Source organism: Streptomyces sp. NPDC104307 (assembly GCF_055584045.1).
This window is the reverse complement of sequence record NZ_JBVJMU010000004.1, coordinates 270,965-327,475: the sequence shown is the minus strand read 5'-3', so window position 1 is coordinate 327,475 and position 56,511 is coordinate 270,965. Positions and strand designations below refer to the sequence as shown.

The following is a 56,511-nucleotide window of genomic DNA, read 5'->3' as shown; positions in this document are numbered from 1 at the left end:
CTCCGGCGACAGCGGGCGTTCGTCGAGCGAACGGTGACGCTTCAACCGCTCGCTCAGCTCGTGTTCGGCGGCCTTGGTGTCGCCGTCGTGCCGGGCGACGGTCCGGTCGTACTCCGGTCCGAAGCGGCGCTGCAGACCGCGCCCGCCCGGCTGCCGGCCGAAGGCGAAGAAGAGTCCAGCGGCCACCACCAGGACGACCGCGACGATGATCACGACAGTGGTCATGCTCCATTCCTTTCGGTCCGTGCCCGGACGAGAGTCCGTCCGGGCGTGCCGCTCGTGTACCCGGCCGCAGGGATTCATGCGCGAAAACGGCGAGTTGCTCGCCGGAAGACGGTGGTGCGACCGCTTCGCGACGCCTCCCGGAGCGGGTTCGGCCGCAGCTCCTCGCTATCGTGGAGGGGCCATCACGAATTCTCCGAGAGGGGCGTCACGGTGACCGAACGCAAACCTGCGGGCATCAGCTTCGAGTCCTGGGTCGACAAACAGATCCGGGAATCCGAACAGCGCGGTGACTTCTCCCAGCTGCCGGGATTCGGCAAACCGCTCGACGGTCTCGACCGCCCGTACGACGAGACGTGGTGGATCAAGGCGAAGATGCAGCGCGAGGGCGTGTCCGTGCTGCCGCCGACGCTGGCCCTGCGCAAGGAGGCGGAGGACGTCCTCGCGGCTCTGCCCGGGGTCCGTACGGAGGCCGAGGTGCGCCGGATGCTGACCGAGGTGAACGAGAAGATCGCCGAGGCCATCAGACGGCCGCCGCCGGGACCGCTCCTGAACCTCAAGCCGTTCGACGTGGACGCCCTGACCGGGAAGTGGCGCGCGGCGCGCGACTCCGCCTGAGCCGGGGACGGGCGGACCACCGGCCGTCCCGCGCCCCGGATGCGTAATACTCGACGCATGAGATCAAGTGTTACGCGGTCGGGGCGCCCGGCGCCGGGCGAAGGCGTACGGATCAGGCGGGCGGTCGCCCGGGACGCGAGGCGGCTGACCCGACTGGTCCAGGCCTCGCGGGCCTACGAGGGGCCGTACGCCCCGATGGTCGCCGGATACCGGGTGGGACCCGACTACATCGAGACGCACAGGGTCTTCGCCGCCGTCGAGGAGGCCACCGGGCGGCTGCTCGGCTTCTACTCCCTCATCCTGGATCCGCCCGAGCTCGACCTCATGTTCGTCGCCGACGACGTACAGGGCGGCGGCATCGGCCGACTGCTCGCCGGACACCTGCTGGACGAGGCGCGGTACGCCGGGCTCACCGGCGTCCGCATCGTCTCGCACCCGCCGGCCGAGGGCTTCTACCGCAGCGTGGGGGCCCTGCGCACCGGCACCGAGCCGGCCGCTCCGCCCGCCGTGATGTGGGACCGGCCCGAACTGCTGCTCCCGGTCACCTGAGAACGGCGAAGGGCCCGGCCGGACCCGCGTGCGGCGGATCCGGCCGGGCCCCTGGAGCCCGCGCCCGCCGTCAGGACCCGTAGCCCCCGTACGGACGGGTGATGATCTCCATCCCGTGCCCGGCGGGATCGGTGAAGTAGATGCCCCGGCCGCCGTCGTTGCGGTTGATCTCGCCCGGTCGCCTGCCGTGCGGATCCGCGAAGTACGGCGCCCCGAGCTCCCGGATGCGGGCGTACGCCGTATCGAACTCCGCCTCCGACACGAGGAAGGCGTAATGCTGGGGTGCGATCGATCCGGCGGGAACGGTCGCGAAATCCAGGGTGACCCCGTTGGCCGTGGTGAGCGGGATGAACGGGCCCCACTCCTGGCCGGTCTCCAGCCCCAGGATGCCGGCCAGGAACTCTGCTGATTCCCGGTTGTCCCGGGCGTGAACGATGGTGTGATTCAACTCGACTGACACTGTGGAATGCCTCCAACGGGCATCTCACGGGCACCTCCACGCCTCACCCGGCCGGTGACCGACGCGCGATGCCGTGTCCAGGATCCTAACGGCTGTTCCGTACCCCATGGCGGGCGTCCGTCACGCCGGGGCGGCCGCGGCGGGGTTGTGGACGTCCGTGAGGGTGAAGAGCCCGCCGTCCGGGTCGAGCAGCGTCGCCTCCCTGGCCTCGGGCTGCGACAGCTCCTCGACGAGCGAACCGCCGTGCTCCCGCGCCGCCGCGACGGCGGTTGCCACGTCCGGGACCGGGAAATTGACCTGCCAGTGCGGCCGGACCAGTGGGTCGGGGGCCGCCTCGACCGCGCCCGAGCTGATCCGGGCCAGCTGACGCCCGCCGCACGTGACGATGACCTCGTCCTTCGCGTAGGACACCTCGCAGGAGCCGGGCTGTCCGCTCGCCCAGTCCAGCACCCCGCCGTAGAAGATCGCGGCGTCGAAGGCGTTCCTGGTGCGGAGCCGCAGCCAGGCGTGCGAATGGCCGTCCGGCGCGGGCGGCGACGTCGCGGGCTCGGTCCGCTCCCAGATGCCGAACCCCGCCCCCTCGCGGTCGGCGGCCAGCGCGCCGCGCCCCTTGCCCAGAGCCAGCGGCCCCACCGCCACCGTGCCGCTGCGCTCACGGATCCGGGAAGCGGCCACATCGGCGTCCCCGACGGCGAAGTAGGGCGTCCACGCCACCGCGACGCGGAACGTCGTCGCCACCGCGCCGATACCGGCGACGGGGACATCCCCGCGGCGGGCCACAGAGAACTCCTGGCCGAGCTTGCCGGGCCGGAAGGTCCAGCCCATCACCGGGCCGTAGAACTCCTGGGCCGACTCCAGGTCCCGGGTCATGAGGTTGACCCAGCACGGTGCCGCGGGTCCGGTCAGAGGCGCGGGAGCGGGTGCCGGGCCGGAGCTGCTTGCGGTCATGGTCCTACTGCCTTCATGGGGTGTGCGGCAGATGTGTGCCGATGGCCTGCGGGCCCTCACCAGCCTCACCGCGGCTGCCCGCTCCCGCAACACGCGCGGCGCTGGACCGGCCGCCCGCGCCTCCCGTCTCAGTCGCGCTTCTCGTCGTTCTCCCGGCGGGCGGTCCCTTCCTGGTGCTCACCGAGCTCGTACGGCGAGAGCCCGTGGCCGTCGGCCGGGAAGCTGTCGTCGGCGTGGACGTCGGGCTCCTCCACGTGGGTGCGGTGGTCCGGCGCCACCGGCTGCTCCTCGGGCCGGGGCGGGGGTGGTTCCTGGGCGTGCCGCCGCCTGCCCAGCCACACGGCACCGATCAGCATGGCCACCAGGACCACGCCTACGACGGCCATCACCACCCCGGTCGCTCCCCGACCGTCCGCGAGGGTGAGGGCCAGAGAATTCAGGGCTCCATTCGATACGTCCATGCATGCGGGATACCCCGGGACCGGGTCATCATTCAGCACGAAGGTCGAATTCATGTTTTAAGTGGATATTAAAGTGAAAAGCGTTTCGATCGGTACGAGTCGCCTCATGGAACCCGCCCCCGCGGCGGCGGGTTCCGCTCGCCTCGCAGACACCCGGTCGCGGGGAGAGCCTGGAGGTACACCCTCAGGAAGGAACCGCGGTGAACAGCACACGGGAAGCACAGACGGAGGAGAACCAGCAGGGCGGCGAGGTGTCGGTCGTCCTCAGCGGTTGCGCGAAGGACGACGCCGGCACGGTCTTCGACGTGCTGCGGGCCGCGTTCGCCACCGACCGGGCCTCGGCCGACGTGCCGCAGGACGTCACGGGCAAGCGGCCCACCGTCTGGACCGCGACCGTCGACGTCACCGAGGAACGCGTCGTGTCCGGGACCGTACGGCTCGGCGCGAGCGTCACGGTCGATGTCCAGGGCGGCTACTGGGCGGTCGAACGGCTCAGGCACAGCCTGGCGGGAGCCTTCGCGGTCCAGGTCGTGGGCACGGTCTCCGGCGACCAGGAGGAGGAAGTGCGGCTGCGGCTGGCCAACAAGCAGCCCGCGACACCGTGAAGCGGCGTGACGCGACATGAGCCGAAGCGAGCCGAAGCGACGTGACTCGGCAGGACACCGAAGACCGACCCCGAACGAAAGGCCGCGGCACGTGGATCCCACCACCCGACGGGAGGACGGCGCAGGAGACCCGCGGGCGACCGCCGGCCGCTCCGCACTGACCCTGAACGTCAACGGAACCGAGCGGACCCTGACGCTGGATCACCGCACCACCGTCCTGGACACGCTCCGCCACCACCTGGGCCTGACCGGTACGAAGAAGGGCTGCGACCACGGCCAGTGCGGCGCCTGCACCGTCCTGGTGGACGGCCGGCGGGCGAACAGCTGCCTGCTCCTGGCCGTCGCGTACGACGGCGCCCGCGTCACCACGATCGAGGGACTGGCCGACGGCGACCGGCTGCACCCCCTCCAGGAGGCCTTCCTGGACCGTGACGCGCTCCAGTGCGGATACTGCACGCCCGGCCAGATCTGTTCGGCCGTCGGAGTGCTGGGCGAGGCGGCCGAGGGCTTCCCCTCCCACGCGACCGCGCACGACGCGCCCGTCACCGCACCGGCGCAGCTGGACGCCGCCGAGATCCACGAGCGGATGAGCGGCAACCTGTGCCGGTGCGGCGCGTACCCGCACATCGTCGAGGCGATCAAGGACGTGGCACCGTGAAACCCTTCGGCTATCTGCGCGCCCGATCCGTGGCCGAGGCGGTCCGGGAGAGCGCGGCCCACCCCGGAGCCCGGTTCCTGGGCGGCGGCACGAACCTCGTCGACCTGATGAAGCTGGGTGTCGAGACCCCCGGGCTGCTCATCGACGTCAGCCGGCTCCCGCTCGACCGGGTCACGGAATCCGCCGACGGCGCGCTGCGCATCGGCGGGACGGTACGCAACAGCGACCTGGCCGCCCATCCGGCGGTGCGCACCCGCTATCCCGCCCTCTCGCAGGCGTTGCTGGCCGGCGCCTCCGGGCAGCTGCGCAACACCGCGACCACCGGCGGCAACCTTCTCCAGCGCACCCGCTGCCCGTACTTCCAGGACACCTCCAAGCCCTGCAACAAACGCGAGCCCGGCAGCGGCTGCCCGGCCCGCGAGGGAGCCCACCGCGACCTCGCCGTCCTCGGCCACTCCACCGCGTGCGTCGCCACCCACCCCTCGGACATGGCGGTCGCCCTCGCCGCCCTCGACGCGACGGTCGTACTGCACGGGCCGGACGGCGAACGGACCGTGTCCGCCACCGGCTTCCACCGGCTGCCCGGGGACGACCCGGCCACCGACACCGTGATCAGGCCGGACGAACTCATCACCGAGGTCCTCCTGCCGCCGCTGCCCGACGGCACGGTCTCCCTCTACCGCAAGGCCCGCGACCGCGCCTCTTTCGCCTTCGCCCTGGCCTCCGTCGCCGTCGTCCTGCACGTCCGCGACGGGCGGACCGAACACGCGGCCCTCGCCTTCGGAGGCCTCGCACACCGGCCCTGGCGGGCCCGCGCCGCCGAGGAGATCCTCCGCGGCGCGCCCGCCACCGACGGGACCTGCCAAGCCGCGGTGGACGCCGAACTCGCCGCGGCCCGCCCCCTGCGCGACAACGCGTTCAAGGTCACCCTGGCCCGCCGGCTGGCCGTCGACGCCCTGGCCGAACTCGCCGCCCGCCCCTGAAGAGCCGAGGACTCCCACCATGAGCGACACCCTCCAGCCCCTGGGCGCCCCCGTCGTCCGCCGCGAGGGCCGGGACAAGGTGACCGGCGCCGCCCGCTACTCCGCCGAACGCCACCTGCCCGGCTGCCTGTACGCCTGGCCGGTGCCCGCCACCGTCCCGCGCGGCCGCGTCACCGCGATCGGCACCGCGGAGGCGATGGCCCTCCCCGGCGTCCGCGCCGTCCTCACCCACGAGAACGCGCCGCGGACCCGTGAACCGGACGATCCGATCCTCGCCGTCCTCCAGCACGACCGCGTGCCGCACCGGGGCTGGCAGATCGCCCTCGTCGTGGCGGACACCCTGGAGGGCGCGCGGGCGGGTGCGGAGGCGCTGTACATCACCTACGAGAGCGCCCCGCACGACGTCGTACTGACAGCGGACCACCCCGGCCTCTACACCCCGGAGACAGCCAACGGCGGCTACCCGGCCGTACGCGAACGCGGCGACTTCGACCGGGCGTTCGCCGCCGCGCCGGTACGGATCGACGCCACGTACGCGCTCGGCGCCCTGCACAACCACCCCATGGAGCCGCACGCCACGACCGCCCACTGGTCGCCGGAGGGGCATCTCACCGTCCACGACTCCAGCCAGGGCGCCACCAAGGTGCGGGACAGCCTCGCCACCGTGTTCGGACTGCGGCCGGACCAGATCACCGTCATCTCGGAACACGTGGGCGGCGGCTTCGGCTCCAAGGGCACCCCGCGCCCCCAGACCGTGCTCGCCGCCATGGCCGCGCTGCACACCGGCCACCCCGTCGAACTCGCCATGCCCCGGCGCCACATGCCCGCGGTAGTCGGTCACCGCGCGCCCACCTTCCAGCACGTACGGCTCGGCGCAGAGGCCGACGGCACCCTCACCTCGGTCGCCCACGAGGTCGTCACCCACACCTCCACCGTCAAGGAGTTCGTGGAGCAGGCCGCCGTACCGGCCCGGGTGATGTACGGCTCGGCGCACAGCCGCACCGTCCACCGGGTCACCGCCCTCGACGTCCCGAGCCCGTCGTGGATGCGCGCCCCGGGCGAGGCCCCCGGCATGTACGCGCTCGAATCGGCCCTGGACGAACTCGCCTCCGCCCTGGGCATCGACCCCGTCGAACTGCGCCTGCGCAACGACCCGGCCGACGAGCCCGACTCCGGGAAACCCTTCAGCAGCCGGGGCCTGGCCGACTGCCTGCGGGAGGGCGCGGACCGGTTCGGCTGGCACGGCCGCGATCCCCGCCCAGCGGTCCGCCGGGAAGGGGCGCTGCTGCTCGGTACGGGCGTCGCCTCGGCCACGTACCCCGTCTACCTGAGCGCCTCCCACGCCTCGGCCCACGCGGCGGCCGACGGCTCGTACCGCATCGCGGTCAACGCCACCGACATCGGCACCGGCGCCCGCACCGTCCTCGCCCAGATCGCCGCGAGCGTGCTGGAGACCCCGGTGGAGAACGTGAGCGTCGACATCGGCGACAGCGACCTGCCGGACGCCCCGCTGGCCGGCGGTTCCTCCGGCACCGGCTCCTGGGGCTGGTCGGTCCACAAAGCCGCGGCCGGCCTCGCGCGCCGCCTCGGTGAGCGCACCGGGGCGCTGCCCGAGGAGGGAGTGACGGTGACCGCCGACACCAGGAGCGAGACGGCGGCCGACTCCCCGTACGCCCGGCACGCCTTCGGGGCGCACTTCGCGGAGGTCGCCGTCGACAGCAGGACCGGCGAGGTCCGGGTGCGCCGGATGCTCGGGGTCTTCGCCGCCGGACAGATCCTCAACTCCCGTACCGCACGATCCCAGTTCATCGGCGGGATGACCATGGGGCTCGGTATGGCGCTGACTGAGTCCAGCACCATGGACCCGGTCTTCGGGGACTTCACCGAGAGCGATCTCGCCTCCTACCACGTGCCGGCCTGCGCGGACGCGGTCGGCATCGAGGCGCACTGGATCGACGAGAAGGACCCGCACCTCAACCCGATGGGCAGCAAGGGCATCGGTGAGATCGGCATCGTCGGCGCGGCGGCGGCGATCGGCAACGCCGTCCGGCACGCCACTGGTGTCCGGTTCCGCACCCTCCCGCTCACCCCGGACCGGCTGCTGCCGCACCTGCCCTGACGCCGGGCCCCCGTACCCCCGGCAGAGACAAACGCGCCGGTCACCGGGGGGCGCGGCCGGATATGTTGCGCAACCGGCTCTACCGCCTCACCCTAAGGAGTGACCCAGAAGTGACATCTGCTCACTCTTTGCATTCGGGGGTCGTTAGATCAACGGGGCGAAGCATGTGGGCCTCGATCCGAGGAGCCTCGACGATGACCGTTCCACTCGACCGGCACTATCTGGTCGAACTCCAGGTTTCGGCAGAGCGCGTGTCCCAGCTGCGGCGGATCATCGCCGCGCACCTGCGCCACTGGAGTCTCGAACTTCACGTACGGCCCGTGTGCCGTGCTGTGGAGGAGCTGCTGACCAACGTCCAGCGGCACGTCGGTGACGACAACACCTGTGTCCTCGAACTCCGCTGGTCCGGACGGCACCTCACGGTCTCCGTCGCTGACAACGGTGCGGAAATGCCCCGGCTGCTCCACGAAGGCGGTGGGCTCAGCCGGGTGATGGCCCTCAGCGACAGCTGGGGCACCTGCCGGACCGCGGCGGGCAAGGTCGTCTGGTTCACCCGGTACGCGCAGGAGCCGCAGCACATCGCGCTGGTGCCGCTCCCGCCGCTGCCCGGCGTCCGCGAGTTCCGCCGCCCGCCCGCGGTGGTCACGGACTTCCCGGCAGCCGAAGCCGAAGCCCCCGCCGGGACGGACACCCCCGCCCCGGACCAGGCGCCCGCCCTCGTCTGAGGCGCGCGGCACGGAGCGGGATACCCCGCCGCCTCCCGTCCGGCGCGGATCGCGTGCGTCCCGCACGCATGATCCGCGCCGGACGGGTACGCGTGTGCCCGGCCCGCGTTGCGTCACCGGACGCGGCGCGGCACGGTCGGAGTACCGAGGCAAGGAGGCCACAGTCATGCCCATCGCGACGGTCAACCCCGCGAACGGCGAGACCCTGAGGACGTTCGACGCCCTGGAAGCGGACGAGATCGAGCGGCGGCTCGCCGCGGCGGACACCGCCTTCCGGGAATACCGCACCACCGGGTTCGCCGAACGGTCCCGGCTGCTGAACCGGGCCGCCGATCTCCTGGACGAGGACCAGCGGGACATCGCCCGCACGATGACCCTGGAGATGGGCAAGCCGGTCAAGGCGGCCCGCGCCGAGGCCGCGAAGTGCGCGAAGGCCATGCGCTGGTACGCCGCCCACGCCCAGGAGCTCCTCGCCGACGAACACCCCGCGCCCGCCGATGTCGAGGACTCCGGTGCCTCCCGTGCCTACGTCCACTACCGGCCACTGGGCACCGTGCTCGCCGTGATGCCGTGGAACTTCCCGCTCTGGCAGGTCGTACGGTTCGCGGCCCCCGCCCTCATGGCGGGCAACACCGGGCTGCTGAAGCACGCCTCGAACGTGCCGCAGACCGCGCTCTACCTGGGCGACCTGTTCCGCCGGGCCGGATTCCCCGAAGGCTGCTTCCAGACCCTGCTGGTGGGCTCCGGGGCGGTCGAGGCGATCCTGCGCGACCGCCGGGTGGCCGCGGCCACCCTGACCGGCAGCGAACCGGCCGGCCGTGCGGTGGCCTCGGTCGCGGGCGACGAGGTCAAGCACACCGTCCTGGAGCTGGGCGGCAGCGACCCGTTCCTCGTCCTGCCCTCGGCCGACGTCGCGCGGGCCGCCCGTACCGCCGTCACCGCCCGGGTCCAGAACAACGGCCAGTCCTGCATCGCCGCCAAGCGGTTCATCGTGCACACCGAGGTGTACGAGGAGTTCGCCGAACGCTTCACCGTGGGCATGCGCGACCTGACCGTCGGCGACCCGCTGGAGGAGTCCACCGACGTCGGCCCGCTCTCCAGCGAGCAGGGCCGCACCGACCTGGAGGAACTCGTCGACGACGCCGTACGGCAGGGCGCCGTCGCCCTGTGCGGCGGTGGCCGGCCCGAGGGGCTGGGCGGCGGCCTGGAGAACGGCTGGTTCTACGCGCCCACCGTCCTGACCGGCATCACGCCCGCCATGCGGATCCACCGCGAGGAGACCTTCGGTCCCGTCGCCACGCTCTACCGGGTCGACAGCCTCGACGAGGCGGTGGAGCTCGCCAACGACACCCCGTTCGGGCTCAGCTCCAACGTGTGGACCCGTGACGCAGAGGAGAGCCGGCGCTGCGTCCGCGATCTGGAGGCGGGCGGCGTCTTCTTCAACGGGATGACGGCCTCGCACCCCGCGCTGCCGTTCGGCGGCGTGAAGCGCTCGGGCTACGGGCGTGAGCTCGCCGGACACGGCATCCGCGAGTTCTGCAACGCCACCACCGTCTGGTACGGCTCCGAGCCGCAGTGACCGCGTTCCCGGCCCCCGTGCCTGTCCCCGCCCGCCGTTCCGCGCCTTGTCCTGCCCGTTGTTCTGCCTGCTGTTCCGACCGCTGAGAAGGTGACCATGAGCGACGCCCCACCGGCCTCACCGACGGCCGGCCCGTCCGACGAAGAGATCTCCGCGCTCGACGCCCACTGGCGGGCGGCCAACTACTTGGCCGTCGGCCAGATCTACCTGATGGCCAACCCACTGCTGAACCGGCCGCTCGCCCCCGAGCACATCAAGCCCAGACTGCTCGGCCACTGGGGCACCTCACCGGGGCTCAACCTCGTGTACACGCACCTCAACCGGGTCATCGCCGCACGCGGCATCCCCGCGCTGTGCGTCTGGGGCCCCGGCCACGGCGGTCCCGCGGTGCTCGCCAACTCCTGGCTGGAGGGCAGCTACTCGGAGACGTACCCCGACGTCAGCAGGGACGCGTCGGGCATGGGCCTGCTGTTCAAACAGTTCTCCTTCCCCGGCGGGGTGCCCAGCCACGTCGCACCCGAGACCCCCGGCTCCATCCACGAGGGCGGCGAACTCGGCTACTCCCTCGCCCACGCCTACGGCGCCGCCCTCGACCACCCGGAGCTGCTCGTCACCTGCGTCATCGGTGACGGGGAGGCGGAGACCGGGCCGCTCGCCGGCTCCTGGCACGCCAACAAGTTCCTCGATCCGGTCCACGACGGGGCCGTCCTGCCGGTCCTCCACCTCAACGGCTACAAGATCGCCAACCCGACGGTGCTCGCGCGCCTCCCCGAGGAGGAGCTGGACGCCCTGCTGCGCGGCTACGGACACGAACCGCTGTTCGTCTCCGGCGACGACCCGCTCACCGTGCACCGGGCGATGGCCGCCGCGATGGACCGGGCCGTCGACCGCATCGGAGAGCTCCAGCAGGCCGCCCGGACCGGCGGCGACACCGACCGCCCGCGCTGGCCCATGATCGTGCTGCGCACCCCGAAGGGCTGGACCGGCCCCGCCGAGGTCGACGGGCTGCCCGTCGAAGGCACCTGGCGGGCCCACCAGGTCCCGCTGCCCGGAGTCCGAGACAACCCGGCCCACCTGCGCCAGCTGGAGGCGTGGCTGCGTTCCTACCGGCCGGAGGAGCTCTTCGACGCCGAAGGACGCCCCTCGGAGCAGGTCCTCGCCTGTGTGCCCGCAGGCCAGGACCGGCTCGGCTCCACCCCGTACGCCAACGGCGGCCTGCTCCTGCGCGACCTGCCCGTCCCGCCGCTCGACGCGTACGCGGTCGAGGTGGACCGGCCCGGTACCGTCCTGCACGAACCGACCCGGGTCCTGGGCGGACTTCTGGAAGCCGTGATGGCGGCCACCGCAGACCGCAGGGACTTCCGGGTCGTCGGCCCCGACGAGACGGCCTCGAACCGGCTCGACGCCCTCTACGAGGCCACCGGAAAGGCCTGGCAGGCCGGGACGCTGCCCACCGACGAGCACCTGGCCCGGGACGGCCGCGTCATGGAGGTCCTCTCCGAGCACCTGTGCCAGGGCTGGCTGGAGGGCTATCTGCTCACCGGCAGGCACGGACTGTTCTCCTGCTACGAGGCGTTCGCCCACATCGTCGACTCGATGGTCAACCAGCACATCAAATGGCTGCGGACCTCGCGCCGGCTGCCGTGGCGCCGCCCCATCGCCTCCCTCAACTACCTCCTCACCTCGCACGTCTGGCGGCAGGACCACAACGGCTTCTCGCACCAGGACCCGGGCTTCGTCGACCACATCCTCAACAAGAGCCCCGAGGTCGTCCGCGTCTACCTGCCCCCGGACGCCAACACGCTGCTGTCCGTGGCAGACCACGCGCTGCGCAGCCGTGACTACGTCAACGTGATCGTGGCCGGAAAGCAGCCCAGCTTCGACTGGCTCACCCTCGACCAGGCCCGTGCACACTGCGCACGTGGCGCCGGGACCTGGGAGTGGGCGGGTACGGACGACGGCAGCCGCGAACCCGATGTGGTGCTCGCCTGCGCCGGGGACGTCCCCACCCTGGAGGTCCTGGCGGCGGCCGCCCTGCTCCGGCGCCACCTGCCCGAGCTGGCGGTTCGGGTGGTGAACGTCGTCGACATGGCCCGGCTCATGCCGCACGACGAGCATCCGCACGGGATGCCAGAGTCCGAGTACGACGCGCTCTTCACCCGCGACAAGCCGGTGATCTTCGCGTACCACGGCTATCCCTGGCTGATCCACCGACTGGCCTACCGCCGCACCGGCCACGCCCAACTGCACGTACGCGGTTACAAGGAGGAGGGCACGACCACCACGCCGTTCGACATGGTGGTCCGCAACGACCTGGACCGCTACCGGCTGGTCATGGACGTCATCGACCGGGTACCGGGCCTCGGCGTCCGTGCCGTGGCGGTGCGTCAGGCGATGTCCGACACCCGTACCCGTCACCACGCCTGGATCCGCGAGCACGGCACAGACCTGCCCGAGGTCGCCGACTGGACCTGGGAGGGCTGAGGACGGCAGCCGCGCACGGCAGGGGCCCGGACGGACGACCGTCCGGGCCCCTGCCGTGCGACGTTCAGTAGCGCAGCGCCGCCGCGATCCGCCCGTGCTCCCTGAGCGAGTCGTCCGCGACGAACACCACCTCCGCGCCGCTGTCCAGCGCCGCCTCGACCAGCTCGTCGACGATGTCCTCGCGGATCTGCTCGTCCGCCGGGTCCAGGGCGTCCGCGCTGACCGGCTCAAGGTGCTCCTCGGCCACCCGGACCGTCTGCTGGTAGTGCTCCTCCACGGCCACCAGCCCGGCGCGCGCCTCCCGTACGGCGGCCCACACCTCGTCGAGACCGCCGGCGAAGGCGTGACGGCCGCGCGCCTCGTCCAGCCTGCCGTCGATCTCGGCGGCGAACCGCTTCTGCCGGGCCTCCAGCGCCGGACGCAGTTCGGTCAGCAGGTCGCCGGGCGTGGTGTCGGCGGGAGCGCCCTTGGTCACCCGTCCGACCGCCGCCCCGGTGCTCTCACCGACCTCGTCCAGCATCGCCAGCGCGGGAGCGAGGCCGACCAGGTACAGCGGGCGCGGATCCGTGGCCAGGACCCCGCGCAGCTTCTCGTCCACCGTCCGCAGGAACTGGCGGGTGTCCTCGTCGCTGAAGGTGCTCGGGGTGTCCCCGATCCGCTCCTCGCGCTGCGGGTTGGGCGGCTCGTGCGGAGCTGTCAGCGGGAAGCCGCCGATCCGCTCCTCGTGCGCCGCGTCCCCGGTGCCGCTGAACAGGGCCGCGTGGTCGGCGGAGACGGTGAGCGCCCAGAACGGCCGGGCCTGCGCCTTGGCGGCGACCAGGTTGCGGGTGAGGTAGGTGTCGCTCAACACCACTCGTTCGGGTGCGGTGCGGGGGAGCTGCCAGATCTGGTACTCGTCCGCCGTTGCGAGGACCACCAGCGAGTCCAGGGCCCGGCGCGGATCGATCTCCGCGACCGCCCGGTCGAGCTGCTGCTTGACGGCGGCCCGGGTCTCCCGGCCGACCCGGGGATCGGCGTCGAGCCGGTTTCCCGCGGCGGCGACCAGGTTGCGCAGCCGGACGGAGTCCTGCGCGTTGTCGGGCGCGCGCCGGTGGGTCGGCATGGTCAGGGACAGGGCGGGATAGGGCTTGGCCGCCCGGAGCTCCTGCAAGAGGCCGGCGGTCAGGGCATCCGTGTCCATCTGTTCCCTCCCGGGGACTTGGCGTACTGCGGTGCTGAGCGGGTGATTCGACGAGTCAATTCATACCTTTTGATCCTAATATGGGCGAATTGATGTTCCCGATTCCAGGATGTGCGTGATGTCCACGCTCACCCTGGAGCGCGGGAGCGAGAGCCGGCCCTTCCCTCGTACTTCCGAGCAGACGGAGCGTCCGTGAACCAGTCCAGCCCCGTGCGGCGCGCCATCGGCCGCCGTGCCGCCCGCAGCCTGACCCCCGCCGTGCTGGCCGCGGTGATCGTCGCCTCCGTCGCCGCCTGCGACAGCTCCGACACCTCTTCGCGGGGGACCGCCAGGAGCACCCGTACGGTGTCGGCGGAGCCGAAGAGCTCCCCACGCGCCTCGGAGAGCCAGCGCACCCAGCAGGAGTTCGCGGCCTCGGTGTCCGCGGAGGTGGAGCGCAACCGGCAGAAGGCCGTCAGCACGCTGAAGGGTGTGAAGGGCAAGGGCAACGCGGCCAAGGACGTCTCCGTCAACGGCCTCGCGGTCAAGCCCTCCGAGCAGTTCCGCAGCGCCCTCGTCCGCGTGACCAACCCGACCGACAAGGCCGCCTTCTACGCGGTCAAGGTCGACTTCACCGACTCCTCCGGCAAGGTCCTGGACTCGGTGGTGCTCGGCTTCGCGGACGCCCCGCCCGGCCGCACCGTCAGCCAGCACGCCAACAGCCGCAAGGCCGCGGGCGTCAAGACGTTCCCACGGATCGCGCAGGCCGAGCGCGGCTGACGGCCGGCCGGTGAACGCCGCAGAGGCGGTCACGGACGCCTTGCACGAACTGCACACCCGGTTCGGCGGTCTGCGCGACGGAAAGCTCGCCGACTACATCCCGCAGCTGGCGCTGGCCGACCCCGACGCCTTCGGACTGGCCCTGATCAGCATGGACGGCCACCGCTACAGCACCGGTGACGTCGAGGTGCCGTTCACCGCCCAGTCCGTCTCGAAACCGTTCGTCTACGCCCTGGCCCTGTCCGCGCTGGGGCTCGACGAGGTGGGCCGCTGGGTCGGCGCGGAGCCCAGCGGCGAGGCGTTCAACGCCATCAGCCTGGAACCGGGCACCGGACGTCCCGCCAACGCCATGGTCAACGCCGGCGCCATCGTCACCACCGCGCTGGTCCCCGACACCCGGGACGCCCCCAGGTTCGACCGGATCCTCGACTTCCTGAGCCGCTTCGCCGGCCGGCGGCTGGACGTCGACGAGCAGGTGTACGCCTCCGAGGCGCTCACCGGCGACCGCAACCGCGCCCTCGCGTACCTGATCCGCAGCGCGGGCCCGCTGCCCGTGGACCCGGTGGCGGCCGTGGAGACGTACTTCCGCCAGTGCGCGGTACGGGTCACGGCGCTGGACCTGGCCGCGATGGCGGCGACCCTGGCCAACGGGGGAGTCCAGCCGGTCACCGGGGACGCGGTGGTGCCGGAGCCCGTCGCCGCGCACGTCCTGGCGGTGATGGCGACCTGCGGGATGTACAACGCCTCGGGCGACTGGCTGCTCCGGGTGGGGCTGCCGGCCAAGAGCGGGGTGTCCGGCGGTCTGATCGCCGCCGGACCGGCCCGGTTCGGGCTCGCGGCGTACAGCCCGCTCCTCGACCCGGCCGGAACCTCCGTGCGGGGACAGCTGGCGCTCGGCGCGCTCTCCGAGCGTTTCGGACTGCACCTCATGCACAACCCGGCCCTGGCGGGCTCCACCGTCACCCTGGTCACCACGGCCGACGATCTGCCCTCCGCGCCGGCGGGGGAGCGGGAGCGCGCCCGCCGTGAGCGGGTGGCGGTCGTCGCGGCCCAGGGCGCGCTGGACTTCACCGCGGCCGAGCGGGTGCTGTTCGCCCTGGACGAGTCGGGCCCGGGGAACACGGCGGCCGTGGTGCTGGATCTGCGCCGGGTGACGGACATCGACAGGGCGGCCCGGACGATGCTGAACGGCGGACTGGCCCGGCTCACGGCGGGCGGCCGGCGCGCCGCCGTGGTGGACCCGGCGGGCCGTCTCGCGGGACAGGGCGCCCCCGCCGGGGCTCCCCGGTGCTTCGTCTCCCGCGAGGACGCTGTGGAGTGGTGCGCGCGGGGGCGGACCGGCTGAGACCCGGCCCGCCCCCGTCACGCCGGCCGGCGGCCTACCAGATGGCGTCCACCCATTCCGGGTGGTCGACGAACGGGTTCCGGTTGTGCTGGTACTGGTCGAATATGACGTCGTTGCGCCGCTTCTCGAAGGTGTCCGGCGGGTCCTCCTGGCTCCACGCCTTCAGTACGGAGAGCCTGCCGATGTTCGGGGCGGAGCCGTTCGACACCTGGTCGTTGGGTTCGAGGTCGGCGAAGGAGTCGTCGCCCTCGTACCGCACGGCCATGTAGAGGATCATGCGGGCGACGTCGCCCTTGACGGCGTCGCGCGGTTCGAAGGAGTCGCCGTCGGTGTAGTTGCCGGGCGCCCCGCTCACCTCGCTGCCGCCGTTGTCGAAGTCCTTGTTGCCGCGGACGGAGTTGACCGACACGTCCTCCGGGCGCAGGTGGTGGATATCGGTGCCGGGACCGGTGGCCGTGCCGAAGTCGCCGTGGGACTTGGCCCAGACGTGCTCCCGGTTCCACTGGCCGGTGCCGCCGCCGTTGTCGCTCTTGGGCTCGGAGATTCCGGAGTAGAGGAGGATCACGTTCGAGGAGTTCGACGGGTCCTCGTCGGTGTCCTTGAGCGCGTCCCAGACCTGGCTGTAGGTGAGCGTGGACTGGTCGCTGATGATCGTGTGCAGGGCACCCTTGAGCGCGGTGCCGGTCTTGCCCAGCGCGTCCTGGTAGTACGTGTCGTCCAGCGCGCGGAGCGGGGTGGTGGCAGTCGCCGGAGCCGGCGGGGAACCGGCCGGTGCGGCGGCCGCGGTGCCGGTGAGCACCGCGAAGGCGGCGAGAGTGGCCAGCAGTGGGCGCCGGCAGGAAAGGTGACGACGGGACATGTGGGGTGTCCTCTCCGGAAATACGGGCACCGCGGCGCCGGCGCAGGGTGGGGGGCGGCTGCCGCGGTGGTCGTGTGATGGGTGGTCAGCGGGAGCCTTCCACACGCACCGTGACCCGGGTGTGAACGCTGCGTACCTATCATGTGCAGGTCAAGTGAGGGCCGGTGCCGGGCCGGGCGGACGCAGCGGCCGGGCATCGGATGCGCCCCCGTCGGCGCGGGGCGAGAATTGCCGCAAGGACGAGGAGGCGGCATGAGCGACGAGCCCGAATCCGTATCCGCACCGCTGCGAGCGGACCCATCCGCGCTACGGGGCGTGACCCCCGACAGTCTCCTGCACACCGGCGCGAGCGATGATCCGTCGCCCGAGGACCTGGTGCTCGCCTCCGGGCGGGACCTGACCCCGCAGACCCTTGAGTGGGCGCGGCGCAGGCTGGCCAGGGAGGGCCGGTCGGCGATCGACAAGCAGCTGCCGTAGCCGCGGCCGGGCGGCGCGGCGGCTGTCGCGCCGCCCTCCTGGCGGCCGGAAGTGTTCGGGTGTCTCCCGCCGCTCGGTTAGCCTGAACGCTATATGAACCGTTTGACGACGTCAGGGGCCGGTTACGACCTCGCCCGATTCCCCGAGGACCCCCGCGACCCCTTCCGCGCCTGGGACGCGGCCGACGAATACCTGCTGCGGCACCTGGAGGGGATCGACGGGGCGAGTCCGGTCGACCTGTCCGGCAGTGTCGTCGTGGTCGGTGACCGCTGGGGCGCGCTGAGCACGGTATTGGCCGGCCACCGGCCGGTACAGATCACCGACTCCTACCTCGCGCAGCGGGCGACGGCGGCGAACCTGGAACGCAACGGGGCCGGCGCGGACGCCGTACAGCTGCTGTCCGCGCGTGACACCCCGCCGGAACGCGTCGACGTCCTGCTCGTACGGGTACCCAAGAGCCTCGCGCTCCTGGAGGACCAGCTGCACCGGCTCGCGCCCGCCGTCCACCCCGGGACCGTCGTCATCGGCACCGGGATGGTGAAGGAGATCCACACCTCCACCCTCAAGCTGTTCGAGCGCATCATCGGCCCCACCCGCACCTCTCTCGCGGTCAAGAAGGCCCGGCTCATCCACTGCACACCGGACCAGGCCCCGGTCCGCGCGAGCAGCCCGTGGCCCCACCGCTACGAGCTGCCCGACGACGTCGGGGCCGTCGCGGGGCGGACCGTCACCAACCACGCCGGGATCTTCTGCGCGGAGCGGCTCGACATCGGCACCCGCTTCTTCCTGAAGCACCTGCCGGTGCGCAGTGGCCCGGAACGGGTCGTCGACCTCGGCTGCGGAAACGGCGTCCTCGGGCTGTCCGCCGCACTCAGCAACCCAGAGGCCGAGCTCACCTTCATCGACGAGTCGTACCAGGCGGTCGCCTCGGCCGAGGAGACCTTCCGGGCCAATACCGACGCCGGCGCCGAGGCCCGCTTCGTCGTCGGGGACGGGCTGGCGGGCACCGCGCCCGCGAGCGTCGACCTGATCCTCAACAACCCGCCGTTCCACTCGCACCAGGCCACCACGGACGCCACCGCCCGGAACATGTTCCACGGGGCGCGTGCCGCGCTGCGCCAGGGCGGCGAGCTGTGGGTCGTGGGCAACCGGCACCTCGGCTACCACACCCAGCTGCGCCGTACGTTCGGCAACTGCACCACCGTGGCGGGCGACCCCAAGTTCGTGGTGCTGCGCGCCGTCAAACGCTGACGCCCGGCCGCTGGGGCTCCGTGCCCCTTCCGGATTCTTGCAACACGTTCTACTGTGTGCGCCGCCGCACACGGGCGACGCGAACGCGAGACTCCTGGAGGGGCCGTGCACCTCGAATACACGCCTGAGCAGCAGCAGTTGCGCGCCGAACTGCGCGCGTACTTCGCCGCGCTGGTCCCCGACAACGCCTACGCGCGTTACGCCGACCCCGCGGAGCAGAAGCGCTTCTACCGGGACACCATCCGACGCCTGGGGGCCGACGGCTGGCTCGGCGTCGGCTGGCCCACGGAGTACGGCGGACGCGGCCTGTCACCGATGGAGCAGTTCATCTTCTTCGACGAGGCCGCGCAGGCCGGCGTCCCGCTGCCGCTGATGGCCCTCAACACCGTCGGCCCCACGATCATGCAGTTCGGCACCGACGAGCAGAAGACCTACTTCCTGCCCAAGGTGCTCGCCGGGGAGCTCGACTTCGCGATCGGCTACAGCGAACCCGACGCGGGCACCGACCTCGCGGCCCTGAAGACCCGGGCGGTGCGCGAAGGCGACACGTACGTCGTCAACGGGCAGAAGATCTGGACGACCAACGGCGACACCGCCGACTGGGTCTGGCTCGCCGCCCGCACCGACCCGGACGCGCCGCCGCACAAGGGCATCACCATGCTGCTGGTCCCGACGACGGACCCCGGCTACTCCTGCACCCTGATCAACACCCTCGCCTCGCACGACACCACCGCGAGCTACTACGAGAACATCCGCGTCCCCCTATCCCGCCGGGTCGGCGAGGAGAACAAGGGCTGGCGGCTCATCACCAACCAGCTCAACCACGAACGCGTCACCCTCGCCGCCCACGGCACCATGGCCATCCGCGCCCTGCACAACGTCCGCCGCTGGGCCGCGGAGACCCGGCTGGCCGACGGCCGCCGCGTCATCGACCTCGGCTGGGTCCGCGCCCGCCTCGCCCGCACCCACACCCGCCTCGACGCCATGAAGCTGCTCAACTGGCAGATGGTTTCGGCCGTCCAGCACAACACCCTCACCCCGCAGGACGCCTCCGCCGTCAAGGTCTACGGCTCGGAGGCACGCCGTGACGCCTACGCCTGGCTCATGGAGGTCGTCGGCTCGGCCGGCCCGCTCAAGGAGGGCTCGGCCGGCGCCGTCCTGCACGGCGAACTCGAACGCGGATACCGCTCCGCCGTCATCTTCACCTTCGGCGGGGGCAACAACGAGATCCAGCGCGAGATCATCTCGTGGATCGGCCTCGGGATGCCGCGCGTACGGCGCTGAGCGGGTGCGACCACCGTCTCTAGTTGGCACATACCGAGGTTAGTTGGCACAGGGGCCGACCAGGTCAAGGCAAGTGACTGAGCCGAACCGCGCTAAAGGTTGTTGCAGAACGCCTGAGTGAGGGCATTCATCTTGTATGGGTGGGGTGTTGCGGGCTGAGTCGTTGTGGGTGGAGACGTTCACTGGCTTGCGGATGGGCCGGTTCGAGAAGTTGGTGAAGGTGGTACGGGAGCGGGGAGGGGACGGGCCTGGTGGAGGGCGCCCTTGGTGCCTGCCGCTGGCGGACCGGGTTCTTCTGGTGGCCGTCTACTACCGGACCAACCTCACAATGCGCCAGCTCGCCCCGCTCTTCGGGATCTCCCCGGCCACTGTCTGCCGGGTCATCCATCGCCTGCGGCCGCTTCTCGCGCTGGAGCCGGCGCCGCGGCCGGTCGCGGATGTCGAACGGTTGTGGATCGTGGACGGAACCCTTGTCCCGGTCCGTGACCGTATGGTCGCCGCGTCCTCCCATAACTATCGGTTCTCGGCGAACGTGCAGGTCATCATCGACGCGGACAGCCGCCTGGTGATCGCCTCAGCCCGCCCCGTCCCCGGGAACAAGGCCGACGCCCACGCCTGGGTGGCGATGCGTCTTCCCGGCTCCTTCCTCACCGTGGTGTGCGACCGTACCGGGCTGCGTATCGCCGGTGACCGGGCAGGGGCGGTGACCGTGTACTGGATCCCCACCGTGCCGCCACCGCCCGCGTACGTTGCGCGAGTTGGGCGGCCCGGCCGGTCAGCTCAGGAACAGGGCTGTCCCGTCGCGGCGGCTGCGGCGGGCCCGCCACGTGAGTGACGCGAGGGCCGCGGCGAGCCAGCAGGCCCCGACCAGTGCCTCCCAGGCCGCGAGCGCGGCGGTGTGGGGGCCCGCTCGCCCGGCCAGTACCTCGCGGATCGCGAGGAGGCCGTGGGTCAGCGGCAGGACGTCGCCGAGCCGGCCGAGCACGGGGCCGACGGCCTGCACCGGGACCTCGGCGCCGCAGACGATCATCATCACCGTGAACGCGCCGTTGGACGCCACGTTGCGCAGGTCCGAAGCGGTCAGCACCAGCGAACCCAGGAACAGGCCGAGGCAGTAGCTCGTCACCGCGACGAGGACGAGGAGAACCGCGAGCAGGGCGACCCGTGCCACGGTCAGCCGCAGGTCCGCCACCGGGGCGAGGAGGAGTATCCCGCCCAGGCCGCAGGCGACGCCGTCCGGAAGCCAGAACAGGCTCCGCCCCACGAGAACCAGGGAGGGACTGCTGGGCGAGGCGACCAGCAGGGGCAGGGTGCCGTTCTGCAACTCCCATGTCGTTGACGCCGTCGCGAAGACGCCGTGCAGCGCGACCAGTGCCACCGCGTTGCCGATCAGCAGGTACCGGGCCTGCCCGGGCCCCAGCAGGTCGCCGATGGTGGTGAAGAACAGCATCTGGGCGAGCATCCGTACGAACCAGCCGAGCACCCAGGTCTTCCAGGTGAAGACGGTGGCGTAGTCGGCGATTCCGGCGCGTGCCGCCCAGCCGAGCACCTGGAGACGGCGGCCCGGACCGGTCGTGTCGGGGGTGCCGTCGCCCGCCGAGGTGATCGTGGTCATGCCAGCCCCACCGTCCCCGTCTCCCGTACCAGCCGGACGACCCTGCCGAGCAGCAGCCGGCCGCCGATCCCGGTGAGGAGCCCGAGGCCGAGGACGACGCCGGTCCGCCAGGCCGCCGAGGTCGAGGTGACCGGGGCCGGGTCAAGCGCGTCGCGCAGCAGATCGGAACTCCAGGAGAGGTAAAGGAGCCTGCCGATCGGGTGCGTCCACTCCGGCAGCCGGTCGAGCGGGGTGAACACCCCGCCGAGCAGCAGTACCGGATAACTCAGCGAGTTCTGGAAGGTCCGCGCGGTGCGCGTCGCCACAAACAGGGCGGCCATCAGGGTCGCCGACCCGGCGGTGGCGACCGCGGTGGCGAGCAGGCCCACCAGGAAGACGAACGGGTGCGGTACGTCGGGAACGATGCCGAAGCCGAGGACCGCCACCGCGCCGACCTCGACCACCGTCAGCAGACTGATGGCCGTGGTCACCCAGACCCTGCTGAGCACCACGCGGGCGAAGCCGGCCGGCGCCGCTATCTGGAGTTCCAGGGTGCCGAGCCAGCGGTCGCTGTCGACAACCTCTCCGGAGATCAGCATGGCCATGCTCCACACCCCCATCAGCACCGGCGCGAGCAGCCCGTACGCGAGGAGGTCCGGCCGGTCGTTGTGCCGTATCAGCAGCAGGAACACGGCGGCGAGCAGCGGGGTGCGCACCAGGTCGATGAGGTAGTCGCGGTGGGTCAGCACCAGGCGGCCCTGGAAGCGCCCGGTCGCGGCCAGCAGGCTCACCGGTTCACCACGCTGCGCTGCTCGTTGCGGTGGACGAGTCGAAGGTAGACCTCTTCGAGGCCGGGCAGCTCGGTGCGTACGTCGGTGACGCCCTCGGCGACCACGAAGGCGAGCACGGCGCCGAGGGCCTGCTGGCTCTCGACGGAGACGACCGCCGTGCCGTCGTCGGCCGGCTCCACGCCGAGGACACCGTCGAGGGCGCGCACCCGGTCGAGCAGTCCGGCGTCCGCGCGGACGCGGACACGCTCCTGTCGCGACATCAGGCGCGACAGCGTCTTCGGCGCCTCCGTCGCGATCACCCGGCCGTGGTTGATCATCGTGACCCGGTCGCAGAGCACCTCCGCCTCGGCCAGGTCGTGCGTGGCGAGGAGGATCGTGCGGCCCTCCCCGGCGAGCCGCTGGATCAGCTCACGCAACTGACGGGCGGCCAAGGGGTCCAGGCCGTTGGTCGGCTCGTCGAGCAGCAGGACGCGCGGGTCGCCGACGATCCCGCGGGCCAGGTGCAGTCGCTGGCGCATGCCGACAGAGAAGGTCTCCACCCGGTCGTCGGCGCGCTCGGCCAGGCCGAGTTCGTCGAGCAGGGTGTCCGTCCTGGCCAGGCCCTTCTTCGTGGACATGCCGTACAACGCGGCCCAGTAGCGCATGTTCTGACGAGCCGTCAGTCGTGGGTAGAGGCCGCGTTCACCGCCGAAGACGATCCCCAGCAGTGGCCGGATCCTGCGGTACTCGGTCACCAGGTCGTGGCCGAGCACGGACGCGCTTCCCGACGTCGGCAGCAGCACTGTCGAGAGGATCTTCATCAGGGTGCTCTTGCCGGCCCCGTTCGGACCGAGCAGTCCGTGCACCTCGCCCTGTTCCACCTGGATCGACACGTCGTCCAGGGCGGTGACCGCCGGGCCGCGCCGCACGTGGTACTCCCGCCGCAGCCCGCGGGCGTCAACGGCGAGTCGCACGCCGTCAGGTCGATTGCCGCTGTCGCGCATCACGCTACCGATCGTCCGGACGAAGAGGTGCCGGTGCTGGACGGCCCGGTCGGGGCGGAAGCGGTGCGGGGTGCGGATTCCGCGCCGTCCACCTCGTCCAGCCATTCCTGCCGGGCGGCACCCGACACCAGTAGGAAGGAACCCAGCGGGGTCCGCGCGACCAGATGGCGGCCGACGTCGTCCAAGCGCAGCCCGTCCAGGCGCAGCCCGTCGACGGGCTCGGCCGCCGGCGGACGGGCACCGGCGGGGTCGTCCGGGCGGGCACCCGCAGGAGGGTTCGAACCCGTATCCCCGGCCGTGTCCCCGCCCCCCAGCGGCACCCCGAACAAAGGCACCCCTGAGGCGAGCAGCCGGCGCGCGCCGGGCCGGCGGTGCACGAGGTCGGAGGCGAGGGCGGCCGGGCGCCCCCCGCGGCCCTCGATGCCGGACTGCGCGGCGAACGCGGCCGCCCGCACCGGGTTGCTCCAGCGCACCGCCGTGCGCACCGACCGCGCCAGCCGTATGCGCATCGCCGCCGCACGGGTGTGCGGCAGTGCGACCGTGGGCCGCCAGCCGAGACGGGCGACGCCCCGCATCGCCTGCCGCCACTCCGGCCACAGGCCGACCCTGTCGAGGTCGGCGCCGAACTGCCGTACGGCCTCTTCGTCCATGGCCTGGAGAAGGAGCACCAGGTCGAGCAAGTCACGTGAGCGGAATGGGCGTTCCCACCGTTCCGCCACCAGGGCGACCGCGCTCGTGGTCCACGCGGAGCCGGGCGGGCGCGCGAGCTGCCGGGCGGGGCCGTGGACGTCCGTCACGATCTCGGCGGTGAACAGGCCGACGGCGTACGGGTCCTGGGACGTGTCGGGCGCCGGCTTGCGGAACTCCGCGCCCAGGTGGGGGGAGACGGTGTCGCCGGGGTGGGCGGGCCCCACGGTGAAGGCCACCAACTCCCAGCCGCAGGCGAGCAGATGGCGGGCACAGGCCCACAGGTCGGCGTGGCGTGGACAGATGACGTCGAGGTCGCCGGCCGAGCGGAGCACACCCGGCGGGTAGAGGGCGGCGATCGTCGCCCCCTTCAAGGGGAAGGCGTCGGGCGCGTGTTCCTGAAGCTCTTCCCAGACCCGGCGGTACCGGTCGACGCGCTCCCGTGCCGTCCGCAGCTCGGCCGCCTGATCGTCCGTGAGTTCCTCGCCGCCGACGGCCCAGAGGCTCAGCAGGGTTCCGGCGAGCTTGTGCCGGCCGTCACGGGCCGTACGCAGCAGAGAGTCCCGGTCGGATCCGGGCGCGGCGTCGAGCAGGGCGAGGACCGTGTCGGTCGTGACCGCGTGCCCAGTTGGTGCTTCAGTCAACGCGGACTCCGCCCCGGTTGGCGTGTTCTCCGGCCGAAAAGGGCCACTAGGGCGCCAAGGGCAACGAGAGGCGAATAGGGGAATTCCAGGGGCGGGCGACGGAAGACGCGGTCAGGATGTCCGGAAATCCGAATCCTGGCCGCATCCACGTCTGCTCCGACCGGTCGTTTACTTGCCCGGCTTCGGGCGGACCGTAACCTTCTTGAAGGCGACGCTCATGGGACCCTCCTTGATGTGTTCGGTCGTGGACGTTAGCCTCAGCGTATTGCCCTGAATGCAGCATTGGCAATGGCGCAACTACCTCTTCATACAGCCTAGTTGGCCGGAAAACGCGGGGTTGACGCACGGGCCCCGACCGAGTGGAGAGCCGGAGGAACATGGCCGTCGAGCAGTGGTTGCAGGCCCCCTTCACGCACGATCCGGCACGGCGTCGAACGTATCCGGACGACGTCTACTTCCGGGAGATGGCCGCTTTGCTGGACGAGCGGGACGCGGAGGAGACCGGCCGGACACTCGGCGGAACCACCTTCGTCATGTTCAAGCCCGACGCGGTGGTCGGGCGCCGTATCGAGCCCGCCCTCGATCTGCTGGCCGGCCACGGTTTCCTGCCGCTCGGCGCACGCGAGGTCCGGGTCGACGCACGGGTCTGCCGCGAGCTGTGGCGCTACCAGATCAACGCCGCGCCCCTGGCGGTCATCCGGGCCGTGGACATGATCCTGGAGTCCGGGCCGCCCTGCCTCTTCGTCGCCGTGCGCGACACCCGCGGTCCGCGGGAGACGGGTATGTCCGCGGCCCAACGGCTCAGCGAGTTGAAGGGGTCGTCCAAGAACCGGGACACGGACGGCGTCACTCTGCGCGGCGCGCTCGGCTGCGAGCTGATGTGTCTCAATTTCCTGCACGCGCCGGACGATCCCGCCGATCTCGTCCGGGAGGTCGGCGTCCTGGTGCCCCACAGCCACCGGAACGAGGTGCTGACGATGCTGGCGGGCGAGCCGTCGCCCGCGCGGACCGCCGGGGTGGTCGCCGCTGCGCGCCGGCTCTGCGCCGCGCATCCGGCCCACCCCCTGGCCCCGGCACCCGGCTCCGCCCGGCCGGCGCGGGCCGACTCCGCCGGGGCCCTCGCCCGGGTCGGCGAACTGGCCGCGGGGCAGGGCGGACTCGCGTTGTGGGACCGCATAGTGATCGCCGCGCACCTGGTCGAGGGGCTGCCGTCCGAGGGCACGGCCCTGATCGGACCCCCTCCCGGCACCCGCCTGAACCATCCCCGGGCCACCGGGCCCACGCAGGGCGCGACCACCCCCGCGGGCACACGGTCCGCCCGTGTCCCCGCACCCGCCGCCGTCGCCCTGGACCACTGACCACCGAGCGCTCCGCCCCGCACCAAGCACCGCAACGAAAGGCCCGCCCCCGATGGACGACTCCACGACGGAAGACGTCACCCTGCACGGTCCGGCGAGCTGGGAAGGACCGGTGCGCCGGCACGGGCCGGTGGCCCGGGTCGCCGTGCTCTCCGACATCCACGCGAACATCCCCGCGTTCGAAGCCGTGCTCGCCGAGCCCGACGTCGCGGCGGCCGATCTCATCGTCCTCTGCGGTGACCTGACCTGGGGCCCGCAGCCGCAGGAGACGTACGAGCGGATCCTCGCGCTGGGGGAGCGCGCCCTGTGCGTGCGGGGCAACGCCGACCGGTACGCCGCCGAGATCGGCACCGGCGCCCGCGCGGCCGACACACCCCGCCAGTCGTGGATCGCCGACCGGCACTCGCCCGAGGCCATCGGCTTCCTCACCCGGGTGCCCTTCGGAGTCGTGGTCGAGGTCGACGGGCTCGGCCCGGTGCACTTCTGCCACGGCTCACCGCGCAGCGACCACGAACTGGTCACGCCGGGCACACCGCCCGAGCGGTTCGCCCGACTGTCCGCCACCCTCGACGCGCGGGTCCTGGTCACCGGCCACTCGCACCTCCAGTTCGACCGGACGGTGGCCGGACTGCGCAGCGTCAACCCGGGAAGCGTCGGGCTGCCCTACCACGCGGCCGAGCCGGGCACCGCGTACTGGGCACTGCTGGGCCCCGACGTCCGCCTCAGGACCACGCGCTACGACGTCTCGGACGCCGTCGACCGCGCCTACCGCGCGGCGGACCCCGACGCCGAGCGCTACGCAGGCACCCTCACGAATCCTCCTGTACCGGAGAAGATCGTCGAGGAGGCGGAATCCCTGGTCTTCGTCAACTGACCGGATTTCGCCAACCGGCCGGATCATCAACCTTATTGAAAACAGGCGTAGTTGAGAGGTCAACTCGGCCGTTTTGACATTGACAGGCCAACTCGCCGTGTGTTGACCTGTTCGCGCACAAGTCGAAAGTTGTTTGGCCTTTTCTCTCGCGCTATCCAGCAAGCAGGAGGAATCCATGCAGACAGCTCCACTCCCCACTCCGAAGACGACCACCACGTCGACGCCCGCGCCGGTGATGCTGCTGCCGCGTCTCGTCGAGCGCATGATCACGGACCGTCAGGCCGTGCACATCGCCAAGTTCCGCACCACCTGCACCGACTGCGTGCCGAACTTCTGAGCACGGCGTCGCGCGTCGGCGGACGTACGACAGCGTCCGCCGACCTGCGCGTGGTGCCCGAAGTCGTCGAACGGTGTCTGAGCACAGCGCCCCGCGGGCTGTGCGTCCTGGCGGTCGACGGCCTGTCGTACGCCGTCGCCGAACCGGCGCTCTCCCACGCGCGGACACGCCCCCTGCGCTCCACGTTCCCCAGCACCTCGACCACCGCCTGGCTGACCGCGGTCACCGGCGCCGCCCCCTCCCGGCACGGCGCCCTCGGCATGGTCTATCGGGCACCGGACGCCGACTGCGTCACCCACCTCGTCACGGGCGGGACCTACGCCTTCGGCCCCGCGACGCCGCCCAGGAACCCGTTGCTGCACGGTGGCCCCACACTCTTCGACCGTGCCGCCGCGGCGGGCCGCGCAGCCCTCGTGGTCGGCGCTGAACTCGAACGGCTGACGGGGGAGTGGGTGGAGGCGCTGCTCCACGGCGCCCGGATCGTCCCGTCGTCGGCCACGGAACTCGGCACCGATCCCGTCGCGGTCGTCGAACGGACGGTCAGCGAGGTCGAGGCCGTCCTTGCGGACCCCCACGACGTACCACCCCTGATATGGGCCTACGTGAACCTCGACGACCACATCCACCTCAGCGGTTACGACGACCGCCTGCACGCCTCCCTGCGGCTGCTCGACACGGCGGCCAGCCGCTGGGCCGACGCCGGATGGAGCGTCCTCGCACATGCCGACCACGGCCAGGTCCCCGCCGCGCCGAAGGCCGAACTCCTAGACGCATGGGCCAGATTGGACGCACCCGCGCACTGCCGGATGCCCGGCGGCGGCGCCGGCCGGGTCCGCTGGCTCTACCCCCGGCCCGGCCACGAGCAGGAACTCGCGGACGCCCTGAGCGACGCGCTTGGCGACCACGCGCTCGTCCTGACCCCCGACGCCCTGGCCGAACGCGGCCTGCTCGCCGCCACCCCCGTCGTCCGCGAACGGATCGGCGCGGTGGTCGCCCTCGCGACCTCCGCGGCGTTCCCCGTGCCCGACCCCTCCGTCGCGTGGGAGCACGGATCCCTCAGCGACGACGAGATGCTCGTCCCCCTCGCGGCCTGGAACGCGCCCCGCGCGGCCCAGGACGCCGTAGCCCCCGCATCCCCAGACGAACAGGAGAGACCGTGAGCACGGTCGTGTTCCGCAACAAGACCGGCGGTTCGGAGAACCTCTACGCAGAACCGGGCCAGAACCTCCTCGACGTCCTGCGCCTGCACGGCATCCCGGCCAACGCCGTGCTCACCTACCGCGACGGGGCCGTGGTTCCCGAGTCGATGGTCGTCGTCGGGGCGGACGATGTCATCGAGGTACGCCAGGTACGCCACTACGACCTCGACGTGCTGCGCAAGCCCAAGGAGCACGTCTACGCCGCGCCCGACCCCGTGTACTCCAAGTCCGTGCTCTTCGACCACGGCGGGACCCTCGAACGCCGCACCGAGCAGCTCACCGCCGAGACCTTCGTGACCTACGTCGAGGAGACCTTCGTCCAGAGCATCACCTCCGGCGGCACCATGCGCGCCGGGGACCGAGCCGTCATCGGACTGTCGGGCGGCCGGGACAGCGTCGCCTACCTCAAGCTCCTCGAACGCACCCGGGGCCGCTGGCCCGAGATGGACATGACCGCGGTCACCATCACCGGACTGCCCGACTGGGACGAGCCCGCGACGTTCCGGATCGCGCTGGACGCCTGCCAGAGCCTCGGCCTGGAGCACACGATCGTGACCGCCGACGACGTGACCGAACTGTTCAAGCTGCGCGAGCCGTTCGTCGACATGATGAACAAGGTCGTGGCCGGCCAGCACCGCAACATGAACATGGTGATCGGCCACCAGGTGCTGCGCCGCATGCTGGAACGGGAGGCCGGGCGGGCAGGCGCCTCGGTCGTCGCGTTCGGCTTCAACGCCGACGACCTGGTCGCCAGCATGGTCACCTGGTTCACCACCGGCTACCGGATGGGCGGCATCCCCGTACGCGAACTGGGCGACCTGCGCTACGTCTTCCCGCTCTACCGCATCACCAAGAAGGAACTGACCCTCTACCTCGAACTCGTCGCCCCGGAACTCAACCGCCAGGGCGCCCCGGGCCGCTTCACCACCGGCTCGGACGAACGCTCCCTTGCCTACGCGATGGCCGACCACCTCTACGACCAGTGGCCGGGCATCGACTACTACCTCTTCAACGCCTTCGAGAACGTCCAGCGCAGCCTGCTGCCGGTGGTCGACGACGTGTGCCGGGTCTGCGAGGGCCGCTACCTCCTCGTGGAGGGCGCGCCCAACCCCGCCGGACTGTGCGACGTGTGCGGCTTCCTCCAGCGGCAGGAGGCGTTGCGGGCGGACGCGGTATGACGGGCGGCGCGGGCGGCGGTACGGACCGCCGCCCCTGGTACCAGGACTTCTTCGGCGAGGAGTTCTGGGCGGTGGCGGCCCACGAGTACACCGCCGAGCGCAACGCGGCGGAGGCCGACTACCTGGCCGGCGTCCTCGACGCCTCGGCCCCCGGCCGCCGCGTCCTGGACCTTGGCTGCGGCACAGGGCGGCACGCGGTGGCACTGGCCGGGCGCGGATTCCACGTCACGGGTGCCGACGTCGGCATCTGGGCGCTGCGCCAGGCGGCGGCGTCGGCAGCTGCGGCCGGCGTGGACGTGAAATGGCTGCGACTCGATCTCCTGCGTGAACTCATATGGCCAGTGGGCGAGTTCGACGCGGTCGTCTGCGTGCAGTCCTTCGGCTGGGGCAGCGACACGCAGCAACTGCGGCTGCTCCGGGAGGCGCGCCGGGCACTCGTCCCCGGCGGGGTCCTCCTGCTCGACCACTCCAACGTCCTGACGATCGCGGGTAACTACGTACCCGAGGCGACCTTCGAGACCGACGGGCTGCGGGCCGTCTTCCGCCGCGACTACCGCGTGGAGCACGGCCGCAGCCGGGGCTCGATCGAGGTCCGCCGAGGCAACGCGAAGCCGGTCGTCGTCCACGACGACGTACGACTCTACCAGCCCGCCGAGGTGCGGGACCTGCTGACCCGCGCCGGATTCCGGGTCGAGCGCGCCGACGCCGATTTCACCGCCGGCCGGGAAGTCCAACTGACCACCCGGTACGTGCAGTTCGTGGCCCGCAACCCGGATGCCGGGGAGCACCGCACGGCGATCGCGACGTGGGAACGGCCCGCCGCCGGGGGTTCGGCGAGGGGCGCGACAACGGGACCGGCCCAGGCGGCGGGGTCCGGCGGTCCGGTGGGCTTGGCCGGTCAAGACGGTCTGGTGGACCTGCGGTGGTCGCCGGACGAGATCGACTTCGTACGGTCCGCGGTCGATCGGGCCTTCGAGTCGGTCACGGTCACCGCCGACGCGGCACGCGCCTACCACGTGACCGACCCCTACGCCGCGGTGCGGGCCGCGCCGGTGCTGTCCGAGCACTTCGGCCTGGAGCTTCCCCCCGACACGGTGACGGCCGGCACCGGTGCCACCGGCCTGCTGCACGGCTGCGCGGCACTGGCACAGCCGGGCCCCGTGCTGCACCTGCGCGGCGGCCACCCCGACCTGCCGAGGTGGGCGGCACGCTCGGGCAGCGAGGCGATCGCGACGCGCATGGAGGACCTGGCCGACGCCCTCGACCGGCACGCACCCTCGGTACTCGTGCTCGACCGCCCGACTATCACTGGGGACCTGCACGGCAGGGGAGAGCTGGACGACATCGTCCGCACCGCCCGCGCCCACGGCACCACGGTGGTCCTCGACGAGGCATACGCCGTCTACGCCGGGCCGGGCGCCAGCTGCGTCCCCGCGGTCGCCGAGCACGACAACCTGATCGTGCTGCGGAGCATGTCCAAGGGCTACTGCTGCGGCGGACTCAGGGTCGGGTTCGCCGTGGCCGCGCCCGCGCTGACCCGGCGGTTGCGTGCGGTGGTGCCGCCGCTGGGCGCGAACGCCTTCGGCCTGGCCGTCTCCCTGGCCCTGCTGGCACAGGGCGACGTCTTCACCGCGCTGCGGGCCCGGATCGCCGGGGTGAAGCCGCGGACGGCGGCACTGCTGCGCGGGGCGGGACTCGCGGTGACCGAGGGGGCCGACTGCCTTCCCTGGGTGACCGTCCCGGGGGACGACCAGGCGGATGCCCTGCTCGAAAAGCTCGGGCTGCGGGTCAAGGAGGTTGAAGGGCATGGGACTTGGGACCCGGGAGTGCGGGTCGGGGACCGGGACACGCTCTTCAAGATGGCCGTTCCGCTGTCGGACGCCCGCCTGACCGCCTTCCACGCGGCCTTCGGCAAGGGCGGACAGCGTGAGTGACAGCGGCCTGAGCGCCCCGAACGGCCCGAGCGGCCCAGGTGTGTTGAGCGGCCCAAGTGGCTTGAGCGGCCTGGTCAGTGGCGTTTTCCGGGACATCGACGCCGACGAGGCGATGGGCTGGGTTGCCCGGCTGGCCGAATGGGATCGGTACCAGGGATCGGCGGGGATCGCCCGGGCCGCCGACTTCGTCGCGGGCGAGGCCGAACGCGTGGGACTCACCGACGTCGAGGTACTGAACCTGCCCGCGGACGGCAGGACGACGTGGTGGACCTACACGGCGCCCCACTCATGGACTCCGCGCGCAGCCCACCTCTCGCTCAACGGCCGCCCTGCTCTGGTCAGTTACCCCGAACAGTCCTCTTCCCTCGCGGCGAACTCGGCGGCGATGGACGGCGAGGCGCCGCTCGCGGTACCCGGGGAGCCCGGCTGGCCGCCGGGCGCACTGGTCCTCGTCCCCTCGGCGGCCGATCTCGGCCCCGGACTGCTCGGCCGGATGGAGGCCGAGAAGGCGGCCGGGTTCTGCGTGACGACCCGCCCCGACCTGGACGACGAGGCGGGACGCGTCGAACTGCCCGGCGGCAGCCCGCTGTTCGGCTTCAGCGCGACCCCGGGCCAACTCGACGAGCTGCTGCGCGCGCACCGGCGCGGAGAGCGGGCCCGCGTGGTCGTCGACATCGACGACCGCCCGCGCCGGATGCCCGTGGTGGTCGCCCGTACCCCGTCGGGAGCGGCGGACGAGGGGGACGCGTGCCTGCTCGGCGCCCACCTGTGCCACCCGGCGCCCGGGGCCAACGACAACGCCTCGGGTGTCGCCGCCGCTCTGGCGGCCGGACGTGTCCTGGCCGGACGGCGACTGCGCCGGCCCGTCCGCTTTGTGTGGGCACCGGAGTTCGTGGGACTCGCCGCCTACGTCCACCAGGCGGTCGTGGAGGGCGTGCGGCCACTGCCCGCCATGGCGGTCAACCTCGACATGGTGGGCGAGGACCAGCGCCGCTGCGGCGGCCCGCTGATCGTCGAGTACAGCCCTGAGTACCTTCCGCACTACGCCAACGCCCTGGTGGAGGCCTGCGTACGGGCCCTTCCGCCCGCCGCGCGCTCCTACAGCGGTGCCGTCGGCTGCGACACCTGGGCCTGGCGCACCACACCGTTCGTCGGCGCCTCCGACCACGCGATCCTCGCGGACCGGGCGATCGGCTGCCCCGCCGTCCAACTCGGCCACTGGCCCGACCGGTTCAACCACTCCGGCGCCGACACGCTCGACAAGGTCGACCCCGGAGAGCTGCGCAGGTCCGCGGCGATCGCGGCGTCCGCGGCGGCCGTCGCGGCGACCGCCGACGGACCGGACGCGGACCGCATGGCCCGGCTCCTCACCCAGTGGACCGCCCGGCGGATGACCGCCTGCCTCCCCTCCGCCGACGGACCGCCCCCCGGACCGCCGGGCGCCGACGGGCCACCGTCCGAAGAGCTCGCCGTCGCCCGGCTCACGCGGCGGTGGCACTACGGCCGTGACGCCCTGAGCACCCTGCGCCCGCTCGGCGCGAGCCCGAGCGTCCTCGACCGGCAGGCGGACGTCCTCGTCGGGCTGCACCGCACCCTGTCGTCCGCCTGGGACGAGGCCCCCGCGGACCGCCGGCCGCACCACCACCAGCGGGGCCCGGCCCTGCGCAGGCACTGGCCGGGTCCCTTCAACCTCCGGGCGCTGACGGGAGCCATGACGGACAAGAACCGCCGGTGGTTCCTGGGAGAGCTGACGGCGGACCGGGGCGGCTGCTACGCCGCCGCGATGGCGCTGGCGCAGAGCGTCGACGGCCGCGCCGACGCCGCGGCCGTCATCTGCGTCGCCGAACTGGACTCGGGAATCCGCCCGGCGACTGCGGACTTCGGGGAGCGGTTCTTGGCGGCGATGGCCGCGGCGGGCTGGATCGAGGAGACCGCGGCGGCGGGCGCCGCACCCGCCCCCGGGACAGACGACGTGACGCCCGGCCGGGCGGGAGCGGTGCACGAAGGAGGCAGGACATGAGTGCAGGGCGGATCCGCATCCAAGTCGCCGAGTCCCTGGGCGAGCTGGACATCGCCCAGTGGCAGCGGGTGGCCACCGCCGCGGGCGCGCCCGTCCACTACACCCCAGCGTACCTGCGGGCCTACCAGGACAGCCCGCTCAGCCCGTATGCCGCCGTCCGCTACCTGACGGCCGTCGAGGCCGGGCGGACCGTCGCGATCCTGCCGTGCTACCTCGACAAGCGGGGCGACCCGTACGGCTTCCTGCAGGAGGTCGGCATCGCCAAGGCGGACGGCCCGGCACTGCTCGGGCACAACTGGTACTGCTACGACACCCGTGTCCCCGTACTCGCCACGGACGCGGGCCACCGGGACCGGGTGCTCGCGGCGATGCTGGACGGCTTGGCGGAGGTGGGCGCCGGCGCCCAGGTCGCGGGTCTGGTCAGCGTCCCGGAGGGAGACCCGCTGCTCGACGTCGCCCGGGGCAAGGGCTGGCGGGTGGCCCCGATCGTCACGCGCTTCCAACTCCCGCTCCAAGGCGTGCAGTCGTACGACGACTATCTCGCGAGGCTCGGCCCGAGGACACGGCGTACGATCCGCCGGTACGCGCGCCGCGCGGCCGACGTCGGAGCCACGATGTCCGTCGAGTCGCCCCGGCCCGACTTCCTGCGCACCGTGTGCGACCTGACCCGCCGCACGGCCGCCAAGCACGGCAGCGCGGACATGTATCCCGAGAGCGCCTTCGTGGACTTCGTGATGGCCCTGGGCGACCGCGCCCGTGTCGTGCGCGTCGACGTGCCCGGGCGGACACTGGCGGCCGCGGTGGTCCTCCTGGACGACCAGCGCCTGCACATGTGGGTGGGCGGGACGAGCGACGCCACCGTCCACAGCTTCAGCCCCAACTACCTCCTCTGGGCCACGGAGATCCGCGCCGCCATCGAGTCGGGCAAGGAGTGGGTGGAGGGCGGCCGAAGCAACCGGCCGATGAAGGAACGCCACGGGATGAGACCACTGCCGCTGTACGCCTGCGTCACCCCCGGGTGATTGCGCCTGAGCGGCACGGGGGCCTACCGTGAATCCCTACCGTCCCGCGGTGGGAGTCTGGGCGAACCGCTTCTTGTACGCCTTCACGAAGTGGCTGCTGTCGGCGAAGTGCCAGCGAGCGGCGATCTCGGACACCGTCAGGCGGGTTGAGGCCAGCTCTGCCCTGGCGCGTTCGAGACGGCGCTCGCGCACGTATCCCATGACCGGCGACGCGGCCCCCTGACTGAACGCGCGGTAGAGGGTGCGGACGGATACGTTCAGGGCCGCCGCGATGCCCCGGGGGCCGAGGTCGCGGTCGGCGAGCAGCCGGGTCTCGATGTGGTCCATCGCCGCCCTGAGGAGCGCGGGGGCGAACTCCGCGTCGTCGATGACCTGATCGTTCATCAGCCCTTGGAACAGTTCCAGCGTCGCGTTGCGGGCGGGCCCGTCCGCCCCGAGTCCGTCCGCCAGTTCCACCCTGATCAAGGTCAACCAGATTGGCACCGTCACCGAAACGCTGGAAGCCATGGCCATCTGCGACCGCGCCGGGTACACCCAGATGATCTCCCACCGCTCGGGAGAAACCCCGGACACCTTCATCGCCGATCTGGCCGTTGGCACCGGCTGCGGGCAGATCAAGTCCGGGGCACCCGCCCGTGGCGAACGCGTCGCCAAGTACAACCGCTTCCTGGCGCTGGCCGCCGATCCCGGCACCCTGCCGTACGGACTGCGGAGCACCACCTGAGCGGAGAACCGGGAGGAGGGCCCAGGCCGACCGTGCGCCGGGCCGGGCCGACTGGCCCTGGACACAGGTCAGGCGCTGGCCTGATGCACTGCGGCGGCCGGTGACGGCTGCCGCGCGGCGGTGGGGCCCGCCGTACCCGAACCGCGGCACGGATGCCGCCAACGGTCCCTACTTGCGATGGAGTGTGCCCGCGTGGGCACCCAGCGAGTAGGAGACGTATGCCCAGGCAACCCCAGCAGCGCTTGGCGCCCGTGTCGGCGCCCCAGCCGGAGCCTGTCGATTCCGATATCGATCTTGCCGTCCCCCGCCAGCGCACCGAACTTTCCGAGCGGCCTTGGGCGGTCATTGCCGTGATCTCCGTCGGCGGAGCCGCCGGGGCCTGCGCCCGGTACGGGGCATCGCTCATCTGGCCGGTGGCCACCCAGGGATTCCCGTGGACGACGCTGGTGGTCAACGCGATCGGCTGCGCGGTCATCGGCGTGTTCATGGTGGTCATCAGTGACGTGTGGGCGGCGCACCGGCTGGTGCGGCCGTTCTTCGGCACCGGCGTCCTCGGCGGATTCACCACGTTCTCGACCTACGCGGTGGACATCGAACGCCTGGTCGACGCAGGCCATGCCCGAACGGGCGTGGCCTATCTGGGACTGACACTGCTCGCGGCTCTCGCGGCGGTATGGAGCGCGGTGTGGGCGACGCGCCGCGTGCTGGCATGGAGGCAGGCATGACGAATCTGACGGGCAGGGCCATGCGGGTCACGGTCCTGATCGGGGAATCCGACGGGTGGCATCACCGGCCCGTGTTCACAGAGATCGTGCACCGGGCGCACAAGGCGGGACTGGCCGGCGCCAGTGTCTTCCGGGGGATCGAGGGCTTCGGCGCCGGATCGCTGATCCACACTCAGCGGCTGCTGTCGCTGAGTGAGGACCTGCCGGTCGCGGTCGTGATCGTCGACACCGAGGAGAAGATCCGGGCCTTCCTGCCCCAGCTCGACGAACTGATCACCGGCGGCCTCGTCATCCTGGACGACTGTGAGGTCGTGCGCTACACCGGCGGACAGGACAGCCGATGAACTGGCTCCTGGTCGTGATCGGAGCGGCGATTGGCGCTCCGCTCCGCTACCTGACCGACCGGACAGTGCAGTCCCGGCACGACACCGTCTTCCCCTGGGGCACCTTCACCGTCAATGTGACCGGCTCACTGATCCTGGGCCTGCTCACCGGGGCAGCGACCGCCGGTGCGGCGTCCTCGCAGCTCCAGCTGCTTCTGGGCACCGGACTGTGCGGTGCTCTGACCACCTATTCGACGTTCAGCTACGAGACCTTGCGGCTGGCCGAGACCGGGGCGAAGTTCTACGCGGCCGCCAACATCGTGGCGAGCGTGGTCGCCGGCCTCGGCGCCGTGTTCGTCGGGATCGCCGTCGCGGAGACACTGTGGGCGTAACACATGCCGCAGGGGTACGACCTCGGCAATTCGTCATCCGGTTCGGAACCGGCAGCCTGCTCGCCGGCCCCGTTCACGAACGAGCCCGCTCACGGACCGCACCGGCCGCTTCCGGGGGCGACGATCGCCGTATACGAACCACCGGAGTTCCGCACCATGATCAACCGCGGGCCTTCGCTGTACCCGGCCGTGCCGACGCCCTGCGGAGCCGGCGGCGGGCCGGTCTCCGGCGAGCTGTGTCCGCGTACCTGCTGGAAGTGGCGCGGCAGGACACCCGCCGCGCCGGTCAGCGCCACGCCGGCGAGGATGGCGTCGCCTGGGTGTCGCTTGGTGCGGGCCATGGCTCCGGAACCGGCGCTGACCGGCACCGATAGACTCCTCGGCATGGTTCGAGCGTCCCGTGGTGCGGTGACCCCCGGGATGTGGCGGCGTGAGGCGGGCACCGTGGTGCGGCCGGCCGCACCGCTCCCGGAGCCGGCGGCGGGTGCCATCCTTGCCGGGTCCCGGATCGTTTCCGGCCCCACGGAGTGGTCGCCGCACTCGCATTCCCTGCACGAACTCGTCTGGGTGCGCGGGGGAACGCTGACGTCCCGCGTGGGGGACCGGGTGCTGACCGTGGTCGAGGGACACGGGCTCTGGATGCCCGCGGGGATGGTCCACGCGGGGCGGGCGACGGCCGGCGCGGAGTTCTCCGACGCCTTCTTCGTCCCCGACCGCACCCCGTTCGTGTTCACGGAACCCATGGCGATCGCGATGACGCCTCTGCTGGAGTCGCTGCTGACCTATCTGGCCTCCGCGAACCTCGACGCGGAGGCCAGGGCGCGGGCGGAGTCGGTCGTCTTCGATGTGATCCGGCCCTCGGAGCGTCAGTTCGCGTTGCAGTTGCCCGGCGATCCGAGGATCGACACCATCGCCGAAACCCTGCTGGACGATCCCTCCGACGGCCGCTCGCTGGAGGACTGGGCGCGGCGACTGGAGATCAGCGACCGCACGATCACGCGCGCCTTCCGGCAGGCGACGGGCCTCTCCTTCGCGCAGTGGCGCCAGATGCTGCGCGTGCACCGGGCGCTGATGCTCCTCGCCGAAGGCTTCGAGGTGACCACGGTTTCCGAGGTGCTCGGCTACGCGCAGCCCAGTACCTTCATCGTCGCCTTCCGGCGGGTCACGGGAGTGACGCCGGGCGCGTTCTTCGACGCGGCCGCCGGACCGACGGGTGATGTCCGGAATTCCGTATCGCGTGACCAGAACTCCTGATTGTCCACGCGGCAAGCGGAATGCTACCTTCACGGAGTTAGGTAACCCTTAGTTGGTGCTCGCCGCGCAGGACGCTGTCCGTGCGTGGGCGAGCGCGCGTCCAGTGCCGGTCGGACCGGACGGAGGTTACCTCGGTTCCCACCCCTCCGATCGTCCGGACATCGTCATGTTCACAAGCCTCTTCCGGTCTGCCGGAGAACCCGCGGCCGCCCCCGCCGCCGCCGCCCCGGTGGCCGCGCTCATCGGGCACGACCTGGTGCTGCGCTACGGCGGCAAACCCGTCGTCCACGGTGTCTCGGTCGCGCTGGAACCCGGCCGTGCGACCGCCCTGGTGGGACCGAACGGCAGCGGGAAGTCCACGCTGCTGCGGGCGCTCTCCCGACTGCACCGGCTGGACGGCGGCCGGGTGACGCTCGGCGCCCCCGGTGGAGAGCCCGAACGTGACGCGTCCCTGCTCAGCTCCCGCGGGTTCGCGCGCGAGGTCACCCTGTTCTCCCAGTCGAGGCCCGCTCCCCAAGGGCTGACGGTCGCTGAGGTCGTCGCGTTCGGGCGCCATCCCTACCGGAGTGGCTTCGCCGGACCGACCGCGGAGGACCGGACCGCCGTCGACCACGCCATGGGGGTCACCGGAGTACGCGACATGGCCGCGCGGCAGGTCGGAGAACTCTCCGGCGGGGAGATGCAGCGTGTCTGGCTCGCGGCCTGCCTGGCCCAGGGCACCGGCGTCGTACTGCTGGACGAGCCGACCAACCACCTCGACCTGCGTTACCAGTTCGAGACGCTCGACCTGGTGCGGGATCTCGTCGAGGAACACGGCATCGCGGTCGGGATCGTGCTGCACGACCTCGACCAGGCCTCCCGGGTCGCGGACACCCTCGTCCTGATGCGCGCGGGCCGGGTGTACGCGGCAGGCGCCCCCGCGGACGTCCTCACCGCCGAGAACATCGGTGAGGTCTACGACATTCGCGTCGAGGTGGCCGTCGACCCCCGGACGGGGCGGCTCCGCATCGATCCACTCGGCCGCCACCTCTCCTGACACGGCGACCCCACTTACCTCTCACCTCCCCTGAACACGGCAGCGCCTCCCCGGAACGGCCCATGGGCCGCTCCGGGCAGGCGCCGGGCCGACTTGAAAACACCGACGCACCGTCCCCGCGTCGCCTACACCTCACCTGTGAAAGAGGAACCCTTCATGAACCGTGCCCGTCGCCTGGCGGCGTCAGCATCGACCGGGATCGCCCTGCTCGCCGCAACGGCCTGCGGAACGACCGACGTCGACAAGGCAACGGCCGGCAGCAGCGCCGCCGCGTCCCCCGCCTCGAAGGACTGCGCGCAGGACAGCACGACCCCCTCGACGGGGCCCGTCTCCTTCAAGGACGGCGTCGGCCGGCAGGTGAAGCTCGACAAGCCCGCCAAGCGGATCGCGGTCCTCGAATGGCAGCAGGTCGAAGACGCGCTGACGCTGTGCGTCACCCCCACCGCCGTCTCCGACGCCAAGGGATACCGCACCTGGACCAGCGCGGAGAAGCTGCCCGCCGGCGTGACGGACATCGGCACCCGCGAGGAGCCCGACCTCGACACCCTCTACGCGGCCAAGCCCGATCTCATCGTCGTGGAGGCCTTCGACGCCAAGGACGAGACGATCAAGAAGCTGGAGAAGAGGGGCGTCCCCGTGATGGCCACGCGCGGGGCGGACCCGAAGGACCCGATCGGGAACATGCGCAAGGTGTTCAGCATGATCGGCGAGGCGACGGGACGCACGGACCGGGCGGACCAGGTGCTCAAGGAGTTCGACCAGCACCTCGCGACGGCGAAGCAGCAGGTCACAGAGGCGGACCTGCCGACGAAGGACTTCCTGTTCTTCGACGGCTGGCTCGAAGGCGGCAACCTGACCGTACGCCCCTACGCGAACGGCGCCCTGTTCACCGAGATAGGCAAGGAACTCGGCATGACCCCGGCGTGGAGCAACGAGATCAACAAGAAGCACGGCGACGGAGGCGTGGACGCCGCCTACGGCCTCGCACAGACGGACGTCGAGGGACTCACCGCCGTGGGCGACGCCAACCTCTTCTACGCGAACGACGACGGCGCCGGCGGGTACGTCGCGGCGCTGAGCAAGAACCCGATCTGGAAGAAGCTCCCGGCCGTCAAGGAAGGCCGCGCCCACGCGTTCCCGGCACAGGTCTGGGGCGCCGGCGGCCCGCGCTCCTGCGCGCAGGCGATCGACGCGTACGTCGACGTCCTCGACAAGAAGTGAGCACTGTACGCACAGCGGCATCCGAGGCGGGGCCGCTGCCGGGGACGGAGCGCGGCGGCGGCCCCGCCGGGGCGGCCGTCCTGGCGCTCCTCCTCGCCGCCACCGTCCTGGTCGGCCTCTGGCACCTGACGCAGGGGACATCGGGCGTCGGCGTCGGCGATCTGGTGCGCCACCTCGCCGGGGGGCACGAGAGCGCGGGCGGGGCGCCCGTCGGGGAGATCCTCACCGGCTCGCGCCTGCCGCGCCTGTTCGCGGGCGTCGCGGTGGGCTTCGCCCTCGGCTGCGCCGGCACGCTCCTCCAGTCCGTCACCCACAACACACTCGCCTCACCGGACACCCTCGCGGTCACGTCCGGGGCCTACTTCACCCTCACGCTCGTCGCCGCCTTCGGCCTCGCCGTCCCGCTGTGGGCGTCGGGCGCCGTCGCCTTCGCCGGCGGCCTCGTCGCGGCGGCACTCGTGCTGCTGCTCGCGGGCCGTGCCGCCGGCACCGCGGGCACCCGTCTCATCCTCGCCGGATCGGCGACGGGATTGGCCCTGGACGCGGCGACCGGAATGCTCCTCATCCTGTTCAACCAGAACACGACGGGTCTCTTCGCCTGGGGGAGCGGCTCGCTGGCGCAGCTGAACATCGACGCGTCGGTACGCGCCGCCCCGCTCGTCGTCGTGGTGCTCTGCGTCGCCCTGGCGCTGTCCCGGCGGCTGGACGTGATGAACCTCGGGGACGACGCCGCGTCCACGCTCGGCGTGCCGATCCGGACCACCCGGGTGGCGGCCGTCATCTGCGCGGTGCTGCTGACCAGCACGGCGGTGACCCTCGCCGGCCCGATCGGCTTCGTCGGTCTCGGCGCGCCCGTCATGGCCCGCCTGATCGCGGGGCGGGTTCGCGCGCTGCGCCGGCACCTGCTCCTGATCCCGGCGGCCGGACTGCTCGGCGCGCTGCTCGTCCTGCTCGCGGACGCGGCCCTGCGCGCGGTGCAGGGGGCGGACGGGGCCGCCTCCATCCCCACCGGTGTGCCGACCGCGCTGCTCGGCTCCGTCGTCATCGTGGTTCTCGCCCTGCGGCTGCGCGACACGGGCGGTGTCCGGCAGCCACCGCGCGCGCGGGTCGCCGCACGCTCACGGCGCGCCTTCCTGCTCGTCACGTCCGGGGCGGTGGTCCTGCTGGCCGCAGCGGCCCTCACGTCGGTCCTGGCGGGAAGCCTCTGGCTGCGGACCGGGGACGTCGTGCAGTGGCTCCAGGGCGCCGCCCCGGACCTGATAGGCCAGGCGCTCGACGACCGGGTCCCGCGCGTGAGCGCCGCGATCCTCGCCGGTGCGGCGCTCGGACTGGCCGGCTGCGTCGTACAGAGCTCGGTGCGCAACCCGCTGGCGGAGCCCGGCGTGCTCGGCATCTCGGCGGGCGCAGGGCTCGGCGCGGCGGGCGTCGCCACCTCCGGCCTGTCCGGTAGCCGGCCGGTACTCATCGCGGTAGCGGTCACGGCGGGGCTGGCCACCTTCGCGCTGATCGCCCTGCTGGCGCGGCGCGGCGGGTTCCTGCCCGACCGGTTCGTGCTGATCGGCATCGGCATGGGGTACGGACTCAGCGCCGTCACCACCTTCCTCCTGCTGCGCGCGGACCCGTACAACACGCCCCGGATCTTCACCTGGCTCTCCGGCACCACTTACGGCCGCACCTTCCCCGACGTCGTCCCGGTCGCCGTGGCCCTGGCTCTCGCGCTTCCCGTACTGCTGTTCATGCGCGGCCGGCTCGACCTGCTCGCTGTCGATGAGGACACCCCGCGCATCGTCGGTGTCAGGGTGGAACGCACCCGCTTCACCGCCCTGTCGATCGCCGCGGTGCTCGCGGCCCTCAGCGTGATCGCCGTCGGCGTCGTCGGTTTCGTGGGGCTCGTCGCCCCGCACCTCGCCCGTTCCCTGGTGGGTGCCCGGCACGGCCGCGCGATCCCGGTCGCGATGCTGCTCGGCGGAGTGCTGGTGTGCGTGGCGGACGCCCTCGGCCGCACGCTCGTCGCCCCGGCCCAGGTGCCGGCGGGCCTCATGATCGCGCTGGTCGGCGCACCGTACTTCGTGTGGGTGCTCCGCAAGTCCCGCGCATGACCCCGGGAGGGGCGGGGTCCGCGCCGACAGGTTCGGGCCCCGCCCCTCTTCTTCTCCCTGTCCTCCCCGTCCCTTCAGGAGCACCGGAATGCTGCCCCATCAGGAAACGTCCGCCAGGCTCGCTGAGCCCGTGCGGGACGCGGAATGCATCGTCGTCCCCTACGAGCCCGACAGCCCGCCGGCTCAGCTGGCAGGGCTGGTCGACCGTGAGGTGTCGGAGCGCTGGCGTGCGGTCGACCGCTCCGCCCACGCCCCCCACCTCGTGGCCGTTCCCGGAGCCGACGGCGAGGGCTGGACCGCTGCCGCGCTCGTGACAGCACGTCCGGGCACGGCCTACCTGAAGATCGTCGATGCCGTCGGCGACGTGCGCGCGGCCGTAGCGGCCGTCGTCGCCCACGCGGAGCGCCGAGCGCTCGCGCAGGTCAAGTGGGAAGGGTGGACGGCGCGGCCCGAGGACGTCGCCGCCGCCGGCTTCGCCGCCCTGACCCCGCCGCTCACGCAGCAGGAGGACGGGGCCGGACCGGCTGCCGGATACGTCCGCTGGCTGCGCGACGGCATCACGACCGCACCCGCGTACTACGGGCAGACCACGCACTTCACCTGCGGCGCCGTCACCGCTCTGGTCGCGCAGGCGCACGCGGGCGCGCTGGAGTGGGAGGCGCTCGACCGGCAGGCGGAGCTGACGCTGTGGCGCGGCGCCACCAACTTCCTCGCGTGCGAGCCCGTCGGGCTGGGCGTCGCCCTCGGCCGGGCCTGGCCCTCGTCCCCGGTCACGGTCCATCTGGACACCGACCGGCCGGTGTTGCTCGGCCACCTCCCGGAGAGCGACCAGGAGTGGCGTGCCCTGCTCCAGCGCGCCTCCCGGACGGAGGCGGAGCGCACCGGTGTCCCCATTGACCCGAGCCGTCTCTCCCTCACCGCGATCCGGGACGCGATCGGCCGGCGCGAGCACGTGCTGCTCCTGCTCTCGCTCGCCGCCATGCAGGGATTCGACGTGCCGCACTGGGTGCTCTGCCACGGCGCGGTACCCGGCGCCCTCGTGATCGAGGACCCCTGGGCCAACGCGACGACGGGAGACACCTGGGTCGACGCCCACCTCCTGCCGGTCCCCGACGCGTCGCTCGACACGATGTCGGTGATCGCGCCGGAGGACTTCCGGGGCGCGGTGACCATCGGCCGCCCCCAGGCACGGGACGCGGCGCCATCCTTGTGAACGCCTTGTGAACGAACACCACGACCGACTGTGCCGGCACTGCGAGAGGGAAGCGACAGCGATGGAGATCCGACCCACGACCGATGCGGACCTGGACGTCTTCGTCGACACGGTCCACACGGCGTTCGGGATGTTCCCGGAAACCCCCGTCGCGGATGGCGGACGCTGGTGGTCCGCGCTCGAAATGGACCGAGGCCTGCTCGCCCTGTCCGAGGACGGCCGGCCCGTGGGCACCGCCGCCGCGTACTCCTTCGAACTGACCCTGCCCGGCCGGACCCTCGCTCCGGTCTCCGGGGTGAGCGCGGTCGGCGTCCTGCCCTCGCACCGGCGGCGCGGTGTGCTCGGCGAGCTGATGCGGCGGCAGCTCTCCGACGTACGGTCCCGGGGTGAGTTCCTCTCGGTGCTGCTGGCTTCCGAGGCTCCGATCTACGGCAGGTTCGGCTACGGACCGGCGACCTTCACCACCCGGCTGACGGTGCCGCGTCACCGGGCCGCCCTCGCTGTTCCCCGGGCTCCCGCGACGGTCGACACGGCGGCGACCGGAGCGGCCGGCGGAACGGTCGAGGTGCTGCGGCGCGCCGAGTGCGGCGAGATCCTCGAAGAGGTCTACGACCGGTACCGCCGCACCCAGCCCGGCGCCCTGTCCCGGCCGCACCGCTGGTGGGCCCTGGGCGCGGGGCAGCCGCCGGTCTCCTCCGCACCGCGCTACGTCGCCGTCCACCGGGACGCCGACGGAGCGGCGGACGGGTACGCCAGCTACTCGATCGGCGAGCACACGACCCTGACGGTCGACGAGACCATCGCCACAGAGGACGCGGTCTTCACGGCCCTGGCCCGGTTCGTACTCGGACACGACCTGGTCTCACAGATCGTGTTCCGGCACATCCCGCCCGAGCACCCGCTGCGCTGGCGACTCGCCGACATCCGCGCCGGTGAGGTCGGCGACCACGCCGACTGGCTGTGGGTGCGTCTCCTCGATGTCCCGCGCGCCCTGACCGCACGCGGCTGGTTCGCGGAGGGTGAGCTCGTCCTCGACGTGGACGATCCGTTCCTCGGTGAGCAGGGCCGCTACCTGCTGACCGTCCGCGAGGGCGAGGCCGAATGCGTCCCCACGGACCGGCAGCCCGATCTGGTGCTGGACGTGCGCGACCTGGGCTCTGTCTACCTGGGAGGCATCGCCCCGAGCACGCTCGTGCGCGCGGGACACATCCGGGCCTGCCGTCCGGGCGCCGCCGCCCTCGCGGACGCGCTTTTCCGCACGGAGAGCGTCCCGCACTGCGTGCACTGGTTCTAGGGAGACGTCCTAGGGAGACGATCCGGCCGGTCGTCTCTGTACGGCGTCGGCGATGACCGCCGTCACCAGCTTGTTCACGGCCTCCGTGGACGGCGGCCCCGCGGCGCGGTCCACGAACAGGAGATGGCCGCCGCCGACCAGGGAGAGGGTGAGCGAGTCGATGTCGGCGTCGGCCGCGATGCGGCCCAGCTCGCGCTCGGCTGCCAGGCAGGCGGAGACCGCGGTCGTCGCCTGGGCCAGGATCGCGATGCCGCCTCCGGGCATCGCCTGCCGCAGCCGTGCGCGCAGCTCGTCCCGGAAGGTGATCAGCGGGATGATCGCCACCGGAACCGGGCCGAAAAGAGTGGTCAGCGCACTGGTGAGGTTCTCCGCCACCGTGCCGGTGCCGACGGACCCGGCCAGTGCGTCCGACTCCCGTTCGAGCCGCGCCGCCCGGTCGAGCACCAGGTCCACGAGGAAGGCGTCGAAGTCGCTGAAGTGCCGGTGCAGGACGCCCTTGGCGCAGCCCGCCTCGTCGGTGACGGCCCGGCTGGTCAGACCGTCCGCCCCGGCCCGCAGAAGTACGCGTTCGGCGGCGTCGAACAACTGCTGCCGCGCGTCGCGAATGTGCACTCCGGTCGGCACGTGCGGCTCCTCCCGTGCGGGCTGCCCGTCGGCATCCGCTGTTCAGTGGGCACGCGCCCGCCAAGATGGTGGGCCGTTGCCTAGTGGGCATGTGCCCACTAGGGTGGGCGCATGCCCACTCTACCGCGAGAGCAGTCGGAACCGTCCCCGCAGGAGCCGCACCGGGCCCGGCGGATGGCCGAGTCGTTCGGCGTGGACGCACACCGCTACGACACGGCGCGGCCCGGATACCCGGACGCGCTGGTGACGCGCGTCGTCGCCGGGAGCCCCGGGCGAGAGGTGCTCGACATCGGCTGCGGCACCGGCATCGCCGCCCGGCAGTTCCAGGCCGCGGACTGCGCCGTGCTCGGGGTCGAGCCCGATGCGCGCATGGCCGATGTCGCACGGGCCCGGGGCCTGCCGGTCGAGGTGGCGGCGTTCGAGGCCTGGCAGCCGGCCGGGCGGAGGTTCGACACGGTCATCGCCGCCCAGTCGTGGCACTGGGTTGATCCGGTGGCCGGCGCCGCGAAGGCGGCACGTGTGCTGCGTCCGGGCGGACGGCTGGCGATCTTCGGGCACGCGTACGAGCCCCCTGCCGAGGTGGCCGAACCATTCGCCGCCGCGTACCGCCGGGTGGCGCCCGACTCCCCGTTCAGCGGCATGCCGGCCCGGCGACCGCTCGATCTCTACCGGGCGGCGTACGTGAAGTCCGCCGACACGATCCGCGAGACCGGGCAGTTCGACGAGCCCGAACAGTGGCGGTTCGACTGGCGGCAGTCCTACACCCGCCGCCAGTGGCTCGATCTGTTGCCCACCACCGGCGGTCTCACGCAACTCCGTCCGGATCAACTGGCCGAGGTGCTGGACGCGGTCGGGGAAGCCATCGACGCCCTGGGCGGACACTTCACGATGGAGTTCACCACCCTCGCCGCCACCGCTCTTCGTGCCGCGACCTCTTGAGGCCGTCCGCCCGGCCCGACGGCCGGACGGTGTCCCCGGTGGGGTGCGTTCTGACGCCGCCGCGCGAAAGAGCTCCGGACCGCGGGGCCGGGAGCGATACTGATCGTGACAGCCGTTCCGCCGCCGGGCCGCCCAGGAAACGGGCCGTCCCGGCGGGGCACACCATTGTCGATGTCTCCGAGGGGAGCCGTTCATGACCACGGCGAAGGACCTGTTCACGATCGCCACGGACCAGGAGCCGAAGAATTCCGTGGGACAGGGAGACCTGTCGCTCGCGCTCGCGGGAGCCGAGCTGATCGACCTCATCGGGGTGGAGGCGGTCACGGTGGACGGCGACCGCATCGTGCCGGGTGTGGCGCCGGCGCAGGACGATCGGCTCATGGGCGAGGCCGTCGCGGCGATCGTCCGGGACGCCCCCTACGAGCGGATCGAGGACTGGCTGTGGCGCCGGGGCCGGGACCTCTCGGCCGCGTACCAGAGCGCCCTGGAGGAGGCCGGCGAACTGACGCCGAAGCCCGGCGGCCGGCTCTCCTTCGGCTCGCAGCGGGTGGAACCGGCCGATACGCCCGCGCGCCGCAGGGCAGTCGAGCGCTGGGAGCAGCGGGAGCCCGTCCTGACCGCCCTCGCCTCCGTCGTCGGCATCGACGGCGAACACCCCGACGACGAGACCGGATTCGACGACGAGGCGGTGACGACCGTCGTGGCCATCGTCCATGACGCGGTGATGGAGCTGGAGGCCGTACGCCAGCGGAGGTCCATCGAGAACGCGGCGTTCGCCAACGTCTGGCGCGGTCCGTGAGCCGGGCCGGGGCGCGGTAGGACCCGACGGCGAGGGGGCGCACGGTCGAGCGGGAGGCAGGACGACATGACGGAAGCCGACCCCGGGCTCTTCGGGCCCGAATCGGTCACCTGGCAGATACACGGCGACCCGATGATGTGGGTGGCGGGGGTGCGCGCCCTGTACCTCCAGGCGCTGCACCCCCGGGCGGTACGCGGCGTCATGCAGAACTCCGACTTCCGCAAGGACGCCTGGGGCCGGCTGATGCGCACGGCCGGATTCGTCGGGACCATCACCTACGGCACCACCGAAGCAGCCGAGAAGGCGGGCGCCCGGGTCCGCCGGATCCACCGCCTTCTCAAGGCCACCGACCCGCGCACCGGCGAGACGTACGGCATCGACGACCCCGAACTGCTGCTGTGGGTCCACTGCGCGGAGGTCGACTCCTACCTCCAGGTCGAGCGGCGCTCCGGCTTTCCGCTGACCGGCGCGCAGGCCGACCGGTACATAGACGAACACCGCCGCGGCGCCCGGCTCGTCGGCCTCGACCCGGCCGGCGTACCCGCTACCACCGCACAGCTCGCCGCGTACTTCGATCGGGTAAGGCCCCAACTGGCCGCCTCACCCGATGCGCGGGACGTCGACGACTTCCTGCGGCGGCCCCCGGTCCACCCCCTGCTGGTGCCCGCCCGCGCCCTGCTGTGGCGGCGCGTCGCGACGCTCGCCTACCAGTCGCTGCCCCCGTACGCCCACGAGCTGTACGGCAGACCCGCGCCCGCGACCGCCACCGTCGACCGGCGGCTGCGCACCGCCGGGACCCTCCTGCGGGGCATCCCGGCCCGGCTGCGCTGGCAGCTCCCGCCGGGTCATATTCTGAACGCGATGGCACGGCTGGGTCCCGGCAGTCGCCCCACCCCGTACAAACTGAAGAGGCAGGCGGCCATACTGGACGGGCCGGGGAGGGCGCAGCAACAGCAGGCGGAGTGACGGGGGCGACAGCGGGGATGGCGGAAACCAGGCTGATCCAGAGCCGGTACCGACTGCTCGATCTGATCGGGCGCGGCGGCATGGGCGAGGTGTGGCGCGCCCGCGACGAGTCACTCGGCCGCCAGGTCGCCGTCAAATGCCTCAAGCCGATGGGTCCCCAGCACGACCAGGACTTCACCCGCGTCCTGCGCGAGCGGTTCCGCCGGGAGGCCCGGGTCGCCGCCGCGCTCCAGCACCGGGGCGTCACCGTCGTCCACGACTTCGGTGAGTACGAGGGCGTGCTCTACCTGGTGATGGAGCTCCTGGACGGCCGCAACCTCAGCCAGCTCCTGGAGGACAACGAACAGCATCCGCTGCCGGTCGACGACGTCGTCGACATCGCCGAACAGGTCGCCGACGCCCTCGGCTACACCCACCAGCAGGGCATCGTCCACCGCGACCTCAAGCCCGCCAACATCATGCGGCTGGCCGACGGGACGGTGAAGATCTGCGACTTCGGCATAGCCCGACTCGGCCACGACATCAGCGTCACCTCACGCCTCACCGGTGTCGGCATCGCCATGGGCACCCCCCACTACATGTCGCCCGAGCAGATCAGCGGCGGCCACATCGACCACCGCAGCGACCTCTACTCGCTGGGCTGCGTGCTGTACGAGATCGCCACCGGAGCACCGCCGTTCGACCTCGACGACGCCTGGGGCGTGCTCGTCGGACACCGCGACACCGAGCCCGAGCCGTTGCGCAGCCACCGCGCGGAACTCCCCGGATTCCTCGACCGCGTCGTCCTGGAGCTGCTCGCCAAGACCCCGGAGCAGCGGCCCGCCGACGCCGGCGACCTGCGCCGACGCATCGCCCTCGGCCGCACCGGCGGACAGCCCCACCTGGAGCCGGCCGGCCGGATGCTGCTCGCGCCGCCCGTCCCCGTCGGGCGTCCCGGGACCGGCCCGCTGCCTCGGCTGCCCGACTGGACCCGCGGCATGACGAGCGGCGTCAAGGCGACGGGCAGCACCTCACCGGGCCTCCCGACGCCCGACCACTCGGCGGGCCTGACCGGGGAGTGGACCACCGGCCCCCGGCCCGGCACAGGAGCGGTGCCGGCCGGGGCCGAGCGGCCCACGCCCTCGCCGGAACACCTCGCGATACTCGCCGGCCGCCACAGCGCCGGCCTGGACCTGGGCCGCCTCGGCCACTGGGACGAGGCGGGCGAGGTCCACCGGGCGGTCGCCGCCGAACGCGAGCAGGCCCTGGGCGCCGACCACCCCGACACGCTCGCCAGCCGCTACGAGGTCGGGTTCACCCTCAGCCGCACCGGTCGCGCCTCGGATGCGCTGCGGGAGTTCGGCCTCGTCGCAGAGGGCCGCGAGAGGGCACTCGGCCCCGACCACCCGGAGACCCTCGCGGCCCGGCAGGAAGTGGCGTACGTACTGGGGCAGCTCGACCGCCACTTCGAGGCCCACCAGATCTACACCGCCGTGCTCCTCTCCCGGGAACGCTCGATGGGCCCCGACCACCCCGACACCCTGCGCTGCCGCCACAACCTCGCGTTCAACCTCAGCCGGCTCGGGCGGCTGGAGGAGTCGTACCGGATGGCCCACGACGTGGCGGAGGCCCGCGCCCGGCTGCTCGGCGCGATCCACCCCGACACCCTGATCACCCGTTACGAGGTCGGCTACACGCTGGGCCGGCTCGGCCGGTGGGCGGAGGCCCTGCAGACCTACCGGGAGGTCGTAGAGGGCCGGTCGCAGATGGTGGGCGCCGACCACCCCGACACCCTCGCGGCCCGCTACGAGGTGGGCATCAGCCTCGGCCGGCTGGGCCGCAGCGCCGAGGCGCTGGAGCTGTACCGGTCGCTCGTCGAGGACCGGACCAGGGTCAGCGGTCCCGACGACCCCGAGACGCTCCGCGCCCGCCACGGACTGGGCGTCAACCTGGGCCGGCTGGCCCGCTGGGAGGAGGCGCTGGCCGAATCGCGCGAGGTGTGCGCGACCCGCACCCGCGTCCTGGGCGCCGACCACGCGGACACCCTCGTCAGCCGCCGCGAGGTCGCCGTCGGCCTCGGCTGGCTCGGCCGCTGGGCCGAGGCACTCACCGTCTACCGGCAGGTCGCGGAGGTGCGGACCCGGCTGCTCGGCGCCGACCACCCCGACGTCCTCGCGAGCCGCAACGACGAGGCGCACTGCCTGGAACAGCTCGGCCGGGGGACGGAAGCGGTCGGGCTGTACCGGCAGGTCGCGGCGCTGCGCCGGCAGCGGGTCGTTCCGCCGTCCTGACCGCACGGCCGCGGCGTCCGCTCTGGCCCACGGCCGTCGTCCGTGCTACCAAGAGCCATGCCCGTACCCGACAGCTATGACGCAGTCATCGTGGGCGGCGGCCACAACGGTCTCGTCGCCGCCGCCTACCTCGCCCGGTCCGGGCAGTCCGTCCTGGTCCTGGAACGCCTGGGCACCACCGGGGGAGCGGCCGTCTCGACCCGGCCCTTCGCGGGCGTCGACGCCCGGCTGTCGCGCTACTCGTACCTGGTGTCCCTGCTGCCACCGAAGATCGTCTCGGAGCTCGGCCTCGACTTCGCCGTACGCAAACGGACCGTCTCCTCGTACACCCCGGCCGTCCGCGAGGGCCGCGCCACCGGGCTGCTCGTCGGCGGCGACGGCACCCGCGAGTCCTTCGCCGCGCTCACCGGCTCGGGCCGGGAGTACGCGGCGTGGCAGCGGTTCTACCGCCGTACCGGTCAGGTCGCCGAGCGGGTCTTCCCCACCCTCACCGAACCGCTGCCTACCCGCGACGCGCTGCGGGAGCGGATCGGTGACGCGGACGCCTGGCGGATGCTCTTCGAGGAGCCCATCGGCGTCGCCGTCGAGGAGAACTTCGACGACGACCTCGTACGCGGCGTGGTGCTCACCGACGCGCTGATCGGCACCTTCGCCGACGCGCACGATCCCTCACTCGTCCAGAACCGCTGCTTCCTCTACCACGTCATCGGCGGCTCCACCGGCGACTGGGACGTGCCGGTCGGCGGCATGGGCGCGCTCACCGACGCCCTCTCGGCGGCGGCGCGCGCGGCCGGCGCGCACATCCGCACCGGCCACGAGGCGATCCGCGTCGAAACCGACGGGACGCACGCCGAGGTGACGGTACGGACGGACGGCGGCGAGCGGACCGTCGGCGCGCGCCGTGTCCTGGTCAACGCCTCGCCCCAGGCACTCGCGGCCCTCCTCGGGGACGAACCGCCGGAGCCCGCAGAGGGCGCCCAGCTGAAGGTGAACATGCTGCTCACCCGGCTGCCCCGGCTGCGCGACCGTTCGGTGGACCCGCGTGAGGCGTTCGCCGGGACCTTCCACATCGCGGAGGGGTACGGGCAGCTGGCCGAGGCCTACCGGGAGGCGGCGGCGGGGAGGCTGCCCGCCGCCCCGCCCTCCGAGATCTACTGCCACTCGCTGACGGACCCCTCGATCCTCGGCCCCGATCTCGCCGCGCGCGGATACCAGACCCTGACCCTCTTCGGCCTGCACACCCCGGCCCGGCTCTTCGCCGCGGACAACGGGGCGACGCGCGCGGCCCTGCTCAAGGCCACTCTCGCGGAACTCGACGCGCACCTGGAGGAGCCGGTCGCGGACTGCCTGGCCCTCGACGGGAACGGCGAGCCCTGCATCGAGGCGAAGACCCCGCTGGACCTGGAGCAGGAACTGCGGCTGCCCGGCGGCCACATCTTCCACCGGGACCTCTCCTTCCCGTACGCCACGGAGGCGACGGGCCGCTGGGGTGTGGAGACCGCGCACCCCAACATCCTGCTGTGCGGCGCGGGCGCGGTGCGCGGCGGCGGAGTCAGCGGGGTGCCCGGCCACAACGCCGCGATGGCGGCGCTGGGCCGGTGATCGGTGACTGGTGACCGCTACCGCCCGAACGCGCCGCGCAGGGCCGCGATCTTGCGCGGCAGGTCGTACTCCGCGCCGCCCTCGTGGCCGTTGTACGTGAACACCTCGATCTCGGCCGGACCCGCGTAGCGGTGGTAGGCGGCGAACACCGTGGACGACGGGCAGACCTTGTCCATCAGGCCCACGGAGAACCACGCCGGGGCGGTGGCCCGCGCCGCGAAGTTCACCCCGTCGAAGTAGGACAGGGTCTCCATCGCCTCGTCGATCCGGAACCGGTGCCCGGACAGCCAGCGCGCGATCTCCGCGTACGGGCCCGTGTCCGTGATCTGCGAGGCACGCCGGTAGTGGCAGAGGAACGGCACATCGGCGACGGCCGCCACGACATCGTCCCGCAGCCCGGCCACGGCGAGCGCGAGGCCGCCGCCCTGGCTGCCGCCGAGCACGGCGACGCGGGAGGCGTCCACCGCGTCGTGCGCCTTCACCGCGTCCACGGCCCGCACCGCGTCCGTGATCAGCCGGCGGTAGTAGTGCCGGCAGGGGTCCTCGATGCCCCGGGTCAGGAAGCCGGGCGAGGAGGAGCCGTTGCCGTCCGGCCCGATGTCCACGGTGTCGGCGGTGTTCTTGCCGCCGCCGCCCTGACCCCGGTTGTCCATGATCAGGTGCGCGTAGCCGAGCGCGCTCCAGGTGAGCCAGGAGTACGGGATGCCCCGGCCGCCGTTGTAGCCGATGTACTGCACCACGGCGGGCAGCGGACCGGAGCGGGCCCTGGGCAGCATCAGCCACGCCTTCACCGGCTGTCCGCCCCAGCCGTTGAACGTCACGTCGAAGACGTCGACGGTGGCGAATCCGGCGTCGTACGGGACGAACTCGGCGTCCAGCCGGTGCCGGGACGCCTCGGTGAGGGTCTTCTCCCAGAAGGCGTCGAAGTCGGCCGGCTCCTCCGGCTCCGGCCGGTAGTCGCGCAGCCGGTCCAGTGGCATGTCGAACAGCAAGGGTCTAGCTCCTCTTCAGGGTGAGGTTGAGGGTCGCGCCGTGGCGTCCGGCGGTGTCGGCGGTGATCCGGATGCCGCTGCCGGACGCTGCGGCGCTCACGCCCGGGTCTGCGGAGGCGACGGTCAGCCCGCGCAGCGCCAGGTCCAGTACGACGGAGGACCGCAGCTGGGTCGGGTCGGACAGGGAGACGGTCACCGTCTTTCCGTCGGGCCTGACCAGGACAGAGGCCGGGCCGTCCGAGGTGAGCTCCTGCGCGGTGCCCGCCGCCCAGAAGTTCGCCGCGAGCAGTCCGTCCGCGCCGCGCCGTACCGCGTGCACGGCGGTGGAGTCCGAGACCAGGGTCACCGGGGGCGCGGACGACCACTGCTTCGTGCGCTCGGCGGATGCCGCCGGGGCCTGGAGCCAGAAGTAACCGGCCCCGTCCGGTGCGGTTCCGTGGTCCTGCCACAGCGTCAGATAGGGGCGGGTCACGGAGGTGTCGGTGCCGTACTTGAGGTTGATCTCGCGCCAGGTAGCGGTCCGGTCCTCGCGCAGCCCGCGCACGGTGACGGGCGCCGGGAAGACGTAGCCGCCGGTCCCGGCGAGGTGCAGCCACCGCACCCCGTCCAGCTGATCCGACCAGCCGGTGTCCGCCGGGGCGGCCTCGCCGTTGACGAGCAGGGCCGCCGCGGGGTCGCGCAGCTTCCGGTTCTCCACGACCGTCTCGGCCGTACCGGCGTCGGCGGTGATGCCCGAGCCGACGCAGGCGATGACGTCGTCCAGGCAGAACCAGCTCTTCCATCCGTGCAGCGAACTGCCGAACGCCCGCAGCTCCATGCCGTACGCGCCGAGCGTCGTGCCCGGCAGCGCGGTGCCGCCCGCCCAGTCGGCGGTGCTGGTGGTGCGCTGCCCAGCGGCGTCGGCGGGCCGGCCCGCGATGACCGTGGTGCCGGGCAGCCGCGCCGGGTCGACCGTCGGCCAGTAGTCCTCGCTGTAGTGGCCGAGGTCGTCCGTGTAGAGGAGCACCATGCCGTCGGAGAGGTGCCAGGCGTGCAGGTTCTCGTTCTGGATCGACTCGTAGTTGTAGATCCGGGACGAGTACGCGGAGATGCCGAGCGCGAACGAGGGGCGGTGGTGGGCCGCCTTGTCCATCCTGGGGTGCTGCTTGTGGGCGACCAGCGGACCGCGCGCCGGCACGGAAGAGGCGATGACCTGCCGGGCGGCGACGAGCGAGGCGAGGTCGGTGACGGCGAGGAAGTCCCGGTAGGTGTCCTCGGCGATCCACTGCTTGACCAGGGCGGTGAACCGGTCAGCGGTCTCGCCGGGGAAGCCCGGGATCAGCCGGACCACCGCCTCGATGACCGTCTGCGCCGAGACGTGGCCCTGTTTGCTCGGGCGGGCGATCTCTCGCCCGCACACCGACGCCATCACGTCGCCGCGTGCCAGCAGCGGATCGAAGCCCTCGTCGACCCAGCCGCGCACGTTGTCCAGGTCGGGATCGGTGACCGTCCACGCCGTACCGGCCAGCAGGTTCAGCAGCCGGGAGAGGTTGTTGAGCAGCTCCTTGCCGTAGCCGCCGTTGTACGGGTGCTTGTAGTGCTGGAGGAACGAGCCGTCGGAGTAGAAGCCCTCGCCGGTTCCCTCGGCCACCGCGCTCGCGTCGTTGTACGCGAGGACGCTGTTGGCGCCCGAACCCTCGACGTCCGAAAGAGCGTCACGGACCCGGGCCAGGTCGTCCCCGCTGTCGCGCAGCACCGCGTTCACGGCGACGACGGTGGAGATCCACACCCGGTTGGCGCCGGTCGCGATCTGCCGGTCGGCCCGCCACAGGTTGGGGTCGGGTGTGTAGTGCCGGACGGCCGAGGTGATCCGGGCGAGCCGCTCGGTGCCCAGCGCGTCGTACAGCAGCACCGTCGCGTCGTTGAGCGCGAGCGCGGAGCCGATCTCCCAGTCCCAGTCGTTGTCGAAGCGGGTGTGCTCGGGGCCGTAGCGGTTGGTGAGCATCCAGTCGATGCCGGCCAGCAGCAGATCGCGCAACGCGGTGTCGCCGTACTGCGGGGTGCCGGGCACGGCCCACGCGGTCGCGACCGTGGCGAGCCGCTTGAAGGAGGTGGTGACGTGGTTGGAGAGCGTGGTGCTGGTCAGGTCCGGGAACAGCCCGTCGGTACGCGAGGGGTCCAGGCCCTTGGCGGAGGTCGTCGCGGCCTTGCCGATCCGGGCCACGGCAGCGGCGATCTGCGGGTCCGTCAGGTCGAGGCCGGGGCCGCCGGTCAGCAGGGTGTGCCACCGGGTGCGCAGCGAGGCGGCGTCGTCGGCCGGGTCCGCCGCGGCGGCCCGCGCGCTGCCCGCCGGGAGTACGAGCGGCAGGGCGGCGGCCGCGCCGAGGGCCGCCGCGCCCGCCAGGACGGTGCGGCGGGTGGTGGTGCCGTTGGTGCCCGGGGTGGTGCCTGGGTTCATGGCGCTGCCCTCACAGAAGGTGTCGGCGGTCGACGGCCGCGGCGAGCGCCGCATGGCCGGAAGGGTTGGGGTGGAGCCCGTCGCCGCTGTCGTACGCGGGCCGCAGCCGCTCCGGGTGGTCCGGGTCGCGGAGCGCCGCGTCGAAGTCGGCCACGGCGTCGAAGACGCGGCCGGTCCGCACCGCGTCGTTGATCCGCAGCCGCACCGTCTCCAGCTCGGGCGTCCAGCGGGTCCAGCCCCCGAACGGGGCGATGGTCGCGCCGACCGCCCGCAGCCCGGCGTCCCGTGAGCGCAGCACCAGCTGCCGGTAGCCGGCCAGGACGAGCGCGGGGTCCGGCCGGCTCGGCGGCTGCTGGAGGTCGTTGACGCCGAGGTGGACCAGGACGGTCCGCAGTCCGGGGAGCGACAGCACGTCGCGGTCGAACCGGGCCTGTCCGCCGGGGCCGAACCGGGCGTCGTCCAGCAGCACCCGGTTGCCGCTGATCCCGAGATCCGCGACCGAGGCGCCGGGCAGCCGTCGGGCGAGCCGGTCCGGCCAGCGCAGATCGGAGTCGTCCGGTGTGCCGACGCCCTCCGCGATGGAGTCGCCGAGCACCGCGACCACCGGCCCGTGGGCGCCCGTCACCTCGACGCCGGTCAGCAGGTACACCGAAGTGGTGCGCTGCCCGTCGACGTCGTGCGAGGCGTGGGTGTTGCGGTGGAACGACAACGGCCCGGTGGGGCCCGGCAGTTCGGTACGCACGGTCAGCAGGGAGCCCTCCGCCGCCCGCAGTCCGGCGACCGCGTCACTGGTCAGCGAGGCGCCCGCGGCGAGCCACGCCTGCCGCTGTCCGCCGAACGTCACGGGCCTGCCGCCCGCGGTCACCGGGCCGATCAGCACGGGTACCGTGCCGAAGGCGTGCCCGTAGCGCAGCCGGACCTGCCCGCCCGCAGAGAGCCGGACGTGCGCGGTGAACGTGCCGCCGGTCAGCCCGGCGCTCGCCACCGGGTCGGTCTCCGTCGGCGCGGTCTGCGCGGTCGCCCAGGAGGTCGTCCAGCGTGAGCGGCGCGCGTCGCCGCCCGCGCCTTCGGCTCCATGCGCACTCGGGGCCGCCACCGCGACGGCGGCCAGCCCCGCCGCGGCTGTCAGTACCCCGCGTCTCGCGGGCCCCCCGCCGCTCACTGCGGGCACGCGCCGGTCGGGGCGTACTCGCTGCCGTAGGTGCCGACCGCGTCGCCGCCGGTGTTCCCGCTCATGGTGTTGGTGCAGACGGGGCCCTGCGGGGTGCGCATGAACTTGATGCCGCCGCCCGCGTTGTTGGTGATGGTGTTGCCGTAGACGCTGGTCGCGGTGCCGTCGGTGGCGGTGTCACCGCCGAGCCGGATGCCCGCGCCGACGTTGTCGTGGATGGTGTTGTAGCGGAAGATGTTGCCG

At 72.4% G+C, this 56,511-nt stretch carries 53 protein-coding genes and 2 pseudogenes (2 of these 55 only partly in view); 38 read left to right on the top strand and 17 right to left on the bottom strand.

Features of this window, described 5'->3' with window-relative positions; all coding sequences use genetic code 11:
• Positions 1-225, bottom strand: partial view of a hypothetical protein gene (locus ACZ601_RS14385; protein ID WP_469537194.1) — the 5' portion only. The gene continues 351 nt to the left of window position 1, outside the view; only the first 225 of its 576 coding nucleotides appear in the window; its start codon is at positions 223-225; the stop codon falls past the left edge of the window.
• Between the two features lie 210 nt (positions 226-435).
• On the opposite strand from ACZ601_RS14385, the gene ACZ601_RS14380 reads away from it, so the two are divergent.
• Both ACZ601_RS14380 and ACZ601_RS14375 read left to right on the top strand, forming a co-directional pair.
• The gene (locus ACZ601_RS14380) at positions 436-840 is read left to right on the top strand and encodes a DnaJ family domain-containing protein (RefSeq protein ID WP_469537191.1); all 405 of its coding nucleotides are present in this window, start codon (positions 436-438) and stop codon (positions 838-840) included.
• 57 nt (positions 841-897) lie between these two features.
• Complete coding sequence (locus ACZ601_RS14375) at positions 898-1,389, top strand: GNAT family N-acetyltransferase (RefSeq protein WP_469537189.1); 492 nt, start codon at positions 898-900, stop codon at positions 1,387-1,389.
• 70 nt (positions 1,390-1,459) lie between these two features.
• On the opposite strand, the gene ACZ601_RS14370 is transcribed toward ACZ601_RS14375, so the two are convergent.
• From ACZ601_RS14370 to ACZ601_RS14360, 3 genes are all read right to left on the bottom strand, one after another.
• On the bottom strand, positions 1,460-1,849 hold the full coding sequence (locus ACZ601_RS14370; protein ID WP_469537187.1) for a VOC family protein: 390 nt from the start codon (positions 1,847-1,849) through the stop codon (positions 1,460-1,462).
• A 120-nt stretch (positions 1,850-1,969) separates the two neighbouring features.
• Positions 1,970-2,797 (bottom strand): VOC family protein, encoded by an 828-nt coding sequence (locus ACZ601_RS14365; RefSeq protein WP_469537184.1) that lies wholly within the window; start codon positions 2,795-2,797, stop codon positions 1,970-1,972.
• Between the two features lie 128 nt (positions 2,798-2,925).
• Positions 2,926-3,258, bottom strand: coding sequence for a DUF6479 family protein (locus ACZ601_RS14360; protein ID WP_440573865.1), 333 nt, complete (start codon positions 3,256-3,258; stop codon positions 2,926-2,928).
• Positions 3,259-3,458: 200 nt separating this feature from the next.
• On the opposite strand from ACZ601_RS14360, the gene ACZ601_RS14355 reads away from it, so the two are divergent.
• From ACZ601_RS14355 to ACZ601_RS14325, 7 genes are all read left to right on the top strand, one after another.
• Complete coding sequence (locus tag ACZ601_RS14355) at positions 3,459-3,863, top strand: hypothetical protein (RefSeq protein WP_469537181.1); 405 nt, start codon at positions 3,459-3,461, stop codon at positions 3,861-3,863.
• Between the two features lie 91 nt (positions 3,864-3,954).
• Complete coding sequence (locus tag ACZ601_RS14350; RefSeq protein WP_469537179.1) at positions 3,955-4,521, top strand: 2Fe-2S iron-sulfur cluster-binding protein; 567 nt, start codon at positions 3,955-3,957, stop codon at positions 4,519-4,521.
• Entirely contained in the window at positions 4,518-5,504 is a 987-nt protein-coding gene (locus tag ACZ601_RS14345) for an FAD binding domain-containing protein (protein WP_469537176.1), read from the top strand. Before ACZ601_RS14350 ends, ACZ601_RS14345 begins: the two co-directional genes overlap by 4 nt.
• Before the next feature lie 19 nt (positions 5,505-5,523).
• Positions 5,524-7,623, top strand: a complete 2,100-nt coding sequence (locus ACZ601_RS14340) for a xanthine dehydrogenase family protein molybdopterin-binding subunit (RefSeq protein ID WP_469537175.1) — start codon at positions 5,524-5,526, stop codon at positions 7,621-7,623.
• A 194-nt stretch (positions 7,624-7,817) separates the two neighbouring features.
• A complete protein-coding gene (locus ACZ601_RS14335; protein ID WP_469537172.1) occupies positions 7,818-8,348 on the top strand; it encodes an ATP-binding protein in 531 nt (176 codons plus the stop codon).
• 166 nt (positions 8,349-8,514) lie between these two features.
• Complete coding sequence (locus tag ACZ601_RS14330; RefSeq protein ID WP_469537170.1) at positions 8,515-9,927, top strand: NADP-dependent succinic semialdehyde dehydrogenase; 1,413 nt, start codon at positions 8,515-8,517, stop codon at positions 9,925-9,927.
• Positions 9,928-10,023: 96 nt separating this feature from the next.
• Positions 10,024-12,411: a phosphoketolase family protein gene (locus tag ACZ601_RS14325; protein WP_469537168.1), complete on the top strand. Its 2,388-nt coding sequence runs from the start codon at positions 10,024-10,026 to the stop codon at positions 12,409-12,411.
• Between the two features lie 64 nt (positions 12,412-12,475).
• On the opposite strand, the gene ACZ601_RS14320 is transcribed toward ACZ601_RS14325, so the two are convergent.
• The gene (locus ACZ601_RS14320; RefSeq protein WP_469537165.1) at positions 12,476-13,591 is read right to left on the bottom strand and encodes a baeRF3 domain-containing protein; all 1,116 of its coding nucleotides are present in this window, start codon (positions 13,589-13,591) and stop codon (positions 12,476-12,478) included.
• A gap of 192 nt (positions 13,592-13,783) precedes the next feature.
• Between ACZ601_RS14320 and ACZ601_RS14315 the strand changes: the two genes are divergently transcribed.
• Both ACZ601_RS14315 and glsA read left to right on the top strand, forming a co-directional pair.
• Positions 13,784-14,350: a hypothetical protein gene (locus ACZ601_RS14315; RefSeq protein WP_469537163.1), complete on the top strand. Its 567-nt coding sequence runs from the start codon at positions 13,784-13,786 to the stop codon at positions 14,348-14,350.
• Between the two features lie 10 nt (positions 14,351-14,360).
• Positions 14,361-15,695 carry a glutaminase A gene (gene glsA, locus ACZ601_RS14310; protein ID WP_469537161.1) on the top strand — a complete coding sequence of 445 codons (1,335 nt, stop codon included), beginning with the start codon at positions 14,361-14,363 and terminating at the stop codon, positions 15,693-15,695.
• 34 nt (positions 15,696-15,729) lie between these two features.
• On the opposite strand, the gene ACZ601_RS14305 is transcribed toward glsA, so the two are convergent.
• Positions 15,730-16,554: an endonuclease I family protein gene (locus ACZ601_RS14305; protein ID WP_469537159.1), complete on the bottom strand. Its 825-nt coding sequence runs from the start codon at positions 16,552-16,554 to the stop codon at positions 15,730-15,732.
• A 252-nt stretch (positions 16,555-16,806) separates the two neighbouring features.
• Here ACZ601_RS14305 and ACZ601_RS14300 point away from each other — a divergent pair, with 252 nt between their 5' ends.
• The 4 genes and pseudogenes from ACZ601_RS14300 to ACZ601_RS14285 form a co-directional block, all read left to right on the top strand.
• Positions 16,807-17,031 (top strand): hypothetical protein, encoded by a 225-nt coding sequence (locus tag ACZ601_RS14300; protein ID WP_024492540.1) that lies wholly within the window; start codon positions 16,807-16,809, stop codon positions 17,029-17,031.
• A 93-nt stretch (positions 17,032-17,124) separates the two neighbouring features.
• Entirely contained in the window at positions 17,125-18,282 is a 1,158-nt protein-coding gene (locus ACZ601_RS14295; RefSeq protein ID WP_469537156.1) for a methyltransferase, read from the top strand.
• Between the two features lie 105 nt (positions 18,283-18,387).
• Positions 18,388-19,566, top strand: a complete 1,179-nt coding sequence (locus ACZ601_RS14290; protein WP_469537154.1) for an acyl-CoA dehydrogenase family protein — start codon at positions 18,388-18,390, stop codon at positions 19,564-19,566.
• 136 nt (positions 19,567-19,702) lie between these two features.
• Positions 19,703-20,206 (top strand): annotated as a pseudogene (locus tag ACZ601_RS14285) (transposase family protein); the annotation flags it as partial.
• Positions 20,207-20,341: 135 nt separating this feature from the next.
• Here the strand turns inward: ACZ601_RS14285 and ACZ601_RS14280 are convergent.
• Genes ACZ601_RS14280 through ACZ601_RS14265 form a run of 4 tightly spaced genes read right to left on the bottom strand, consistent with a single transcriptional unit; the run spans position 20,342 to position 24,265 of the window.
• Positions 20,342-21,181 (bottom strand): ABC transporter permease, encoded by an 840-nt coding sequence (locus tag ACZ601_RS14280; protein ID WP_469537152.1) that lies wholly within the window; start codon positions 21,179-21,181, stop codon positions 20,342-20,344.
• The gene (locus ACZ601_RS14275) at positions 21,178-21,951 is read right to left on the bottom strand and encodes an ABC transporter permease (protein ID WP_469537149.1); all 774 of its coding nucleotides are present in this window, start codon (positions 21,949-21,951) and stop codon (positions 21,178-21,180) included. The genes ACZ601_RS14280 and ACZ601_RS14275 overlap by 4 nt, the downstream gene beginning before the upstream one ends.
• Positions 21,948-22,904 (bottom strand): ABC transporter ATP-binding protein, encoded by a 957-nt coding sequence (locus tag ACZ601_RS14270; protein WP_469537145.1) that lies wholly within the window; start codon positions 22,902-22,904, stop codon positions 21,948-21,950. Before ACZ601_RS14270 ends, ACZ601_RS14275 begins: the two co-directional genes overlap by 4 nt.
• 29 nt (positions 22,905-22,933) lie before the next feature.
• Positions 22,934-24,265 carry a nucleotidyltransferase family protein gene (locus tag ACZ601_RS14265; RefSeq protein WP_469537142.1) on the bottom strand — a complete coding sequence of 444 codons (1,332 nt, stop codon included), beginning with the start codon at positions 24,263-24,265 and terminating at the stop codon, positions 22,934-22,936.
• A gap of 377 nt (positions 24,266-24,642) precedes the next feature.
• Between ACZ601_RS14265 and ACZ601_RS14260 the strand changes: the two genes are divergently transcribed.
• From ACZ601_RS14260 to ACZ601_RS14225, 8 genes are all read left to right on the top strand, one after another.
• Complete coding sequence (locus ACZ601_RS14260) at positions 24,643-25,623, top strand: nucleoside-diphosphate kinase (protein WP_469537139.1); 981 nt, start codon at positions 24,643-24,645, stop codon at positions 25,621-25,623.
• Positions 25,624-25,675: 52 nt separating this feature from the next.
• On the top strand, positions 25,676-26,497 hold the full coding sequence (locus ACZ601_RS14255) for a metallophosphoesterase family protein (RefSeq protein ID WP_199884367.1): 822 nt from the start codon (positions 25,676-25,678) through the stop codon (positions 26,495-26,497).
• A gap of 175 nt (positions 26,498-26,672) precedes the next feature.
• Positions 26,673-26,834: a hypothetical protein gene (locus ACZ601_RS14250; protein ID WP_389218193.1), complete on the top strand. Its 162-nt coding sequence runs from the start codon at positions 26,673-26,675 to the stop codon at positions 26,832-26,834.
• A 53-nt stretch (positions 26,835-26,887) separates the two neighbouring features.
• A complete protein-coding gene (locus ACZ601_RS14245; RefSeq protein WP_469537134.1) occupies positions 26,888-27,994 on the top strand; it encodes an alkaline phosphatase family protein in 1,107 nt (368 codons plus the stop codon).
• The gene (locus tag ACZ601_RS14240; protein ID WP_469537131.1) at positions 27,991-29,211 is read left to right on the top strand and encodes a tRNA lysidine(34) synthetase; all 1,221 of its coding nucleotides are present in this window, start codon (positions 27,991-27,993) and stop codon (positions 29,209-29,211) included. The genes ACZ601_RS14245 and ACZ601_RS14240 overlap by 4 nt, the downstream gene beginning before the upstream one ends.
• Positions 29,208-31,145 carry an aminotransferase class I/II-fold pyridoxal phosphate-dependent enzyme gene (locus ACZ601_RS14235; protein WP_469537129.1) on the top strand — a complete coding sequence of 646 codons (1,938 nt, stop codon included), beginning with the start codon at positions 29,208-29,210 and terminating at the stop codon, positions 31,143-31,145. The genes ACZ601_RS14240 and ACZ601_RS14235 overlap by 4 nt, the downstream gene beginning before the upstream one ends.
• A 61-nt stretch (positions 31,146-31,206) precedes the next feature.
• Positions 31,207-33,165: a DUF4910 domain-containing protein gene (locus ACZ601_RS14230; protein WP_469537126.1), complete on the top strand. Its 1,959-nt coding sequence runs from the start codon at positions 31,207-31,209 to the stop codon at positions 33,163-33,165.
• Entirely contained in the window at positions 33,162-34,187 is a 1,026-nt protein-coding gene (locus ACZ601_RS14225; protein ID WP_469537123.1) for a GNAT family N-acetyltransferase, read from the top strand. The genes ACZ601_RS14230 and ACZ601_RS14225 overlap by 4 nt, the downstream gene beginning before the upstream one ends.
• Positions 34,188-34,223: 36 nt before the next feature.
• Here the strand turns inward: ACZ601_RS14225 and ACZ601_RS14220 are convergent, their stop codons facing one another.
• Positions 34,224-34,514: a helix-turn-helix domain-containing protein gene (locus tag ACZ601_RS14220; RefSeq protein ID WP_469537608.1), complete on the bottom strand. Its 291-nt coding sequence runs from the start codon at positions 34,512-34,514 to the stop codon at positions 34,224-34,226.
• A gap of 121 nt (positions 34,515-34,635) precedes the next feature.
• Here ACZ601_RS14220 and ACZ601_RS14215 point away from each other — a divergent pair.
• The 4 genes and pseudogenes from ACZ601_RS14215 to crcB (ACZ601_RS14200) all read left to right on the top strand — a co-directional run.
• Positions 34,636-34,911: pseudogene (locus ACZ601_RS14215) on the top strand (phosphopyruvate hydratase); the annotation flags it as partial.
• 218 nt (positions 34,912-35,129) lie between these two features.
• A complete protein-coding gene (gene crcB, locus ACZ601_RS14210; RefSeq protein WP_469537120.1) occupies positions 35,130-35,636 on the top strand; it encodes a fluoride efflux transporter CrcB in 507 nt (168 codons plus the stop codon).
• Positions 35,633-35,980: a DUF190 domain-containing protein gene (locus tag ACZ601_RS14205; protein ID WP_469537117.1), complete on the top strand. Its 348-nt coding sequence runs from the start codon at positions 35,633-35,635 to the stop codon at positions 35,978-35,980. Before crcB (ACZ601_RS14210) ends, ACZ601_RS14205 begins: the two co-directional genes overlap by 4 nt.
• Positions 35,977-36,351: a fluoride efflux transporter CrcB gene (crcB, locus tag ACZ601_RS14200; RefSeq protein ID WP_469537114.1), complete on the top strand. Its 375-nt coding sequence runs from the start codon at positions 35,977-35,979 to the stop codon at positions 36,349-36,351. The genes ACZ601_RS14205 and crcB (ACZ601_RS14200) overlap by 4 nt, the downstream gene beginning before the upstream one ends.
• 89 nt (positions 36,352-36,440) lie before the next feature.
• Here the strand turns inward: crcB (ACZ601_RS14200) and ACZ601_RS14195 are convergent, their stop codons facing one another.
• Positions 36,441-36,737: a hypothetical protein gene (locus tag ACZ601_RS14195; RefSeq protein ID WP_469537111.1), complete on the bottom strand. Its 297-nt coding sequence runs from the start codon at positions 36,735-36,737 to the stop codon at positions 36,441-36,443.
• On the opposite strand from ACZ601_RS14195, the gene ACZ601_RS14190 reads away from it, so the two are divergent.
• From ACZ601_RS14190 to ACZ601_RS14165, 6 genes are all read left to right on the top strand, one after another.
• Positions 36,736-37,605: a helix-turn-helix domain-containing protein gene (locus tag ACZ601_RS14190; protein ID WP_469537108.1), complete on the top strand. Its 870-nt coding sequence runs from the start codon at positions 36,736-36,738 to the stop codon at positions 37,603-37,605. The genes ACZ601_RS14195 and ACZ601_RS14190 overlap by 2 nt on opposite strands.
• Before the next feature lie 166 nt (positions 37,606-37,771).
• Positions 37,772-38,641 (top strand): ABC transporter ATP-binding protein, encoded by an 870-nt coding sequence (locus ACZ601_RS14185; RefSeq protein ID WP_469537105.1) that lies wholly within the window; start codon positions 37,772-37,774, stop codon positions 38,639-38,641.
• A 156-nt stretch (positions 38,642-38,797) separates the two neighbouring features.
• Positions 38,798-39,862 (top strand): iron-siderophore ABC transporter substrate-binding protein, encoded by a 1,065-nt coding sequence (locus ACZ601_RS14180; protein ID WP_469537103.1) that lies wholly within the window; start codon positions 38,798-38,800, stop codon positions 39,860-39,862.
• Entirely contained in the window at positions 39,859-41,961 is a 2,103-nt protein-coding gene (locus ACZ601_RS14175; RefSeq protein WP_469537099.1) for an iron ABC transporter permease, read from the top strand. The genes ACZ601_RS14180 and ACZ601_RS14175 overlap by 4 nt, the downstream gene beginning before the upstream one ends.
• Before the next feature lie 88 nt (positions 41,962-42,049).
• Positions 42,050-43,174, top strand: a complete 1,125-nt coding sequence (locus ACZ601_RS14170; RefSeq protein ID WP_469537096.1) for a peptidase C39 family protein — start codon at positions 42,050-42,052, stop codon at positions 43,172-43,174.
• Between the two features lie 61 nt (positions 43,175-43,235).
• The gene (locus ACZ601_RS14165; RefSeq protein WP_469537094.1) at positions 43,236-44,468 is read left to right on the top strand and encodes a GNAT family N-acetyltransferase; all 1,233 of its coding nucleotides are present in this window, start codon (positions 43,236-43,238) and stop codon (positions 44,466-44,468) included.
• A 9-nt stretch (positions 44,469-44,477) separates the two neighbouring features.
• On the opposite strand, the gene ACZ601_RS14160 is transcribed toward ACZ601_RS14165, so the two are convergent.
• On the bottom strand, positions 44,478-45,092 hold the full coding sequence (locus ACZ601_RS14160) for a TetR/AcrR family transcriptional regulator (RefSeq protein WP_469537091.1): 615 nt from the start codon (positions 45,090-45,092) through the stop codon (positions 44,478-44,480).
• Positions 45,093-45,203: 111 nt separating this feature from the next.
• On the opposite strand from ACZ601_RS14160, the gene ACZ601_RS14155 reads away from it, so the two are divergent.
• From ACZ601_RS14155 to ACZ601_RS14135, 5 genes are all read left to right on the top strand, one after another.
• The gene (locus ACZ601_RS14155; protein ID WP_469537088.1) at positions 45,204-46,031 is read left to right on the top strand and encodes a class I SAM-dependent methyltransferase; all 828 of its coding nucleotides are present in this window, start codon (positions 45,204-45,206) and stop codon (positions 46,029-46,031) included.
• Between the two features lie 193 nt (positions 46,032-46,224).
• Entirely contained in the window at positions 46,225-46,830 is a 606-nt protein-coding gene (locus ACZ601_RS14150; RefSeq protein ID WP_469537085.1) for a GOLPH3/VPS74 family protein, read from the top strand.
• Between the two features lie 66 nt (positions 46,831-46,896).
• On the top strand, positions 46,897-47,796 hold the full coding sequence (locus tag ACZ601_RS14145; protein ID WP_469537082.1) for an oxygenase MpaB family protein: 900 nt from the start codon (positions 46,897-46,899) through the stop codon (positions 47,794-47,796).
• Between the two features lie 17 nt (positions 47,797-47,813).
• On the top strand, positions 47,814-50,066 hold the full coding sequence (locus ACZ601_RS14140; RefSeq protein ID WP_469537078.1) for a serine/threonine-protein kinase: 2,253 nt from the start codon (positions 47,814-47,816) through the stop codon (positions 50,064-50,066).
• Positions 50,067-50,123: 57 nt separating this feature from the next.
• Positions 50,124-51,668: a phytoene desaturase family protein gene (locus ACZ601_RS14135; protein ID WP_469537076.1), complete on the top strand. Its 1,545-nt coding sequence runs from the start codon at positions 50,124-50,126 to the stop codon at positions 51,666-51,668.
• Between the two features lie 17 nt (positions 51,669-51,685).
• Here ACZ601_RS14135 and ACZ601_RS14130 read toward each other — a convergent pair whose 3' ends face one another.
• The 4 genes in view from ACZ601_RS14130 to ACZ601_RS14115 are tightly spaced (at most 10 nt apart) and all read right to left on the bottom strand, a layout consistent with a single transcriptional unit that may run on beyond the window.
• The gene (locus ACZ601_RS14130) at positions 51,686-52,660 is read right to left on the bottom strand and encodes an acetylxylan esterase (RefSeq protein WP_469537073.1); all 975 of its coding nucleotides are present in this window, start codon (positions 52,658-52,660) and stop codon (positions 51,686-51,688) included.
• A gap of 4 nt (positions 52,661-52,664) precedes the next feature.
• Positions 52,665-55,097 carry a polysaccharide lyase 8 family protein gene (locus ACZ601_RS14125; protein WP_469537070.1) on the bottom strand — a complete coding sequence of 811 codons (2,433 nt, stop codon included), beginning with the start codon at positions 55,095-55,097 and terminating at the stop codon, positions 52,665-52,667.
• Positions 55,098-55,107: 10 nt separating this feature from the next.
• The gene (locus ACZ601_RS14120) at positions 55,108-56,268 is read right to left on the bottom strand and encodes an SGNH/GDSL hydrolase family protein (protein WP_469537067.1); all 1,161 of its coding nucleotides are present in this window, start codon (positions 56,266-56,268) and stop codon (positions 55,108-55,110) included.
• Positions 56,256-56,511 carry the end of a DUF1565 domain-containing protein gene (locus ACZ601_RS14115; RefSeq protein ID WP_469537064.1) on the bottom strand. Its footprint extends 824 nt past the window's final position, so the window shows 256 of its 1,080 coding nt (coding positions 825-1,080); its start codon lies beyond the right edge, outside the window; it ends in the stop codon at positions 56,256-56,258. Before ACZ601_RS14115 ends, ACZ601_RS14120 begins: the two co-directional genes overlap by 13 nt.

Coding starts and splice junctions, on each gene's coding strand:
- ACZ601_RS14375 (WP_469537189.1), top strand. CDS start 898: ATGAGATCAAGTGTTACGCGGTCGGGGCGCCCGGCGCCGGGCGAAGGC.
- ACZ601_RS14365 (WP_469537184.1), bottom strand. CDS start 2,797: ATGACCGCAAGCAGCTCCGGCCCGGCACCCGCTCCCGCGCCTCTGACC.
- ACZ601_RS14360 (WP_440573865.1), bottom strand. CDS start 3,258: ATGGACGTATCGAATGGAGCCCTGAATTCTCTGGCCCTCACCCTCGCG.
- ACZ601_RS14340 (WP_469537175.1), top strand. CDS start 5,524: ATGAGCGACACCCTCCAGCCCCTGGGCGCCCCCGTCGTCCGCCGCGAG.
- ACZ601_RS14335 (WP_469537172.1), top strand. CDS start 7,818: ATGACCGTTCCACTCGACCGGCACTATCTGGTCGAACTCCAGGTTTCG.
- ACZ601_RS14330 (WP_469537170.1), top strand. CDS start 8,515: ATGCCCATCGCGACGGTCAACCCCGCGAACGGCGAGACCCTGAGGACG.
- ACZ601_RS14325 (WP_469537168.1), top strand. CDS start 10,024: ATGAGCGACGCCCCACCGGCCTCACCGACGGCCGGCCCGTCCGACGAA.
- ACZ601_RS14320 (WP_469537165.1), bottom strand. CDS start 13,591: ATGGACACGGATGCCCTGACCGCCGGCCTCTTGCAGGAGCTCCGGGCG.
- ACZ601_RS14305 (WP_469537159.1), bottom strand. CDS start 16,554: ATGTCCCGTCGTCACCTTTCCTGCCGGCGCCCACTGCTGGCCACTCTC.
- ACZ601_RS14300 (WP_024492540.1), top strand. CDS start 16,807: ATGAGCGACGAGCCCGAATCCGTATCCGCACCGCTGCGAGCGGACCCA.
- ACZ601_RS14295 (WP_469537156.1), top strand. CDS start 17,125: ATGAACCGTTTGACGACGTCAGGGGCCGGTTACGACCTCGCCCGATTC.
- ACZ601_RS14280 (WP_469537152.1), bottom strand. CDS start 21,181: ATGACCACGATCACCTCGGCGGGCGACGGCACCCCCGACACGACCGGT.
- ACZ601_RS14260 (WP_469537139.1), top strand. CDS start 24,643: ATGGCCGTCGAGCAGTGGTTGCAGGCCCCCTTCACGCACGATCCGGCA.
- ACZ601_RS14255 (WP_199884367.1), top strand. CDS start 25,676: ATGGACGACTCCACGACGGAAGACGTCACCCTGCACGGTCCGGCGAGC.
- ACZ601_RS14250 (WP_389218193.1), top strand. CDS start 26,673: ATGCAGACAGCTCCACTCCCCACTCCGAAGACGACCACCACGTCGACG.
- ACZ601_RS14235 (WP_469537129.1), top strand. CDS start 29,208: ATGACGGGCGGCGCGGGCGGCGGTACGGACCGCCGCCCCTGGTACCAG.
- ACZ601_RS14225 (WP_469537123.1), top strand. CDS start 33,162: ATGAGTGCAGGGCGGATCCGCATCCAAGTCGCCGAGTCCCTGGGCGAG.
- ACZ601_RS14220 (WP_469537608.1), bottom strand. CDS start 34,514: ATGGACCACATCGAGACCCGGCTGCTCGCCGACCGCGACCTCGGCCCC.
- crcB (WP_469537120.1), top strand. CDS start 35,130: ATGCCCAGGCAACCCCAGCAGCGCTTGGCGCCCGTGTCGGCGCCCCAG.
- ACZ601_RS14205 (WP_469537117.1), top strand. CDS start 35,633: ATGACGAATCTGACGGGCAGGGCCATGCGGGTCACGGTCCTGATCGGG.
- crcB (WP_469537114.1), top strand. CDS start 35,977: ATGAACTGGCTCCTGGTCGTGATCGGAGCGGCGATTGGCGCTCCGCTC.
- ACZ601_RS14190 (WP_469537108.1), top strand. CDS start 36,736: ATGGTTCGAGCGTCCCGTGGTGCGGTGACCCCCGGGATGTGGCGGCGT.
- ACZ601_RS14195 (WP_469537111.1), bottom strand. CDS start 36,737: ATGCCGAGGAGTCTATCGGTGCCGGTCAGCGCCGGTTCCGGAGCCATG.
- ACZ601_RS14185 (WP_469537105.1), top strand. CDS start 37,772: ATGTTCACAAGCCTCTTCCGGTCTGCCGGAGAACCCGCGGCCGCCCCC.
- ACZ601_RS14180 (WP_469537103.1), top strand. CDS start 38,798: ATGAACCGTGCCCGTCGCCTGGCGGCGTCAGCATCGACCGGGATCGCC.
- ACZ601_RS14170 (WP_469537096.1), top strand. CDS start 42,050: ATGCTGCCCCATCAGGAAACGTCCGCCAGGCTCGCTGAGCCCGTGCGG.
- ACZ601_RS14165 (WP_469537094.1), top strand. CDS start 43,236: ATGGAGATCCGACCCACGACCGATGCGGACCTGGACGTCTTCGTCGAC.
- ACZ601_RS14155 (WP_469537088.1), top strand. CDS start 45,204: ATGCCCACTCTACCGCGAGAGCAGTCGGAACCGTCCCCGCAGGAGCCG.
- ACZ601_RS14150 (WP_469537085.1), top strand. CDS start 46,225: ATGACCACGGCGAAGGACCTGTTCACGATCGCCACGGACCAGGAGCCG.
- ACZ601_RS14145 (WP_469537082.1), top strand. CDS start 46,897: ATGACGGAAGCCGACCCCGGGCTCTTCGGGCCCGAATCGGTCACCTGG.
- ACZ601_RS14140 (WP_469537078.1), top strand. CDS start 47,814: ATGGCGGAAACCAGGCTGATCCAGAGCCGGTACCGACTGCTCGATCTG.
- ACZ601_RS14135 (WP_469537076.1), top strand. CDS start 50,124: ATGCCCGTACCCGACAGCTATGACGCAGTCATCGTGGGCGGCGGCCAC.
- ACZ601_RS14125 (WP_469537070.1), bottom strand. CDS start 55,097: ATGAACCCAGGCACCACCCCGGGCACCAACGGCACCACCACCCGCCGC.